The organism is Altererythrobacter sp. MTPC7 (assembly GCF_042851395.1).
In the GTDB taxonomy this organism is placed as follows: domain Bacteria; phylum Pseudomonadota; class Alphaproteobacteria; order Sphingomonadales; family Sphingomonadaceae; genus CAJXSN01.
Map to the genome: position 1 here is coordinate 55,336 of NZ_BTGS01000004.1, position 56,789 is coordinate 112,124.

Consider the following 56,789-nt stretch of genomic DNA (forward strand, 5'->3'; position numbering starts at 1 on the left):
GCGAAGGTGGATGCCGTCCTCAACGCGCTGGAAATGGAAGGCGCGCTGCCGCCCGAAACGCCGCGCGGCAATGTCACGGTAGAACCGCCGCGCGATCCCTCGCATGGGGACCTGGCGACCAATGCCGCGATGGTGCTGGCAAAGCAGGCGAAGACCAATCCGCGCGCGCTGGCGGAAAAGATCGTAGAACATCTGGGGCGTGACGCGGACATCGTCGAGGCGAGCATCGCCGGGCCGGGATTCATCAACCTGCGGCTGGACGAGAATGCGTGGCAGGGCGAATTGTCCGCGATGGCCGGGCTTGGCGCCGATTACGGGCGATCCGCGCGGGGGCAGGGCCAGTCGGTCAATGTCGAATACGTCTCTGCCAACCCGACGGGGCCGATGCATATGGGTCACGCGCGCGGCGCGGTGGTCGGCGACGCGCTGGCGACGCTGCTGGCCTTCGCTGGGCACGAGGTCACGCGCGAATACTACGTCAACGATGCAGGCAGCCAGGTCGATACGCTCGCCCGGTCGGCGCATATCCGTTACCGCGAAGCGCTGGGCGAGGATGTCGGCGAAATCCCCGAAGGCTATTACCCGGGCGACTATCTGAAACCCGTCGGCGCAGCGGCGGCAGAAGAATTCGGCGACCGTTACCGCGGCGCGCCCGAGGGCGACTGGCTCGAAATCTTCAAGGCGTTCGCGGTGGAGCGGATGATGGATGTCATCCGCTCGGACCTCGCGCTGCTGGGTATCGAGCATGACGTTTTCGCTTCCGAGGCCGCCTTGCAGGCAGCAGGCAAGCCGGACGAGGCGGAAGCGTGGCTGCGGCAGCACGATCTCGTCTATGACGGCATCCTGGAACCGCCCAAGGGCAAGGAGCCGCCCGAGGGGTGGGAGCCTGTCGAACTGCCGCTGTTCCGCTCCACCAGGTTCGGAGACGACCAGGACCGCCCGATCCGCAAGGCGGACGGCAAGTGGACCTATTTCGGTGCCGACCTCGCCTACCACATGCAGAAGGCGGAGAAGAGCGACGCCCTGATCGACATCTGGGGCGCGGACCATGCGGGCACGGTCAAGCGTATCAAGGCCGCCGTCGCCGCCCTGTCCGAAGGGCAGGACCGGACGATCCCGTTCGACGTGAAACTGGTGCAGATGGTCCACCTGATGCGCGATGGCGAACCGCTGAAGATGTCCAAGCGGTCGGGCAATTTCGTCACCATCGCCGACATGGTGGAAGAGGTCGGCAAGGACGTGGTGCGCTTCACCATGCTCAGCCGCAAGGCCGATGCCCAGATGGAGTTCGATTTCGCCAAGGTGGTGGAGGCGAGCAAGGACAACCCCGTCTTCTATGTCCAGTACGCCCATGCCCGCATCAGCTCGACCCTGCGCAAGGCTGCGGCCGACGGGGTAACGCCTTCGGGCGATGCTCTCGACCGGCTGGGCGAGGCGGAATGGACACTGGTGCGACAGGCTGCGCAGTTCCCCCGCATCGTGGAAGCAGCGGCCGCGGCGCGCGAACCGCACCGCGTGGCTTTCTTCCTCTATGACCTCGCCGCGGCCTTCCACGCCTATTGGCATGGCGGCAACGAAGACCCGGCAAAGCGCGTCATCGTGGCACAGGACGAACAGCTGACCGCGGCGAGGCTTTTCCTCGTCGATGCGATCGGGCAGGTAATCCGCAATGGCCTCTCCCTGCTGGGGGTGGAGGCAGTCGAGGAGATGTGACGATGTTCGGGGGCGAAAAGGACTCTGGCGAAGAAGAATACACCACCGCCCACGAGGCGATGCGTGACGACGATGCCGACTGGACCGGTGCCGAGGATGAAACCGACGGTCTGGCCGAAGAGGGCATCATCGAAGACGACGCTGACGACGATCGCCTGAACCTGGACGGCGACGACGAAGCTCTGCCGTGGCTGGAATCGAGCGATTATGCCGAGGAAGAGGGCGTCGATACCGGGCGCCTGGTGGGTTTCGTCCTGCTGGGCCTCCTGGCGCTGGGCCTGCTGGTCGGCGGCATCTGGTTCCTGACCAATCGCGGACCCGATCCGGAACTCGTTGCCGATGGCAGCACGATCGAGGCACCGGAAGGCGATTACAAGCGCCGGCCGGACGACGCGGGCGGCCGTGAATTCCCGGGCACGGGCGATGTCGCTCCGGCAGTCGGCGAAGGTCAGACCCGCGAGGGACGCCTGGCAGAAGGCAGCACCAGCGGCGAAGGCGAGGGAGCAGCGCGCCCGAGCGCGAATGCACCCAGCGCAGGCGATACCGGTTCCAGTGCCAATGCCTCTGGCGGCAACGACAACAGCGGTTCGGCGGGCACTGCTTCGTCCGGTTCGGCATCGGGCCCCGGCGTTCAGGTCGGCGCCTATTCGACGCGTTCGGCGGCGGAGGCGGGCTGGCAGCAGCTTGGCCGCCAGACCGACGCTCTGTCGGGCGTGCGCTATCGCATCGTCGAAGGCACGGCCGATATCGGCACGGTCTTCCGCCTGCAGGCGACGCCGGGCGACATGGCAGCCGCCAACCGCCTGTGCACGGCGCTGAAAGCGGACGGGTTGGCCTGCCAGGTCAAGCCGTAAGGCGGTTCATGGTCATACGGGCAGATGCGGATGAAATCGCGGTGGCCGCTATGCTAAAGCCTATCCACACGGGAAAGCCCGCGCACCCTTGCGGTGAGCGGGCTTTCTTGCGATTTTCGATGCGATGAAAACCCCTGCGATCTTCGGCCTTTCCGGCCCTGAACTGCTCCCCGGCGAACGCGACTTTTTCCGCGATGCCGATCCTGCGGGTTATATCCTGTTCGGGCGCAATTGCGTCGACCGGGAACAGCTTCGCCGACTGACAGACGACCTGCGCTCCATTCACGGGCGCGACCACCTGATCATTTCCATCGACCAGGAGGGCGGGCGCGTTGCGCGGATGAAGCCGCCGGAATGGACGCGCTATCCGGCGGGGGAGGTTTTCGCGGCGCTCTACGACATCGCGCCCGCCTCCGCGATCGAGGCGGTCCGCGTCAATGCGCAGGCGATGGCGCTCGAACTCGCGCAAGCCGGTATCACGGTCGACTACCATGCCCCGCTCGACGTTCGCCGCCCGGAAACGGACAACGTTATCGGGGACCGCGCCCTGGGCAGTGATCCGGTTCAGGTCGCAGCGCTGGGCCGCGCCATGCTGGAAGGCATGCAGCGGGGCGGCGTCGTGGGCTGCCTGAAGCATATGCCCGGACATGGCCGCGCGACCTGCGACAGCCACAAGGAAATGCCCGTGGTAGAAGCATCTGCAACAGAACTGGAAACGGATATCGCGCCGTTCCGTGCGCTGTCCGATGCGCCACTGGGGATGAGCGCACATATCGTCTTCACCGCTTGGGATCCCGATAACCCGGCCACGCAGTCGTCCACGGTCATCGCGGACATCATCCGCGGCGAGATCGGTTTTGGCGGCCTGCTGCTGACAGACGACATCGACATGCAGGCGCTCTCCGGTTCGATTGCCGAACGCTCGCGCATCGCGCTGGAGGCTGGCTGCGACATATCGCTCAATTGCTGGGCCAAAATGGACGACATGGTCGCCATCGCCGAAACCTGTCCGTCCCTTTCCGGCAATAGCCTCGCCCGGCTCGAAGCGGTGCACGAGGCCATGGCGCAGCCGGCGGAAGACGCGGATCGCGCAGCCCTGCTTGCGAAGCGCGACGCGCTGCTTGCTGCGGCCGGGATCGAAAGCGGAATGGCTGCTTGACGGAAGAGGCGCTCATCCTCGGCCAGCCCGATACGGGAAGCAACGGCAATGAATGGCGGGGCATCGCCGCGCCGGGCACGACCGACGAGGGGGCGCTCTATCTCGCGCTGGATGGCTGGGAGGGCCCGCTCGACCTGCTGCTGGACCTCGCGCGGCGGCAAAAGGTGGATCTGCGGCAGATTTCCATCCTCTCGCTGGTCGACCAGTATCTCGAATATATCGACCGGGCAGAGGCGCTGAAGCTGGAACTGGCGGCGGATTACCTCGTGATGGCGGCATGGCTCGCTTATCTCAAATCCGCGATGCTTCTGCCCAAGGAAGAGCAGGAGGATCCCAGTCCGGAAGAGCTTGCCCTGCGGCTGCAATTGCGGCTCCAGCGGCTTGGCGCGATGCGGGAAGCCGCAGCCCGGCTGATGGCGCGCGACAGGCTGGGCCGCGATGTCTTCACGCGTCCCTCGCCCGAAGGTTTGCGGATCGATCGAAAGACGGCCTGGAAATGCGACTGGTTCGACGTCGTGCAGGCTTATGGCCAGGTGAAGGCGCGAACGGCGCCCGCCGTCCACATGGTACGCGAGCGCCCGGTCATGACGCTCGACAGCGCGCTCGACAGGGTCCAGGCCATGCTCGGGGTGACGCTGGACTGGATGGCGCTGGAAGAGTTCCTGCCGCCCCATGCCGAACCTCGCCTCCGCAAATCGGCCATGGCGTCCAGCTTCGTCGCTGCGCTGGAACTTGCCCGGCTGGGCAAGGCGGAACTGGCACAGGACGAGATCTTCGGCACGCTCCGGCTGAGGCGAGCGAAGGCGTGAGCGGCCCCGGCGATTTCGAGCGGGCGGTTGAGGCCACGCTGTTCGCCGCCGAGGAACCGATGACGGCGGACGCGCTGGCGACACATCTTGGCGATGCGCCGCCAGCAGATGTGCGCGAGGCGTTGCAGCGACTTGCGAAGCATTACGACGCGCGCGGCATCCGGCTGGTCGAGCGGGCGAAACGCTGGCATTTCCAGACCGCTCCCGACCTCGCCCATATCCTGCGGCGGGAGAAGGAACAGGTTCGCCGGTTGAGCCGGGCGGGGACGGAGGTACTCGCCATCGTCGCCTATCACGAGCCTGTCAGCCGGGCCGAGATCGAGGCCATTCGCGGTGTCCAGACGGCCAAGGGTACGCTGGACGTGCTGATGGAAGCGGGCTGGGTCCGGGTTGCCGGGCGGCGCGAAGTGCCCGGCAGGCCCGTCATCTACGCGACGACGCCCGACTTCCTTGCGCATTTCGGGCTGGCGAGCCGCCGGGACCTGCCGGGAATCGACGAATTGCGCGCATCCGGCTTGCTCGATCCGGTCGACGACGCCTATGATGCGCTCACCGGCGAGGATAGCGAGAACGAGGACGCGCCGACAAGCGAGCAGGTCGATAACGAAGCCTGACTGGCGCGCGCGTCCGCAAACCCCTATATCGGGGCCACATTCATATTCGGAGACGTCCCATGGGACAAATTGGCATCTGGCAGATTATCATCGTTGCAATCGTGATCCTCGTCCTGTTCGGGCGTGGCCGCATTTCCGAAATGATGGGCGATTTCGGCAAGGGCGTCAGCAGCTTCAAGAAGGGGCTGAACGACGACGACGGGAAAACGGGCACGGAACCGTCCGCCCGAATCGAGGCGCCGCGTCACGAAGCCAAGCCCGCCGGTGAAGCCGCCGCCGATCCCAAACCCGCCGAGCCGGTCGACAAGAACGCCTGAGCCCGGGCCGGGCGGAGGGCCTCTTTCCCATGTTCGATATCGGCGCGCCCGAATTGCTGGTCATCGCGATCGTGGCGATCTTTGCCATCGGTCCGAAGGAGTTGCCGCATGCCATGCGTACCGCCGGGCGCTGGATCGGGAAGTTCCGCAGGATTTCAGGCAGTTTCCGCACCGGTATCGATGCCATGGTCCGCGAGGCGGAGATGGAGGACATGGATCGCAAATGGCGCGAACAGAACGCCCGTATCATGGCGCAATATCCCGATGAGGAAATGACGGGCGTGAACGAGGAACCCGGCACTCTTTCCGCTGCCGAAGCGCGCGAGGAGCAGGCGTCCGCGTCCGGCAAGAAGGCTGCGTCGTCGCTGCCCGAAACTTCGAGCGATGCCGAGGCAGCCGACAGGGCGAGCCGCGTGACGGACAAGGCGGGCGAATAGGCCATGGCGCTCAGCGATATCGACGAGACGCAGGCTCCGCTGCTCGATCACCTTATCGAGCTCAGGACGCGGCTGGTGCGCGCTGTCGCAGCGCTCGCTGTCGCCTTCGCGGTGTGCTTCTACTTTGCGGACCAGATCCTCGCTTTTCTTGCGAAGCCGCTGACCGATGCGTTCCCGGCAGGTGAGGGGAAACTCATCTACACGAAGCTTTACGAGGTATTCTTCGTCGAGTTGCGTGTGTCGCTGTTCGCCGCGTTCTGCGTCAGCTTCCCGATCATCGCCAACCAGCTATGGGCGTTCATCGCGCCTGGTCTCTATGCGAAGGAGAAGCGCGCTTTCCTGCCGTTCCTTTTCGCGACCCCGGTCCTGTTCGGGGCAGGCGCGTCGCTCGCCTATTTCGTCGTCATGCCGACGGCTTTCCGCTGGTTCCTGGGGTTCGAGGGGACAGCCGGCGGGCTCGATATCGAGGCCTTGCCGGCAGCGGGCGATTACCTCAGCCTCGTCATGCAGTTCATCCTCGCTTTCGGGATCAGCTTCCTGTTGCCGGTGTTGCTGCTGCTGCTGAACCGGGCCGGCATCGTCAGCCGTCAGCAGCTTGCCGGAGTGCGCCGGTATGTCATTGTCGGGGTGGTCGCGGTGGCCGCCATCGTTACGCCGCCCGATCCGGGGTCGCAGCTGATCCTGGCCCTGCCGCTCTATATCCTGTTCGAAGGGTCGCTTCTGCTGATGCGGATCGGCGAGAAGCGGCGCGCCAAAGAAGACGCGGCGGAAGACGCGCGGGCGGACAAGACGCCGACCGAATGATCCCGTTGGCCGACGGCTGAGGGCTCGTAAGGTCGCCGCGCCAGATCGTGGAACTATGGCAGCGATCCGCGTCTAGGTCGCTCGCAGGTCGCTCTAAGTGGCTGGCTCTGTTTCGAGCAGGCACAAAAAAAGCGGAGCCCGGAGGCCCCGCTTCTTTTGAACTCGAAAGCTCGTGTGAGCTTAGGCGCTCAGAACTTCATCATCGTCGTCGTCGTCGACTGCGATGAGGATGCCGCCGATCACGGCTGCTGCAGCCAGAACGGCGAGAATGATGCCACCGCCGGCGCTTTCACCGCCGAATTCGCTTTCGCCAGCGACCGGAGCAGCACGCTCCATCGAGACTTCTGCGGCGACCGGAGCGGCAGCAAGGGATACAGCAGCAGCAGCTGCGGCGAGAGTACGAAGCTTCATAACGTTGGTCTCCTGAACCAAAAAAATCGATTAATTCCGCCGCATTCGTAAGGTCGCAGCGGCGAACACGCAACCCCAATATAAGCCGAACCGTGACCTAACTGCCACAGCCGGGGCAAATACGTTACCGGATTGCAGAGTGATACGGTCGGTTCGAACGACCGGAAAGCAAAAGGGCCCGCGACGATGTCGCGAGCCCTTTCAAAATTCAGTGTCTTGAGGCTTAGGCGCTCAAGCTGTCGTCATCGTCGTCATCGTCGGCAATGATGATGATGCCAGCGACCACGGCAGCAAGGCCGAGGACATAGAAAATCGTGCTGCCGCCAGCGAAGGCGCCCAGTTCGTTGGTTTCGGCAACCGGCTGCGTACGCTCTACCGTTGCTTCGGCCATGACCGGAGTGGCGGCCAGGCCCAGCGCTGCAGTTGCAAGGGCGATGTTACGGAACGTCATAGATATCTCCAAGTATTTGAGAATTCGAAGTCGCGACCCATCAATCGGTTTGAACCGTTGGCAAGTTTGCTTGCGGGCCTCTTCGCCATACCATTGTAAAGATCGAGTTAAACCCGACGTTCCGAATTATCGCCAGACTGTTGCTGAGTGTCGCTCGCTTGCATCAATCGGGGCCGTCCTGCCCGGAATGCGCATAAACCCGCTCCCCGCCGATCCAAGTTTCCAAAACGCGGGTTTCCCTCAACTGCGCAGGCGAGACGAGGGTGGGGTCACGGTCCACGAACAGGAAGTCTGCCCGTTCGCCTTCCACCAGGCGACCGAATCGCCCTTCGGCGAAACCGGCATAGGCAGCGTCCTGCGTGAAACCCCTGATAGCGTTTTCGCGTGAGACCGCTTCTGCCGGAAACCAGCCGCCGAAGGGCTGGCCCTCCGCATCCTCGCGGGTGAAGGCCGTGGCGAGGCCGGCTTGCGGATCGGGCGATTCGACGGGAGCGTCGGACCCGAAGGCGAGCCGCGCGCCGGTCTGGGCGATGCTGCTCCAGGCATAGGCACCGTCCAGCCGGTCGGGCCCCAGCCGCGCTTCCGCCATCAGCCGGTCGGATGTCTGGTGCACCGGCTGCATGGAGGCGATGATGCCGGCCTGGCCGAAGCGGGCAATGTCGGCGGGGGTGACGATCTGCGCATGCTCGATCCGCCACCGGCGATCGCCGGTGTAGGTCTCGCTCAATTCCTCGATCGCCCCCAGCAGTTCCGCGTTGGCGGCATCCCCGATGGCATGGGTGGCAACCTGGAACCCGTCCATCGCGGCCCGGCTCATCAGGTTGCGAAGCTGTGCAGGGCCGAGCAGGGGCAGGCCGGTATTGTCGTGATCGTCGGCATAGGGCGCCTTCAGCCACGCGCCCCGCGAGCCGAGCGCTCCGTCGAGATAGAGTTTCACACCGCCCAGACGCAGGCGATCGTCATACAGCCACGGGGTCGGGCCGGGGCCTGCAATGGCCTCCATCGCATCGACACCGGCGGCATAGGCCATGATCCGCAGCTTGAGGCGGCCGGAATCGCCCGCACGGCGCATGGTCTGCCAGTCTTCCATGGTGGTGCCCATGTCGGCCGCTGCCGTAATGCCGAAGGCCAGGAGCTTCTCCTGCGCCTTGGCGAGGGCGGCGTCGCGGTCGCGCGGGCGCGGCTCGGGCACGACGCGCGCGACCAGATCGCCGGCGGCATCGACGAAGACCCCTGCCGGTTCGCCGGAGGGCAGGCGCATGATGTTGCCGCCGGCCACGTCCTTCGTGGCCTTCGTTACGCCGGCGGCCTTCAGTGCGGCGGTGTTCGCCCATCCCGCATGGCCGTCCACCCGTTCGAGCCAGACCGGGCGGTCGGCGACGACCTGGTCAAGTTCGGCAGCGGTGGGAAACCGGCCCAAGCCCCATTTCTCCTGGTTCCATCCACGTCCCAGTATCCAGGGTCGCCCCGGATTCTCGCGCGCGAAATCGGCAATTTTCTGCTGCGCTTCGCTGAGCGAGTTCGTGTCGGAAAGATCCAGCGTCAGCTCACCGAAGCCCACGCCCATCACGTGAAGATGCGCGTCGATCAGGCCCGGCATCATGACGCGCCCTTCGCCATCGAGGCGGAAATCGGTCTTCGGCCGGTCGTCGCCGCGGTCCAGAACCCCGGCAATCTTCCCGTCATCGTCGATCCAAAGGCCGGTGAAGCGGTCGAGTTCGCCGTCCTCGTCGATCCGGACGCCGTCGACATTGTCGATCAGGACGTCGGCCAGTGCGGCGCTGGGGAGGGCGGTCGCAGCGAGAATGGCTGCGGCAAGCGATATGCGGTTCATGATGTCGTCTTTCCTTCGGGAAGGCGCCTGATCAGCGCGCTAGTATCCTGCCGCGCACCGCCCATGGCCTGAATGTCTGCGTAGAACTGGTCGACCAGAGCGGTCACGGGCGAAGACAGGCCGAGGCGCCGTGCCTCGTCCAGTGCGTAGCCCAGATCCTTGCGCATCCAGTCGATGGCGAAGCCGAAATCGAACGCGCCTTCGGCCATGGTCGACCAGCGGTTTTCCATCTGCCAGCTCTGCGCCGCGCCGCCGCTGATGGCATCCAGCACCTTGTCCGTGTCGAGGGCGCTGGCCTGCGACAGACGAATGGCTTCCGACAGGCCTGCCAGGGTTCCGGCAATGCACATCTGGTTGGCCATCTTCGTCGTCTGTCCCGCCCCGACGTCGCCGACATGGACGATCCGCGCGCAATAGGCCTCCATAACGGGGCGCGCGCGGGTAAAATCGCTTTCCGAACCGCCGCACATGGCTGCAAGCTTGCCATTTTCCGCCCCGGCCTGCCCGCCCGATACGGGCGCGTCGACGAAGCCGATACCGCGCTTGGCCGCCGCCTCGCCAACCCTCCGGGCCATGGCGGTCGACGTTGTCGTATGGTCGATGAGCAATGCGCCGGATCCGAGCGATGCGAGTGCCCCGCCATCTGCGAGAACCACCTCTGCAAGATCGTCGTCATTTCCGACGCAGGCGAGCACGATGTCCGCGCCGTCCACGGCCGAGACTATGGTGTCGGCGATTTCGGCCTTGCCCTGATGGTCTGCGCCCCAGGCATTCCGCCTCCGGTCGGAGCGGTTCCAGGCCGTGACCTGGTGACCGGCAGCGGCCAGGTGGCCCGCCATCGGTCCGCCCATGACGCCAAGCCCCAGGAACGCGATTTTTTGTGAATCCCTCATCGGCGAAGAGGGTTAGGGGGTCGCACGCCCGCTGCCAAGTAGGCCCGTCGACCATGGGTGGAGGAATGGCGCAGCGTCATCCGAAGGTGCGACATGATTGCCAGCGCAGAGCGGGGGGCCTAGGGCGCTTTGCCCATGAGCCAGAACGAAAGCCAGCCGGACACAGGCGCCCTCGACGCGCTGACCCTCGCCGATGTCGAAGCCGCGGCGACACGCATTCGCGGTGCCGTGGTTCGGACGCCGACGATGCATTCTATCACCCTGTCGGAGATTTCCGGCGCGGACATCTGGCTGAAATTCGAAAACCTTCAGTTCACTGCCGCGTACAAGGAGCGGGGGGCTCTGAACGCATTGCTCCACCTGAACGAGGAACAGCGCAAGCGCGGCGTCATCGCGGCCTCTGCCGGCAATCACAGCCAAGGACTGTCCTATCACGGCACCCGCCTGGGCGTGCCGGTCACCATCGTCATGCCGCGCCCGACCCCGGTGGTGAAGGTCATGCAGACGCAGAGCGTGGGCGGGGAAGTGCTGCTGGAAGGCGAGACTTTCGACGAGGCCTACGCCTTTGCCCGCCAGCTCGAGAAAGAACGCGGCCTGACCTTCGTGCACCCGTTCGACGATCCGGCGGTCGCCGCAGGCGCGGGCACGGTAGCGCTCGAAATGTTCGAGGACGCGCCTGACCTCGATTGCATCGTGACCCCCATCGGCGGCGGCGGCCTGATGTCGGGCATGTCGACCGTGGCCCGGGCGCTGAAGCCTGACATGCAGGTGATCGGGGTGGAAGCGGCGCTCTATCCCTCCATGCGGAACAAGGTCGCGCGCGAGGCTTCGCCATGCGGCGGCGATACGCTGGCCGAAGGCATCGCGGTGAAGGAACCGGGTGAATTCACCTCGCAGATCATCGCCGACCGGGTGGACGAGATCCTGCTGGTCGACGAGCCTGCGCTGGAGCACGCGGTGTCCCTGCTGCTGCAGATCGAGAAAACCGTGGTGGAAGGCGCAGGCGCGGCTGGGCTGGCCGCCGTCCTTGCCAATCCGGAGCGGTTCAAGGGCTGCAAGATCGGCCTGGTCCTGTGCGGGGGCAACATCGACTCCCGTCTGCTCGCCAATGTGCTGCTGCGCGATCTGGCCCGGGCGGGGCGTCTGGCGCGGCTGCGTATCACGCTGAAGGACCGACCCGGCGCTCTCTACGCGGTGATGGGCGAATTCGACGCGCACAACGTCAACATCATCGAGATCTATCACCAGCGCATCTTCACCAACCTGCCGGCAAAGGGTCTCATCACCGATATCGAATGCGAGGCGCGTGACGCCGATCAGCTTGAAAAGCTTGTGAAATCGCTGCGCGACAAGGGATACACGGTCAGCCCCGTCGAACTGGCGTGAGCAGGCTCCGGATTTTCCACAATTGTGCAAACTAACCAAATAGTAACCGTGTTTCGTGGTTAAGACTCTTTTACCGGCGGGCGGGTTTTGACATAAGGTTGCCGAAATCGGGGCTGCGATCCTGCGGCATCCGATGAAGAGGACAAACGCCTTCGCCCGTGACCGCGCCCGTTCGCTTCCCCCGCTTTTTCGTCACCAGCCCGGCGCCATGCCCGTATCTTGACGGCAAGACGGAGCGTAAGGTTTTCACCGAGCTAAAGGGACCGCACGCGGAACATCTGAACGAAGCGCTGGGCCGGATCGGGTTCCGCCGCAGCCAGACCGTCGCCTATCGTCCCAGCTGCGCCGGATGCCAAGCATGCGTTTCGGTGCGCGTGGTCGCGGACGAATTCCGCCCGTCATCGTCGCAAAAGCGCATCCTCAAGCGCAATTCCGATCTTGTCGGCACGGAATGCCGCCCCTGGGCAACCGACGAACAGTTCGATCTCCTGCGCCGCTACCTCTCCCGTCGCCATCCCGATGGCGGGATGAGCAGCATGGAAGAGATGGACTATGCCGACATGGTGGAGCATACACCTGTTTCGAGCTATGTGCTTGAATATCGGGAGCCGTCGCGAGGCGGAGAACCGGGTCGTTTGGTTGGTGCATGTTTGATGGATCGTCAGGCCGACGGTCTGTCCATGATCTACAGCTTCTTCGATCCGGAGCATGAAAGTCGTTCGGGTCTTGGCAACTACATTATCCTCGATCACATTCGCCGGGCTGCAACAGAAGGGCTCCCGTTCGTCTATCTCGGTTATTGGGTCAAAGGGTCCGGCCGGATGGAATACAAGGTTCGTTACAAGCCTCTCGAAACCCTCGGCCCCGACGGCTGGAAACGTATGGACGAGGCCGAGCAGGACGCTCTCATCAAGGCATCTATCGCGCCCCGCCGCGAACGCGAAGGCGACACTTCCCGCGAGCGGGCGGACGGCGAAGTCACGCTGTTTTCCGCCAGTTAGCGCATTCGCAGCCACCTCACGCATCGCGCTCGCCGCCTCATGGGCGGGGGCGCTTTCACTGTTTCTGCAGCCCGCCGCGGCCAATGCGCAAAGCCTGGAAGATCTGATCCCCGATTCCGCGGTCGAGAATCCGGAGGAATGGGCCTCCGACGGTTCCGGGCCGATCCCGCAGGGTGCGGACGGCGCGGTGTTCGCACCGCCGGAACCCGATACGCCGCTGTCCGAATTGCCGCAGATGACGATCGACTGGCCGACCGATCTCGACATAGGTCCGTTCGAGTCACTGGAGCCGGACGAGGATATCCGCTTTGCCGATCTGGGCGAGGATCCGGTCTTCACTCCGCCGCAGGGCCCGGTCATCGACCTGACCGATTCGCTCGCCGTCAGTTTCCCGCAGGAGCGGGCGCTGTTTCCGGTCCAGGACGATTTCCTCGACCGCTTCCAGGCGCTGTCGACGATCGAGGCCTACGACGATGGCGACGGCAATGTCGCGCAGCTGACCGCCCGCGCGCGCGAAGACGAGGAACTGCTGCAGCGAATGCTGCGCGTCTATGGCTATTACGATGCCCAGATCGTCCGCTCCGTCGTGGTTGTGGACCCGGAAGACGGCGCCGCCGATGCCGATGGCGACGGAACCGCAGAGGCGCCGCCCAAGGTCCGCTTCGACGTCATCCCGGGTACGCGGTACCGCTTCGGCGCGATCGACCTGGGGCAGCTGGACGAGGCGGCCGATTACGCGGAGCTGCGCGCCGCTTTCGAAATCCAGCCCGGCGATTTCCTGTCCAGCGACAAGATCGTAGAAGAGCAATTCGATCTCGACGCTGCCCTCGGCGAGACCGGTTATCCCTTCGCCGAAATCGACACGCCGTCGCTGCTGATCGACCATGCGCGGATCGAAGGCGACCTGACGATGCCGGTGCAACCGGGCGGCAAATACGTGTTCGCAGGCGTGACGTCGGACAAGCCGGACTTCCTTTCGTCGGAGCATCTGGAGACGATTGCCCGGTTCGATCCCGGCGACACCTACAAGCGCAGCCTGGAACTCGACCTGAGGCGGGCGATCACGGCGACCGGCCTCGTTTCCTCCGTTACCGTAACCCCGCGCGAGGTTTCGCCGCCGAGCGGCGACCAGCCGGGCGAGGTCGAACTGGACGTCGGCCTGACCGAGGGGGAACTGCGCACGATCGCCGGGGCAATCGGTTACGGTTCGGAAGAAGGCTTCCGAGTCGAGGCAAGCTGGGAGCATCGCAATTTCTTCCCGCCGGAAGGCATGGTGCGAGTGCGCGGCATCGCCGGTACGCAGGAACAGCTGGCAGGCATCAGTTTCCGGCGTAACAATTTCGGCGGGCGCGACCGCATCCTGAATATCGATGCCTATGCCAGCACGATCGACAGCCCGGCCTTCGAGGCGCGCACGGCGGCCCTGCTTGCCACATATGAGCGCGTATCGACCCTGCTGTTCCAGAAACCGCTCAGCTGGAGCGCAGGCGTGGAGCTTGTCGCGACGCAGGAACGCCCGCCTTCGGTCGATGGCGTCGCACAGCCGCGCGAGACATTCTTCGTCGCCGCCCTGCCGCTCTACGCGCAGATCGACACCACCAACGACCTGCTCGATCCGGTCGAAGGGTTCCGCCTGTCGGGCCGCCTCTCTCCCGAGGTATCGCGCAATAACGGGACCCAGAGCTTCTACCTGCGCGGGCGCGCCGATGCGTCCTATTACAAGCAGGTCACGGAGAAAGTCGTGCTGGCGGGGCGCGCCGCCTATGGCGCAATCCCGGGCACCGATCTGCAGAACATCGCGCCGTCGCGCCGCTATTATGCCGGTGGTGGCGGCTCGGTGCGCGGATACGGCTTCCGCGAGATCGGGCCGCGCGATGCCAATGGCGAGCCGAGCGGTGGTCGCTCGGTGCTGGAAGTGGCGGCAGAGGCCCGGATCCGCACGGGGTTGCTGGATGGAGCGGTATCGGTCGTGCCGTTCGTGGATGCCGGAACCGTCGGCACCGGACTGACTCCGGACTTCGACGAGTTCCGCATCGGCGTGGGCGTGGGTGTACGGTATCACACCGGCTTCGGCCCGATCCGCTTCGACGTGGGCGTCCCGCTGAACCCCGGTCCGGACGATAACCCCGTGGCCGTCTATGTCTCGCTGGGACAGGCGTTCTGATGGCGGGCGAGGAGCAGGGCGGCACCATGCCCGAAGAGCACGTGGAGGCGGCACCGGACACGGGCGACCAGATGGGCCGTTCCCGGCATTTCCTTCGGCACTGGAAGCGGGTCTTGCTGGGCGTGGCCGCGTTCCTGCTACTCGCGCTCGCATTGCTCGTGGCGTTTCTCGGCACGGAGCAAGGTAGCGGTTTCATCCGTGACCAGCTCGACGACCGGTTCATCGGCGACACTCTGCGTATCGATGTCGAGGATATAGAGGGCAGCGTTTACGGCCGGCCCACGCTGGTCGGGACGACGATTACCACCTACGATCCCGTCCTGTCGCAGGATGGAGACATCATACCGGGGCAGCGCGGGCCGCGGCGGATGGAGATATACCTCGAACGCACGACCGTGGATGCCGATCTCCTGCGTTATCTCCGGACGAGCGTTCCGGGTCTCGTCTTCGGGCGCCTCAGCGAAAGAATGCAGCGGTTCGTCGGCTACAACAGCGAGATGGACGAGGCGCAGCTGCGCCTGCGCGATGTCGATATTGCAGGCGGCGAACTGCGTTTCCTGTCCGACCGTGAAAGCCCCGATACCGGTAGCGACCCGATACCCCAGATCGATCTCGGTATCGAACAGCTGACGATCACGGATTTCCTGATCCCGGCCGGTACGCTGACGCAGGAAGACCTGCTGCTGGCACTGGATGGCACGGTGGTTCTGGACGACGGCCGGGCCATGGCGCGCGGCAGCGGGACTGTTGGCGACGACCGGTTCGCACTCGACCTCAATTACAAGACGGACGCGCCGTTCCAGTTGTCGCTCGACGTCGATGCGACCGATGGCGGACCGCTGACGGCGCTCGCCGGTCTCGACGGAGCATATGATGCGCGCATCCGTGGCCGCGGGACGATCGACGAGTGGACCGGCTATGCGCTCGCCTCGCGCGGCGGCGACAGGATCGGCGCCTTCCGCATCCTGAAGCGCGGCGAACGCGCCAGCCTGTCCGGCATCGCCAATCCGGGATCGTTCCTGACCGGCATTCCTGCACAGGCGCTGGGCGAGAGAGTCCGGATCGGCGCAGTCGCCGATCTTGCGGACCTTCTGGATACCGAACGTCGCACGCTGGACGGGGCGTTCTCCCTGACGGGCGCCGGCGTGCGGGCGAACGGAAGCGGCATGGTCGACCTGGCACAGGCGGCTTTCGACGGTTTCGATTTCGAAGCGGTGCTGACGGACAGCGACCTGCTGGGCGACACAGCGACGCTGGAAGATGCCCGGATCGAAGGACAGCTCAACGGGCCGCTTGCCAATCTCAGCATTCGTCACTCGCTCAGCGCCAGCCGCATCGTGGCCGGCGCGGTCGAACTGGCGGACGTGGCGCAAACCGGCGAGGCGACTTACGCCAACGGCCGCTTCGTCCTCCCTCTCCAATTGTCCGTCGGACGCATCCTGACCGGCAACGAGATGGCCGATCCGCGCCTGACCGACGGCACGATTGCAGGCAATCTCGTCTATTCGGGCGATACGCTGGCCTCCGACAGGCTCGACATATCCTTCCCCGGCGCAGACGCGCGCTTCAGCCTGGATGCCAATCTGGCAACCCAGTCCGTCCGCCTGCGCGGCCCGGCGGCCATCAACCGCGTTCCGATCGAGACTCTGGGCATCGTCAATGGCGGGGGCCGCATCGATTTCGCCTATAGCGGCGATGGCAGCTGGACGCTGACTTCCGATTTCGATGCCGCCGTGCCGGTCGTCACGAACGATACGATTGCCAACCTTGCCGGACCACGGCTCGACCTGGCAGGCGGCGTCACGCTGACCAGTGCAGGCCCGATCACGTTCCGGCAGGTGCGCCTCGATTCCCGCGATCTCGACCTGGTGCTGGACGGGCGGGTCAATGACGGCGAGACATCGGTCGCGGGCACCGGGCGGCACACGCAATACGGCGCGTTTACGGTCGAGGCCGCGCTGACCGGGCGTGGGCCGGAGGCGATCCTCGTTTTCGCAGAGCCGCTTCCGGCCGCAGGATTGCGCGACGTACGCGTCGCTCTGTCGCCGACGGAAGAAGGCTTCGCCATCGAAACGCAAGGGCAATCGATGCTCGGCGCATTCGATGGTGTCCTCGGCCTCGTCTCGCCTGCCGATGGCCCGACCCGCATCGCGATCGAGCGCCTGACCGTGGCGGAAACGGAAGTGACGGGTGCGCTTGCCCTGGGCGATAGCGGTGTATCGGGCGATCTCGCCCTGGTCGGCGGAGGCGTCGATGGAACGATCGCCCTGGACCCGCGCGGCGGCGGGCAGGGCTTCACCATCGACCTCGAAGCCAGCAATGCACGCTTCGGCGGGGAAACGCCGCTGGTGATCGCGCAGGGCAGCATCCAGGGGAGCGGGGTCTTCGCCGGTGGCATTTCCGATCCCGGGACCACCGCTGACGCCATGATTACCGCGCAAGGTGTCAGCTACGGCTCGCTCTTCATCGGGCGACTAGCGGCCAACGCGCAGCTTCGCGGCGGGCTGGGCGAGATAACCGCATCGGTCAGCGGACGGCGTGACAGTCGCTTCGCACTGCAACTGAATGCGCAGGTCGCCCCGGAACGCATCAGCGTCGCCGCGCGCGGCGAATATGCCGGAGAGCGGATTTCGATGCCGCGCCGCGCGGTCCTGACCAGCACCGGCGATGGCTGGCAACTGGCGCCGACGCAGGTCGATTTTGCTGGCGGCACCACGCAGGTAGAGGCCGAATTCGGCGGCAGCCGGACGCGGGTCAATCTCGCGCTCGACCGGATGCCGCTGACCCTGACCGACATCGTGCTCGACGAATTGGGGCTGGGCGGCACGATTTCCGGCACGGTCGTCTACGACGCCCCGGCAGGCGGACTTCCCAGCGGTGAAGCACGCGTGTCGGTCGACGGGCTGACCCGCTCGGGCCTCGTCCTCGCCTCGCGGCCCATAGACCTGTCCCTTGTCGGCAGGCTGACGGCAGAACGGCTGGAAGCGCGCGCAGTTCTCGACGACGAAGGCGGCCAGCGGGGCCGGGTGCAGATGCTTGTCAGCAACCTGCCCCAAAGCGGTGACCTCGTCCCGCGCTTGCAGGCGGGCGATCTCCTCGCGGAACTGCGGTATCAGGGGCCGGCGGCTGCCCTGTGGCGCCTCGCGGCGATCGACGCATTCGACTTCACCGGCCCTGCCTCGGTCGCGGCCAACGTGACGGGGACGCTGGCAAACCCGCAATTGAGCGGATCGCTCGCGAGCGACAGCCTCCGGGTGCAAAGCGCGCTTTCGGGGACCGATATCCGCGACGTCAGCGTCCGCGGCAACTTTGCAGGCTCGCGCCTTCGACTGACCCGCTTCAACGGTACGGCCGCCAATGGCGGCTCCGTTTCGGGCAGCGGATATGTCGATCTTGCCAATCTGGGCGCGGGCCGCGGGCCGGAGATGGATATCAGGGTCGCGGCCAGTAACGCGCGGCTGCTGGATGCACGCGGGCTCAGCGCCACGCTGACCGGGCCGTTGCGGATCGTCTCCGACGGTGTGGGAGGCACGATTGCCGGCCGCGTGACGGTGAACAGGGCGAGCTGGGCTTTCGGCGTGGCCGACGAGGATGTCAGCCTGCCGGAAATCCCGACCGAGGAAATCAACCTGCCGTTCGATATTGCGCCGCCGACACCGTCGGGCGCGCCGTGGCGCTACCTCATCAACGCCGTCGCGCCGAGCAGGGTCGATGTCGACGGCATGGGGCTGGACAGCGAATGGAGCGCCGATATTCGCCTGCGCGGCACGACCGATGACCCGCGCATCGGCGGCGAGGCACGGGTGGTGCGGGGCTTCTACAGCTTTGCCGGGACCCGTTTCGAACTGACCCGCGGCCGCATCGAGTTCGATGAAAACGGGCCGATCGACCCGCAGATCGACATCATGGCGGAAACGCAGGACAACGGTATCGATGTCGAGGTGTCGGTGCAGGGCAACGGCCAGAACCCTGACATCAGCTTCAGTTCGACCCCCGCGCTGCCGGAAGAGGAAATCCTTGCAAGCCTACTGTTTGGCGGGTCTGTCACCGACCTGTCGGCGACAGACGCCGTGCAGCTGGGTGCGGCGCTTGCATCCTTGCGCGGCGGCGGCGGCGGGCTGGACCCGATCAACCAGCTGCGGACGGCCATTGGACTCGACCGCCTGCGCATTGTCGGTGCAGATCCCGCCCTGAACCGAGGCACAGGTGTCGCGCTGGGCAAGAATTTCGGGCGCCGTTTCTATGTCGAGCTGATTACGGACGGACGCGGCTATACCGCGACCGAACTGGAGTTCCGCGTGACCAGCTGGCTGTCACTTCTGGCAGCGGTCTCCAGTATCGGAAGGGAAAGCGCAGTCGCGGAAATCAGCCGCGACTACTGATCCGAAATAGTGTGGGGCGGCTTATTCGCTTTCGGAAAGCGACGCGAGGGGACCCTCCACCGGTATGACCGCGCCATTGCTGCCGACCATCGTATCGCCCGCGATGCGTGTCGACGTTTCTTCCTCGCCGCCGATAACGATGGCGTCACCGTCGAGCGAAAAAGTTACGAGACCGCCGGCGAGATTGCGCATTTCGACGCTTCCGCCAGAGGCCTCGATCGCTTCGCGGATGGACGTAGGCGTTACTTCGCCGGGGAGGATATGCTGGCGCAGGAGCGCGATCAGGAGCACCCGGCGTTCCTGCCCCGCCATCGCATCGTTGCCATCGGACAAAGCGCCAAGGGCATCGTTTTCCGGTGCCAGAACCGTGTAGGCTCCGGCACCGTCGAAGGCACTGGCGACCCCGGTGTCGGTCAGGACTTCCGATATGGCGGAAAAGCGGTCGTCACCGCCGAGGAGCGCGGCGACGGTCTTCTCCGATGCTTCCTCCGTAGTGAGCGTGGAACTGTCGTCATCGGACGATGAGCAGGCTGCGACGGCAAGAGAGATGCTTGCCGCCAGCACGATCATGGTGAGCCGCTTTCGGGCTGGGAACGAAGTACTCATACCAGCAGCTCGATCGCGGCGGCGATCAGCCGAGTCTCCGGGTCGACTTGGTACACGTAACCGTCGGAATAACGATACAAGCGGCCCGGACGATCGTAATACTGGTCACGGTAGGATCGCGGGACATTGTACACGTCGTACCCGCTGGGCATTCTCTGCCCGACGACGAAGTCATCACCGGTCAGGAGTGCGGCGACCGAACGAATGGCCTCCGTTTCCGGATCGACACGGTAGACGATGTTGTCGGCATATCGATAAAAATCGCGGCCGCCCAAGCTGTAGTAGGTTTCATAATATCCCGGCAGGCGGCGACTGTCGTAACCGCCCGGCCACTGCGACCCGATCGTCAGCGCGCCGCCGAGGAGGGGTAGCCAGGCATCGACTCCGCTGCCACCTGAGCGCAGCAGGTAGCCGTTGTCGTAGTAATACCGTCCGTTAGGCCGGTCCCCGATCCCCAGCAGGGAGGCGAGGGGGCTGTAGCTGTTCTGCTTTGCTTGACCGGGCGGCCGGCAACCGTTGCGCTTTGCAGCGAGGCCCGGAGGACACCCGTCAAGGAGGCTGCTCGTCCCGCCAAGGATCGAGAGGCCACTTCTGCGGACGTCGCGGTCGGCTGTGCGGAGAACGCCTGCGCCTTGGCCACCGACGACGCGCCTGATGGTAACTGAATTGGCGTTACCGTTCCCGTTGCCATTATTGGAGCCGGGGCTTGCCTGGACGGGGCGCCGCGCGGCATTAGCAGCATTGCCATTGCCACGGTTTGCCTGCGGGCGCGCATCGCTTCGTGCCGGACGGTTGGCCGCCTGCCCTTGCGATGCATTGCCATGTGCCGACGGCCCGGCATTCGACCTTGCAGCATTGCCGCTAGCCGCCGCGGCGGGCTTTCCGTTGCCGTTCCCATTGCCGTTGCCATTCCCCTTCCCGGGGTTCGCGTGGGTGGCCGAAGCGGCCATCGCGATTGCTGCAACGCCCATTAACAAATGACGCATTTTCAACTCCTTTTCAATGGAACGGAGGTAGAGCGCGTTAGGTTCCAGCGTCCCGGGCGGAGCGGAAAAGGAAAAGGGGGCACCCGGTTACCCGGATGCCCCCTTTCAATAGTTGCCCTGTCAGTTCGATCAGGAGCTGTAATACATGTCGAATTCGACCGGGCTCGGCGTGGTCTCCAGGCGGAGCACCTCGTCCCATTTCAATTCCATGTAGGCATCGAGCTGATCCTTCGAGAACACGTCGCCCTTCAGCAGGAAGTCGTGGTCGGCTTCCAGCGCTTCCAGCGCTTCGCGAAGGCTGCCGCAAACTGTCGGCACGTCCGCCAGTTCGGCAGGCGGCAGGTCGTAGAGGTTCTTGTCCATCGCGTCGCCGGGGTGGATCTTGTTCTCGATGCCGTCGATACCCGCCATGAGCAGGGCCGCGAACGACAGATACGGGTTGGCGAGCGCGTCGGGGAAGCGGAACTCGACCCGCTTCGCCTTGTCACCCGCACCGTAGGGGATGCGGCACGATGCGGAGCGGTTGCGGGCGGAGTAGGCCAGCAGGACCGGAGCCTCGAAGCCCGGGACCAGGCGCTTGTAGCTGTTGGTCGTCGGGTTGGTGAAGGCGTTCAGGGCCTTCGCATGCTTGATGACGCCGCCGATGTAGTGGAGGCAGGTTTCCGACAGGCCGGCATATTCGTTGCCGGCGAAGGTCGGTTTGCCATCCTTCCAGATCGACATGTGAGTGTGCATGCCGGAGCCGTTATCGTCCTTGATCGGCTTGGGCATGAAGGTAGCGGTCTTGCCATAGGCATGGGCGACCTGATGCACGACATACTTGTAGATCTGCACGCGGTCGGCGGTCTGCGTCAGTTCGCCGAACGTAATGCCCAGCTCGTGCTGCGCGGCGGCGACTTCGTGGTGATGCTTGTCCATGGGCAGGCCCATTTCCAGCATGGTCGAAACCATTTCCGCGCGGATGTCCATCGCGCTGTCGACCGGCGCGACGGGGAAATACCCGCCCTTGGCACGCGGGCGGTGGCCCATGTTGCCGCCTTCGTATTCCTTGCCCGAATTGGTCGGCAGTTCCACGTCGTCGAGGGCATAGCCCGAGGCCGAATAGCCGTCTTCGAAACGGACATCGTCGAACATGAAGAATTCCGGTTCCGGCCCGACATAGACCGTGTCACCGATGCCGGTCGATTTCAGGTACGCCTCGGCGCGCTTCGCGGTCGAGCGCGGATCGCGGGCATAGAGCTGGCCGTCGGACGGTTCCACGATATCGCAGAACAGCACCATCATCGGCGTGGCGGAGAAGGGATCGATATAGCTGGAGGCGAGATCCGGCTTCAGGATCATGTCGCTCTCGTTGATGGTCTTCCAGCCCTCGATCGAGGAACCGTCGAACATCAGGCCATCTTCGAGCGCATCTTCATCCATGACGCCGGCATACATCTGCAGGTGCTGCCATTTGCCCTTGGGGTCGGTGAAGCGCAGATCGACCCATTCGATCTCGTGTTCCTTGATCTTCTTCAGGACGTCTTTTGCATTTGCCATGGACGGATATTCCTCGTGATTCTGGTGTGGAACGTTCGGTATTGAATTCAGACGGCGTCGTCGCCGGTTTCGCCGGTACGGATGCGCAGCGCGGTCTCGATATTGGTGACGAAGATCTTGCCATCGCCGATGCGTCCGGTCTGGGCCGCGCCGGAGATCGCCTCGACGACGCGCTCTGCCGAGGCGTCGGGCACGACGACTTCGAGCTTCACCTTGGGCAGGAAATCGACGACATATTCGGCGCCGCGATAGAGTTCGGTGTGGCCCTTCTGCCGGCCGAAGCCCTTGGCTTCGGTGACCGTGATGCCGGACACGCCCACTTCGTGCAGCGCCTCCTTCACCTCGTCCAGCTTGAACGGTTTGATGATCGCTTCGATCTTTTTCACCGCGTCGGTATCCCCTGCACTTATGGCCGGCATCATCCGGGGTAGTATCGCCCCGCATGAACCGGCGTGATGACAATGTCTCGTCGCAGGCACACGTTCCAAGAATCATGCCAAACCGCACCTGACGACGCGCGAGGGGTCAGGGGTAAGGGATCGCGTGCGTTGTTGGAAGGGGCGGGGACGCGAGAGGCCGCTTCACAGGACCGCGCTGCCCGATTGGCAGGCGCTGGCTGCCTAAAAATCAGGCAGCACTGTCGGGCAGGGTCAGGCCTTCGGTTTCCGGTTCGCCGGTCATCAGGTTGAGCGATTGCACGGCCGCACCGCTCGCCCCCTTGCCCAGATTGTCGAGCGAGGCGATCAGGCGCGCCTGTTGCCCCTCCGGCGACGCGGCGACGTAAAGGTCGAGCCCGTCATGCTCCACCGGCTGGTCGCGCCGGATCGTCATTTCCGCCGGCACGCTGTCATGCACCCGCACCAGCGGCGCATTCTGGTAATAGTCCTTCAGCGCGGCAAGCAGGTCGTCCGGCGTGACCTTCCCACGCATCGGGCCGAGCGACAGGGGTATCTCCACCAGCATGCCGCGATAGGCGGGAATGACGGCGGGCGAGAAGACCGGTGCATGGTCCAGCCCGGCATGGACCTTCATTTCGGGCAGGTGCTTGTGCGACAGTTCCAGCCCGTAGGTACGGAAAGCGATGCCGCGGTCCTGCTCGTACCGCTCGATCATGGCGTTACCGCCGCCAGAAAAGCCCGACACGGCATTGACGCTATACGAACCGTCCGCCGGAAGCAGCCGCGCGCGGATCAGGGGGGCGAGGAGGGCCAGGAAGCCTGTCGGATAACATCCCGGATTGCTGACCCGCGCGGCCTTGGCGATGGTGCGGCGTCCGACGAGTTCAGGGAAGCCGTAAATCCATCCGGGCGCGGTGCGATGCGCGCTGGATGCGTCGATGATACGCGTGGCGGAATCCGGGCCGAGCAGCGACACGGCTTCGCGTGCGGCATCGTCGGGCAGGCACAGGATCGCGATGTCGGACGCGGAGAGGGCGTCGGCCCGCGCGGCCGGGTCCTTACGCTCCGCATCGTCCAGCAAGACCAGTTCGAACGCCTCGCGCCCGCTCAGTCGCTGGTGGATTTCCAGCCCGGTCGTACCTGCGGCACCGTCGATGAAGACCCGTGTCGGCATCAGGCGCTGAGGTCGCTGCGCCTGATATATCCTGCGGGGCCATCCGGCCCGCAGCATCCCCACGCCCATTCGCTGGTCATGTCGAGTATCTCGACCCGGTCACCGGGCTCCAGCGCAACCAACGCCTCTGCATCGTCCTGCGGATTGCAGAGCAGCGCGGACGACGTTTCGCCGACGCTCATCGGTGTCGGCATGGCATAGTGCGCGACGAAATGCGTACCCGCCAGCGCGATGTGGGCCAGGTCTCCGCGCACCGGCAGGACCCCCTTTTCCGGAGGCACGACCGGACCGGCCAGGGAAAGCTGGCCTTGCGGTATCGTGTAGGTCTGCCGGTCGGTCACTTGGAACGAATTTCTCTCTCGGGGAAGGGGCGGAAGGTCAGCAGGCGCTTAGCCAGCAAGCGGCAGAACCGCAAGCAGCGCTAGTCGGCCCCGTACCGGCCGAGCAGCATGTGATAGCTTGCGCGAAGGCCATAGGCGGCACCGCCCTTGGGTCGGCCAGGCTTGGGGAAGGGGCGCCAGCCGAAGGTGTCGAAATGCGCCCAGTCGATCCCGTCGCCCACGAACTTGTCGAGGAACAGTCCCGCCACGCTGGCGCCGGCATAGGCATTTCCATGCGCGTTGTTGGTGTCGGCAATGTCGCTGGCGAGATACTCGCGGTAAGCATCGGGGAGCGGCAGGCGCCACGGTTCGTCGTCATTCGCCTTTCCTGCCGCGATGAGGTCGGCAGCGGTTTCGTCGCGCCGTGTCATCAGCGCAGGCAGGTCCGGCCCCAGAGCAACGCGGGCCGCGCCGGTCAGCGTGGCGAAGTCGATAATGAGTTCGGGATTTTCCTCGCTGGCGCGGGTCAGCGCATCGCCCAGGATCAGGCGTCCCTCGGCATCGGTATTGCCGATTTCCACTGTCAGACCTTTACGCGAATTAAGGACATCGCCCGGGCGGAAGGCGTTGGAGGAAATGGCATTTTCCACCGCCGGGACCATCAGGTGCAGGCGCACGGGCAAATTGGCCTGCATGACGAGACCGGCCAGCGCGATCGCGTGGGCGCTGCCGCCCATGTCCTTCTTCATCAGCTTCATGCCGGCCGCGGATTTGACGTCCAGCCCGCCGGAATCGAAGCACACGCCCTTGCCGACGATGGCGACGACGGGATCGCTTTCCTTGCCCCATTTCAGGTGCATCAGGCGGGGGGAATGCTTGCGGTCGGCAGCGCGGCCGACCGCGTGGACCATGGGATAGCCCTGTTCTAGGGCATCGCCCTTCACGACGTCCATCGTCGCGCCGTGTGCTTTCACCAGCGCTTCGCATTCCGCCTCGATCGCGGCGGGGCCCATGTCCTCTGCCGGCGTGTCGACCATGCGCATGACCTGCATGACGGCGGCCGCCTCGGCGATGGCAGGCTCGATGGCTCTCACCTGCTTCGTCAGCAGGATACGGGGACCCGCAGCGCTCTCGTCATCCTTGTACCTGGTAAAGCGATACTGCGCGGTCAGCCACCCATGCATGGCCGGACCCGGTTCGCCATTGGCGCGGCGATAGGTCCCCTCAGGCAGCATTTCCGCCAGCTTCGCCATGCACCAGCTCGACAGGGCATCGGGATCGGCAACGCCGCCGACGGCGAACCATCCGTCACCGTCCGGCACGATCGCGACCTGATAGCCCTTGCCCGTGAATTTCTGCCCTTCCAGCGAGGCGCGTTGTCCCGCCGTCAGGCTTTTCGACCAGTCTGCAAAACCGTCTTCGTTGACGAGGTGGATGGGGACGGCGTTCTGGTCGCGGTCGGGCTGGATCAGGTCTTTGATGTCATTCATGGCCGCACATTTGGGACCGATAGGGCGCGCTGGCAATCCCCCGGGGCCGCCTGCGCCATCTCGCAATTTGCCCGCGCACACGCTACATGGCCTCCCATGACCGAATATCAGACCATTACCGCCGCCGACGAAGTCCAGCGCGACGGCACGATCAAGCTGCATGACGAGAGCGGCTTTGAAGGGATGCGCAGGGCCGGGCGCCTGGCTGCCGAAATCCTCGACGAAGTGACCACAATGGTCGAACCCGGCGTCACGACCGAAGCGCTCGATACGGCCATTCGCGGCATGATGCTGGACGCGGGCGCAGTGCCCGCCACGCTGGGCTATCGCGGTTACACGCACAGCAGCTGCATTTCGCTGAACCATGTCATTTGCCACGGCATCCCGTCGGACAAGGTGCTGAAGGACGGCGATATCCTGAACATCGATATCACGCCGCTGCTGGACGGCTGGCATGGCGACACCAGCCGCATGTTCTTCGCCGGCGAGCCGTCGCTGAAAGCCAAGCGGCTGGTCGACGTGACGCATGAATGCCTGATGCTGGGGATCGAGGCCGCGTCCCGTCCCGGCGCGCGGCTGGGCGATATCGGCGCGGTCATTGCGGACCATGCGAAGCAGTATCGCTATGGCGTGGTGCGCGAGTTCTGCGGACATGGGCTTGGCCGGATGTTCCACGACGAACCCGAAGTCGTCCACCAGGCAGAGGCCGGGACGGGGCCGGAACTGAAACCCGGCATGTTCTTCACCATCGAACCGATGATCAATCTCGGCCGGCCCTGGGCCAAGATCCTGAAGGATGGCTGGACCGCCGTGACGCGGGACAAGTCGCTGTCGGCCCAGTTCGAACACTCGATCGGCCTGACCGAGAACGGCGCCGAAATCTTCACCAAGAGCCCTAAGGGGCTGGATAAGCCGCCTTACTGATTACGCGCCCCTGACTACGAGCCGCGCGCGGCCCTGATTGCTGCCCCGGCGGCGAACGGGGCCAGCGCGGCGAGTGCGAGGCTGATCGCTCCGGCAAGCGCCAGTCCGGCGCTGTCGGGCCGGGACAGCGCGCCTGCGCCGAAAATCAGGATTGGCGCGGCAAGCGGCAGGAACAGCAGCCCGGCAAGCGCCGTGCCTGCCCTGAGACCCGCCATGACGGCCGATACGATAAGCCCGATGGCCGCCAGCCCGGGCGTGCCTGCCAGCAGGCCCAGCATCACCAATCCGGTCGCCTCGCCATCCAGCCCCAAGAGGGCAGCAGCTGGCAGGCACGCAAGGATCAGGAACGGAGCGAAAGCCAGCCAGTGAGCGGCCAGCCGTGCGGCCATCGCCGACTCTTCAGCTATTCCGCGTAAAGCCAGCTGGTCGAACACGCCTTCGTCCAGATCGGTGCTGACCAGGCGGTCGAGGGGGAGGATGGCTGCCAGCAGGGCCGCGATCCACAGGACGCCGCCACCGGTCCTTGCGAGCACGGCGGGGTCGGGCCCGACAGCGAACGGGAAAAGCATTGCGACCGCGAGGAAGAAGACGAGCGGCAGGATTGCCCCGCCGCGCGATCCGCCGCCCGTGCCGATGGGCAGCAGCAGCGACAGATCGCGCGCGAGCAATGCGGCGAAGGCTCTCACGCGGCAGGCTCCAGCGCCAGTGCGGGAATGTCGAGGCCGGTCGGCTGGTGCGAGGCGATGATGCACAGGCCGCCGCCTTCCCGGTGGGCACCGACCATCGCGGCTACCGTTTCCTGCGCCTGCCGGTCGAGGCCGTTCAGCGGTTCGTCCAGCAGCCAGATCTTGGCGCCCTGTCCCGCGAGCCGCGCCAGCGCCGCCCGCTTCCGCTGGCCGGTGGACAGATAGCGTACCGGGATGCCCAGCAGCGGGGTCAGGCCCAGCCGCTCGTAAACGGAAGACGGATCGGCGGGCCTGTCGAGCCGGCCCCAGAAAGCCAGCGCCTTCTCCAGCGTCGCCTCGCCGTCGAGCGCCAGCCGCTCGTCCAGCATGGCGACCGGGCCCGTCCGTTCGACGCGGCCGGCAAACGGACGCGACAGCCCGGCGAGCAGGCGCATCAGGCTGGTCTTGCCGACGCCGTTGGGGCCGGTCACATGCAGCGCGTCGCCAGCACCCAGCGAAAGCGAAAGCCCGCGGAAAAGCAGGCGCTCGCCCCGTCGGCAGGCTAGGTCGGTGGCGGCGAGACGCGCTTGCATGGACAGGCGCGATAAGCGAAAGCCGCACACGTCACAACGATTGCGATTGGCTGGAGATTATCGATGAGCGTGAGCAAACTGACGGCGAAGGAACGCGAAACGTGGCTCTCCGCGCTGGAGGACTGGACCTTGGCCGATGACCGCGATGCCATCCAGCGCACCATCGAATTCGCCGATTTCAGCGAAGCGTGGGGCTTCATGAGCCGCGTCGCCCTGCTTGCCGACAGCCAGGATCACCACCCCGAGTGGTTCAATGTCTACAACAAGGTCGAAATCACGCTGACAACGCATGACGCGGACGGACTGTCACAGCGCGACGTCAAGATGGCGAAGGCAATCGACGCCCTGCTCTAGGCTGGCTCTCAGCGGCCAAGTGGGCGGCTATTGCTGCGCGACATCTTGCGAACGCGGCCGGGCATCCAGCGCGAGGCGAAGGCCATCCTGCGTGCGGTCTTGCCGACCTTCACGTGCAATTTGCTGCCATGGACGGCCCGCCACGCGGCCTCGCCCACTTCCTCGACAGGCGTGATTTCCAGCCCCCCGTCCTTCACCCGCTGGCGAATGCGCTCGTTCGATTTCGCATTGGGCGCGATGTCGAGCAGGGGAGTGTCGATGAAGCTGGGCATCAGGGATCGCACCTCGATCCCGTGTTCCGCCCATTCGGCATCCAGGCTTTCGGTCAGTGCGCGCACGCCGAACTTGGTCGCGGAATAGACGCTGGCGCCGCCGGTCCCATAAAGGCCCGCCGCGCTCGCCGTGTTGAGCAGGCACGATCCCGGCGCGGTTTTCTGCAGGTAGGGCAGGGCCGCCTGCGCGCCGAAGAAAGCGCCTTTCAGGTTGATGTCGAGGCAACGCTCGATTTCCTGCGTGCTGTTGTCGGCCAGCGATCCGCCCAGCGGAATGCCGGCATTGTTCGCCAGCACGTCGATCCGGCCACCCGCGGCCAGGCTGAACGCTTCCAGCGCCACATCCCATGCGTCCCGGTCGCGCACGTCGAATACGTGGCGATAGGTGAACCCGTTGCCGGTCAGCGCCTCTGTTTCCATCATCCCGCCATCGTTCACGTCGCCAAGGCCGATGAACCAGCCTTCCTTCGCGAAACGCAGCGCGATCGCGCGTCCGATGCCCGACGCGCCGCCGGTGATGAAAATTGCCTTGCGCTCTGCCATGCCCGAAACCCTCTCCCAGTGCCCACTTGTGAAACCGGGCCGCACCGCCATAAGACGATGCGGCCCCCGATGTCAGCCCGTTTGATCGGGTGCAGGTCGCTATTTCACGGCGTCCGACAGTCCTTGCACGAAATCCGCACCCTCGACGATTTGGGCCGTCGATGCGCCCACCGTGTCGCCGATCGGTTCCGCCCGTCCGCCGAGGCAGGTGGCGAGGAAATTCTCGGCAATCGCGTTGAAGGCGATGTTGTTCTCCGGCTTGGCGAAGCCGTGGCCTTCATCAGGGTAGAGCACATAGGTCACGGGGATGTCGTTGGACTTCATCGCCTCGACGATCTGGTCGCTTTCCGCCTGGTTGACGCGCGGATCGTTCGCCCCCTGTCCGATCAGAAGCGGCTTGGTGATGTTCTGCGCCGAATAGAGCGGGCTGCGCTCTTTCAGCATGGCGAGACCCTCCGGCGTATTGGGATTGCCCATCCGTTCGTGGAACTGGGCGATCAGCGGTTCCCAATAGGGGGGAATGGTCGAAAGCAGCGTCTCGAGGTTGGACGGGCCGACGATGTCGACCCCGCAGGCAAATTCGTCGGGCGTGAAGGTCAGGCCGGCCAGGGTGGCATAACCGCCATAAGAGCCGCCCATGATCGCGACTTTGTCCCGGCTGGTGACGCCGCGATCGACCGCCCACTGGACCGCGTCCAGCAGGTCGTCATGCATCTTGCGGCCCCATTCCAGGTCGCCGGACGAAATGAACTCCTTGCCGAAGCCGGTGGACCCGCGGAAATTGGTGCTGAGCACGGCATAGCCGCGATTCGCCAGCCATTGGTGCGTGCTGTTGTATCCGTAACCGTCGCGCGCCCAAGGGCCGCCATGCACCAGCAGCACCATCGGGACCGGCTGTTCGGGTACGCCGTCCGCATCGGTGTCGGTACCGGGCGGCAGCGTCAGGTAGCTGGTCAGGGTCAGCCCATCGCGGCTCTCGATCTCCAGCGCCTGCATCGGCTGGAGCGGAGCCCCTTCGAGATCGGGGCGTCCGGTATAGAATTCGGTCAGCGTTTCCGCATCGCGGTCGAACAGGTACACTTTCGTCGGCGCGGTCAGCGGGTCGTTCCATACCAGCCATTTGCGATCGTCGTCGGTCCGCGAATTGATGCCGAAGGCGCCGTCCAGTCGTTCGTCCAGCCAGTCCAGCGCAGCGCCGATATCGCTGTCGAGGGCCGTCCATTCGGTCTTCAGGTAATTGACGGAATAAGCCTGCACCTCGCCCGTATCCTGGTCGCGCAGCGTTCCGCCGATATCCGCGCGTCCATCCTCTGCGATGACGCGGGTCTCGCCGCTTTCCACATCCATTGCGATCAGCGCAGCGGTGTCGCGCCCGCGGCTGTCGGTCCAGTAGAGCGTCTGCCCGTCACGGGTGAAACCGGCGGGGCTGGTCGTCAGCGAGTCGGCCAGGTCGGTGCTGCTGAAGGGCACTTCCTCGACTTTGCCATTCTCGACCCGGAAGAAGTCCATCCCGCCTGCCGCATTCGGCCTCAGCGCCAGGCGCAGGTCCAGATTGTCGTCCGCGACGAAACCGGCATAGGCATCGTTCTGGATCACCAATTCCAGCGCGCCGGTGTTGAGATCGAGCAGGTGGACATCGTGGAAGCGCGGATCGCGGTTGTTCAGCCCGACCAGCACCTTGTCCTTGTACCGGTCCGACGCGCCAACGATCTGGACGCGCGTGTTCTCGAAATCGGTCAGCGTGGTTTCCGCCCCGGTTTCGATATTCACGCCGTACATCAGGAAGTTCTCGTCGCCGCCCTTGTCCTGGATATACAGGATCGACCGGCTGTCGGGCGCGAAGAAATACTGGCGGATCGGGCGGTCGGTCGCTTTCGTCAGGACTCGCGCTTCGTCCGGATTGTCTGCCGGGGCGATCCAGACATTGAGCACACCGTCCTGCGGCGCCAGCCAGCCGAGCCACTGGCCATCGGGGCTGATCTGGCCACCCGCCCGCGTCGGATTGCCGAACAGGACATCGCGGGGAATCAGGGGGGTGGCTTCGCTGGTCTTGGTCATCTGTGCTCCGGAACTGGCGTGTGATCCGCCGTGATGGTCGGCAAGGGCATGGTGCGGCGTGGCGAACGCCAGCGCGGATGCCGCTGCCATGAAGGAAAGCGTGCGTGCAGGGGATTTGGTGCGGTCGGTCATCAGTGCAACTCCCATCTCTGATTTCTCTCTCGATCCTTTACCAAGCAGCCTTGTCTCAAGGTCAAGCGAACTTGTCATTCTGGTTTCTCTGTCCTGTTAGCGGCACGTCCCGTTGACGGTCAGATCGCCTCCATGTTGTATGTGTGCCATGCAAAGATCGCCATTGCGCCGCGATGCGGACGCCACGCTTCTGCAATGGCGCGAACGGTTTTTTCCGGCGGCAGGTTTTCGTCCAGTTGCATGATCTTTCCGACCGCCTTCTGCACGGCGAGATCGCCGGCGGGCCAGATATCGCCGCGCCCCTCCGCGAACAGGAGGTAAATCTCCGCCGACCACCTCCCGATTCCCTTGATGCGGGTCAATTCCGCAATGGCGGCTTCGTCGTCGGCGGGAAGGGCGCCCAAGTCGAGCGAACCATCCGCCACCAGTTCGCACAGCGACCGGGCATAACCCTGCTTCTGGCGCGACAGGCCGCAGGCGCGCAGCGTGTCGAAATCGCGTGCCAGCAGGTCGCCCGCGTCCATTTCCTCGCCCAGTTCTGCCTCCAGCTTGCGCCATACGCTGGCAGCGGCGGCGACGCTGACCTGCTGGCCCACAATGGTCCGCAGCAGCGTGCGATAGCCGGTCTCGCGAATACGCGGCTCGGGATAGCCGGCCACTTCCAGTGCGCGGGCGATTTTCGGTTCGCGGGCCGCCACTTCGTCGAGCGCGGCGGTAATCTGCCCCTGCGTCAAACCCATGCGTCAATCCTTCCGGGGCCGGAGCCCTCTCTTGCCTTCGATCGCGAGGCGTCCTAGCAGCCGCGCTTCATCCCGTGGAGGGATGCCTTGAACTGTAAGGAACAGGAAGCAAGACCATGCCCAAGCTGGTAGTCGTGACGCGCGAAGGACAGGAATCCACTGTGGAGGTCGAAGACGGCCTGACCGTGATGGAGGCAATCCGCGACAACGGTTTCGACGAATTGCTGGCGCTGTGCGGCGGGTGCTGTTCCTGCGCGACCTGCCACGTGATGGTCGACCCGGCTTTCGGCGACAAGCTGCCCGAAATGAGCGAGGACGAGGACGACCTGCTCGAATCCTCCGATCACCGTGCTGAAATTTCGCGCCTGTCCTGCCAGATCCCGTTCACCAGCGAACTGGACGGGTTGAAGGTGACTATCGCCCCTGAAGATTAAGGTTGCTTGGCGGGCGGGGCGCCGCAGCCTAACTGGCGGTCCATGAATATCACCTCCCCCCAAGAGAACACGCTGGACCTGATCGGCAACACGCCGCTGGTCCGCCTTGCCGGGCCGAGCGAGGCTGCCGGCTGCGACATTTACGGCAAGTGCGAATTTGCCAATCCGGGCGCCTCGGTGAAGGATCGCGCCGCGCTCTATATCATCCGCGATGCAGAGGCGCGCGGCGACCTGAAGCCGGGCGGCTGCGTCGTCGAAGGCACCGCCGGCAATACGGGCATCGGCATTGCGCTGGTGGCCAATGCGCTGGGCTATCGCACGATCATCGTGATGCCCGACAACCAGTCGAAGGAGAAGATGGACACGCTGCGCGCACTGGGCGCGGAGCTGGTCACGGTTCCCCCGACCAAATATGCGGACCCCAATCATTTCCAGCACGTCTCCCGCCGTCTGGCGGAAGAAACGGACGGTGCGATCTGGGCCGGCCAGTTCGACAACACCGCCAACCGCAAGGCCCATATCGAGGGCACGGCGGCCGAGCTGTGGGAACAGCTGGACGGAGGCATTACCGGCTTCACCTGTGCCGCAGGAACGGGCGGGACGATTGCCGGGGTCGGGCTCGGCCTGAAAGAACGCAATGCGGACTGCGTCATCGCGCTGACCGACCCGCATGGCGCGGCGCTCTACAATTACTACGCCCACGGCGAATTGAAGGCCGAGGGGTCTTCGGTCGCGGAGGGGATCGGGCAGGGTCGTATCACCGGAAACCTGGAAGGCGCGCCGATCGATACGCAGTACCGCGTGTCGGACGAGGAAGGGCTGGAATGGGTCCGCCGCCTGCTACGCGAAGAGGGTCTGTGCCTCGGCCTGTCGAGCGGGATCAACGTCGCCGGTGCGATCGCACTGGGCCGCGACTTGGTGGCCGAGGGGCGGAAGGACGTAAAGGTCGCAACCATCCTGTGCGATACGGGCTTCCGCTATCTCTCGACGCTCTACAACGCGGAATGGCTGCGTGAAAAAGGCCTGCCGGTGTTCGACTGGCTCGAAGGCTAGGCCTGCTCGTTCATTGACGGTTTCGCCGCTTGCAGGCAAACCGGCCTGCAATGGCACTTGTACCGATCAACAAGCTGATCCGCGGCGAAAGGAACGCCTTCGCGCCCGCTGACGAGGCGCAAGTGGCGGCCGCGCCGCTGGGCGGTACCCGTTCGGAAGCGATGCACCGGCTGCAGGTCGGCGTGGGCGGGCTGCTGTCCATGGTCCTGCTGGTGGGGGTCGCCAATATCGTAGTCGACCAGGCCCGGGAGACGGAGGCGTCGACCGTGCCGCAGGCCGCCGCGACGGTACAGCCGACTCCGACGCAGAACGATCCGCTGGTCGATGCAGGCATCGTGCCCGACCTCCCGCCGGAAGCCGACCAGACCCCCTTGCCGGAAGGTCCGGTCGTGCCGGAGCAGGGCGAAGGGGCAGTTCCGGCCGAATAATCCCTTGTCGAGCGCAGGACCCCCGGAATGAAAGCGATTGCCCTTGCCGCTGCCGTATTCGTGATGATGTCGGGCTGCACCGCGCAGGATACGCCCGGTGCCGCGGATGCGCCCACGGAAACGGCCATCGGCGACAAGCCGAAGCTGGGGCTGATGACGACGCTGCCCATCCTGTGGAGCGGGCACGGTGAATTTGGCGAAATGCTGTCGGGTGAAGAAGAGCCGCACTGGGCGCGAAGCGTCCTGTCGGAAAAGCACGATCTCCAGGCGCTGGATGTCCTGACGCCCGCGGCGCTGGACGAGATATCGCTGCTCGTCCTCGCCCAGCCGCGCATGCTGTCGGGCGAGGAAAACGTCGCGCTCGACGAATGGGTGCGGGGCGGTGGCCATGTGCTGGTCTTCGCAGATCCCATGCTGACGGAGCATTCCGATTTCGGGATCGGCGACAAGCGCCGCCCGCAGGACGTGGCGCTGCTGGACCCGATACTGGCACGCTGGGGTATGACCCTGGATGCGGGGCCTCCGAAGCTGGAGACGACGTTCGCGCCCCTCGGCGCAGCGCAGATACCGCTCCGGGCCGAAGGATTCCTCGAGTTCCGCGATCCGGCAGGGGGCGCCGAGGCACGCTGCGCCCATGTGGTAGGCCGATTACTTGCGCGATGCGATATCGGAAGCGGGAGGGCGGTCGTCCTCGCCGATGCAGCCGTTCTGGAAGCACATCCATGGGCCGAGGAGGGTGCCGACGAGCCGTCCAGGGCTGCCCTGCGCAAGCTTTTGGGGATTGCCGGGGAAAGAGCCCGGAGTCGTCCCGGGAAAACCGGGGAATGACGGGTCCCGAGCTCTGCGAGCCTCGGATTTGGTGGCTGCCGAATGCTGTATGTGCGGAGCCGACGTTAAGAAATTGGTAAGAAAATCAGTTAACTATCGCTCTTTCCCAAAAAAACCCGTGTTTTCCCCTTTTATCCCGCGATGACGCGGGGTAAGACTGCATTTCATCGGACATGAGGATTCCGCTGCGCCTTAACCATCTGGTTGGCGAGCTGCCCGGGCGTGCGCGCGGGTGGCGGCGGGAAAGCCGTGTCCATTCGATCGGTGCGCTCATTCGAGGAAGAGCGGGGAGTGGGAAGCGGTTTTCCAGGCTATTCGGGACAGGCCTTTTCGCCGGCAGGCGATAAGGGTCGTTTCTCGCTGCCGCCTGCATTCCGCAAGGCGGTGAAGGAAGCCAGCGACGGCAACCGCACCCTGTGCCTCGACAAGCACCCGCAGTATAAATGCCTCGTGGGCTTCGGCACCGGGCGGCGCGACGAATTGCAGGCCCAGCTCGACCGCGAGGCGGACCGCGCCGACCGGCACGACCGCGATTTCGACTACGATGCGCGCGCCCAGCAGCTGTTCGGTTTCGAGATGCTGCCCTTCGACGATAGCGGCCGTTTCGTGATGCCCGCCTTCCTGAGCGATCTGGCAGAGATAGAGGACGGCCTGTTCTTCCGCGGCGCCGGCCGGTCCTTCACGATCTGGAACCCGAAGGAACTGTTCAAGATGGGCCCGGAATGGGAGGCTGCGCAGGCCGCCTGCCGCAGCCTGATGGAACAGGCCGCAGCGAAGGGGAAGGGCAAGTGAACGCGCCCCATGTCCCCGTCCTGCTCGATGAAGTCGTGGCCGCGCTGGACCCCCAGCCGGGCGATGTTCTGGTCGATGCGACATTCGGCGCAGGCGGTTATACGCGCGCCCTGCTGGACCGCGGGGCGACCGTTCATGCCTTCGACCGCGATCCGGATGCGATCGCGGCGGGGCGCGAATGGGACGAGGCCCGGCAGGATCCGCCGCGGCTCGTGCTGCATCCGCACTGTTTCTCGGAAATGGTCGGATCGCTTGCCGATGCCGGTATCTCGTCCGTCGACGGGATCGCAATGGATATCGGCGTTTCCTCCATGCAGCTCGACCAGGCGGAGCGCGGTTTCGCGTTTTCCTCCGACGGTCCGCTCGACATGCGGATGAGCCAGTCCGGCCCCAGTGCGGCGGATTTCCTGAACACCGCCGATGCCGATGCCATTGCCGACGTGCTCTACCAGTACGGCGAAGAGCGCCAGTCGCGCCGCGTCGCGCGCGCCATCGTTGCCGCGCGGCCGCTCAACACCACAGGTGATCTTGCCCGCGTGGTGCGAAAGGCGCTGGGGCACCGGCCCGGCGCGCCGAAGGATCCCGCTACGCGCTCTTTCCAGGCGGTCCGCATCCATGTGAACGGCGAACTGGACGAACTGGAAGAAGGCCTGCGCGCAGCGGAGCGCCTGCTCCGCTCCGGAGGCAGGCTGGCCGTCGTCAGCTTCCATTCGCTCGAAGACAGGATTGTGAAGCGTTTCCTCAAGGACGCTTCCAGAGCGGCCGGCGGTGGCTCTCGTCACCTTCCCCACCTCGACGCCCCGCCGGCCGTTTTCTCTCAGGTGTCGAAAGCGATCCGGCCCGGCGATGCGGAAGTCGAGCGCAATCCCCGCGCGCGTTCCAGCGTCCTGCGCTATGCCGTGCGCACCGAAACCCCGGCGAGGGAGGCGGCATGATCGTGCGTCAAAGCCGCCTGCGCCAGATTGGCTGGCTGGCCCTTCTCAGCATCTGTCTCGCGCTGTTCGTTGCGCTGTCTTTCCGCGTGAATGCGGTGAAGAGCGAAGTCGTGCGGACCGAGCGCGCGATCATCGCGCTGGAACGCGAGACGCGCAGGTTGGAAACCGAATTCCAGACCCGCGCCAACCAGCAGCAGCTGGCGACATGGAACCGGGTCGAGTTCGGTTACGAAGCGCCGCGCGCGGACCAGTATTTCGACACCGAACGCCAGCTCGCCGAACTGGGCGAGGGCCGTGCGCCGGGCGCGCCGTCCCCGATCCGGGTCGCGCGCGCTCCGCAGGACGGTGAAGCCGATGCGGCTGGCGACAATTCGCTGATCGCCATGGTTTCGCCGCTGACCGGCCGCCCGGCCAATGCGTCCGCGCGCGAAGAGATGTCGGCCCGGCCTTCGCCGCGCCAGACGCCTTCGCGCAGCGCCGACAGCGCTGCCGGATCGCTGGCCGACCGCCTTGGCGCGCCGCTCGATTTTTCTGCTTCGGTTGCCGAGGTGTCCGAATGACTGCGATCCCGATGAACACGGCCATCTCCATCGGCCGCGCGCGGCCCGTGACCCAGCGCCACGAAGCGGTGCTGGTCGCCCGGATGCGCGTGTTGCTGGTCGCGGTCCTGTTCGCGCTGGTCGCCCTGGCGGCGCTCGTGCGGATCGTGTGGCTCGGCATTGGCGGCAGCATGACGGGGCCGGCTTCGCTGGAAGAGGCGCTGCTGCCCCAGCGCGGCGAAATCGTCGACCGGAACGGCATGCCGATGGCCCGCAACTTCCCCGCCCGCGCGCTCTGGTTCAATCCCGATGCGATGGGCGACGGCGGCGAGCCGCTGGTGCGCCCCGCCAGCGTCATTGCGAGCGAGATCGCCGCGATTTTCCCCGACCTTGACAAGGCGACCGTCGAACGGCGCCTGACCAGCGGCAAGGCCGGCTATATCCGCCGCCGCGTATTGCCGGAAGAGGCGAACAGGCTCCACGCGCTGGGCGAACTGGCGCTGGAAATGCCGGAGGAGACGGATCGCCATTACCCGCAAGGCTCGCTCGGCGCGCACGTGCTGGGTTATGTGACGCATGATGGCGAGGGCCGCGTTGGCATGGAACAGGTGCTGCAGGAGCGCCTGACCGATTCCGCCCGCCGGGGTGAAGCGGTCGAATTGTCGCTCGACATGCGGGTGCAGGGCGCTCTGGAAGACGAATTGCGCCGCGGCATGCTGTCGACCAATGCGATGGGCGCGGCAGGCATCGTGCTGGATGTCGATACGGGCGAGGTCATGGCTCTGGCCTCGCTGCCGGAATTCGATCCCAACAAGATGGATCGCCGCGTCGTGGATTACGAATTCAACCGCGTGACCAACCAGGTTTACGAATTAGGTTCGACGTTCAAGCCATTGAGCGTGGCGGCCGCCATCGATGCCGGGGTCGTGCGCGATTTCTCGAAGCGGTGGAATGCGCGCCCGGTCGAAATTTCCAACGCGACGCTGAAGGACAGCCATTTCCTTGGCGACAGCCTGAACGTGCCCGAGGCGCTCATCCATTCGTCGAACACCGTGACGGCGCGTATCGCCGACGCGCTGGGCGCGGAAAAGATGCGCCGGACCTTGATGGACCTGGGCATGCACGAGCGGCCGTATATCGAGCTCCCCGCGCGCGGCCATCCGATCTGGCCCGGCGACAACTGGCCGCGCATCCGCAACATGACGGTCAGCTATGGCCATGGTGTCGCGGTCACGCCGCTGCATCTCGCCAGCGCCTATGCCGCGATGGTCAACGGGGGCATCTGGCGCCCGGCAACGCTGAACAAGCTGGAAGCGGGCAAGGCCCCGCGCGGTCGCCGCGTCTTCAAGGAATCGACCAGCTCGCGCATGCGCCAGCTGCTGCGCATGATCTCGATCTACGGCACGGGCAAGAACGCGGATGCCGTCGGCTACCGCGTGGGCGGCAAGACGGGCTCGGCGGAAAAGCCGGGCCGCCGGGGCTACCGCGAGACGAGTCTTGTCTCGACCTTTGCGGCAGCGTTTCCGATGGACAATCCGCGCTATGTCATCGTCGCCATGCTGGACGAGCCCAAGGGCACGCATGCCAGTTCGTTCCAGCGCACCGCCGCATGGAACGCCGCGCCGGTGGTCGGCCGGCTGGTCCCGCGCATCGGCCCGCTGCTGGGCGTGCGTCCCGACACGACCCGCGACGTCGATATTTCCGACCTCAGGCCGCTGGTTCCGGGAGGTCGCACATGAAGCTGGGTAAACTTGCCGAAGCCGCAGGTATCGCCCTCACGGAAGGGCCCGACCGGAACGTGACCGGCTTTGCCATAGACAATCGCAAGGTCGCGCCCGGCACCGTCTTCGGCGCGTTCCAGGGCAGCACCGTCAATGGCGAGGATTTCATTCCGCAGGCGATCGAAGCCGGGGCCGTCGCGGTCGTCGCCCGGGCGGAGGCCGAGGTAAGCGGCGCGGTCCATATCGCGGATCCCGCCCCCCGCCGCGCGTTTGCCGCACTGGCCGCGCAATTCTTCCGCCCTGTGCCCGGCACGATCGTTGCGGTTACCGGGACCAATGGAAAGACATCCTGCGCGGAAATGACGCGCCAGCTCTGGCGCATGGCCGGCGAACGGGCGGCCAGCATCGGAACGCTGGGCGTCACGACGCCGGATGAAAGCGTATCCACCGGCCTGACCACGCCCGATATCGTCACCTTCCTCGGCAATATGAGCGGCCTCGCGCGGGAAGGCGTGACTCATGTGGCTTACGAGGCATCGAGCCACGGTCTCTCGCAATACCGGAATGAAGGGCTGCCCGTCGCCGCCGGTGCCTTCACCAATTTCAGCCGCGACCATCTCGATTACCACGCCTCGATGGAAGAGTATTTCGAGGCCAAGATGCGGCTGTTCGACGAAGTCGTAATGCGCGGCGGCAAGGCCATCGTGTGGACCGGCGACGATTGGACGAAAAAGGCGACCGAGCGGGCGAAAGCCAACGGGCTGGAAGTGCTGACGGTCGGCGACAGCGGCGATTTCATCCGTCTGCTTTCCCGGACGCCGACGCAGCTGGGACAGGAGCTGGAGGTCGAGCATGGCGGCGAGGTCCGGAAACTGCGCCTTCCGCTGATCGGAGCCTACCAGACGGCCAATGCGCTGACGTCTGCTGCGCTGGTGCTGGCAACCGGCGGCGATGTAGGCCGTGTGTGGGACGGCGTTTCGCGGCTCCAGCCGGTGCGCGGACGGCTCGAACGCGCGGTGATCGCCCCGGGCGGGGCGCCGGTCTATGTCGATTACGCCCACACGCCCGATGCGCTGGAAGCGGCGATCGAGGCCTTGCGTCCGCACGTGGCGGGCAGGCTCATCATCGTGTTCGGCGCCGGCGGCGACCGCGACCACGGGAAACGCGCGCCGATGGGTGAAGTCGCCTCGCGCCTGTCGGACACGGTCATCGTCACCGACGACAATCCGCGCGGAGAAGATCCGGCCGCGATCCGGGCAGCGGTTCTCGGCGGAGCGGGGGATAATGCCAGCGAGACGGGTGACCGGCGCGCGGCAATCCGACAAGCCATCGCGCTGGCGGGGAAGGACGACATCGTCCTCGTCGCGGGCAAGGGGCATGAAACGGGGCAGATTATCGGCGCAGGCGACGCGGTGCGCGTCCTGCCGTTCGACGATGTACAGGTGGCACGCGAATGCAGCGCGCCGGATGCCGGAGACGGCGCCCAATCCAATGCGGGACGTGATTGAATGACTGCTAGCCCACTTCGCAAAGACCACGGCGCAGCATCCCGGCATCCGGCCATCAGGTCGTGGCCGCGCACCACGCGCGACCAATTGCCGCTGGCGCTGTGGTCCGCGGCGGAAATCGCCGAAGCCGTCGGTGGCACGGCGAGCGGCGAATTCCAGTGCTCAGGCGTCGAAATGGACAGCCGGGACGTGCGCCCAGGCGACCTGTTCATTGCGCTGAAGGGCGAGGCGATGGACGGCCACAAATTCGTGGAAAAGGCCTTTGCCGCCGGTGCAGCCGCTGCCATCGTCGATCGTCCGGTCGACGGGCCCCACGTACTGGTTGGCGACACCACCGAGGCGCTCCACGCCCTGGCCCATCACGCGCGGGACCGTTCCTCGGCGAAGCGCATCGCGGTCACGGGCTCGGTCGGCAAGACCGGCGTCAAGGAGGCGATTTTCTCAGCCCTCGACCGGTCGAGCAGGGGCCATGCGCACCGATCTGTCCGCAGCTACAACAACCATGTCGGCGTCCCGCTCAGCATGGCCCGGATGCCGGCGCGCAGCCGCTTCGGCATTTTCGAGATGGGCATGAACAATGCGGGCGAGATACAGGGCCTGACCGCCAATGCGCGGCCCCATGTCGCCGTCGTGACGACCATCGCCCCGGCCCACATCGAGAACCTTGGCAGCATGGAAGCGATCGCCGATGCCAAGGGCGAGATTTTCAGCGGCCTCGTCGAAGGCGGCACGGCGGTCATCCCCGCCGACAGCGAATATTCCGCGCGCCTGATCGGTCACGCGGAAAAGGCGGGCGCGAAGGTCGTGACCTTCGGACGATCCGAAGGCGCGACGGTCCGCATCCTCGATGCCATTCCGGCGGCCAATGGCGGTTCGCTGATCACCGCGCAGGTCGGCGACACGCGCCTGTGCTATTCCGTGGCCGAGCCCGGCGAACACTGGATCGCCAATTCCCTGTGCGTCCTGGCTGCCGTGCAGGCGGCGGGCGGCGACCTGGGCGCGGCGGGTCTCGCTCTCGCCGAACTCGGCGGCCTGAAGGGACGCGGGGCGCGTCACCAGCTTACCGTGCCGGGCGGCAAGGCGCTGCTGGTCGATGAGAGTTACAACGCAAACCCTGCGTCCATGCGAGCAACACTGCGCCAGCTTGGCCAGACGCCCGCCACGCGGCGGATCGCCGTGCTGGGCAGCATGAAGGAACTGGGCGATTTCGGCCCGGCCATGCACGCAGCACTCGCCGATCCCCTGGTGGATGCGAAAATCGATTACGCCATCCTTGTCGGGGAAGAGATGAAGGCTCTCGGCCAGGCGCTTTCCCGCGCCCGTGCGGCGGCGCTGTCGCAGGACATGGGGAAACCCGCAGGCGAGGCGCTTGGCAACATCCCCGCCTTCGCGCATTGCGAAGGGCCTGCCGAGGCAATCGCCGCGGTGGAAGAATACGGCCTCGCCGCTGGGGACGCGATGCTGGTCAAGGGGTCCAATTCTGTCGGTCTCGGCAAATTGGTCGACCACTGGACCGCCCGCCGATCCTGACGAAGCCCGGCAATGGAGGCCGATGAGCCAGAATGCTTTACCTGCTAGCAGAATGGATGGAGTTCGAGGGACTGTTCAACCTCGTGCGCTACCAGACGTTCCGGGCCGGGGCGACACTGATGACCGCGCTGGTGATCGGTCTGATCATCGGCCCGAGACTGATCGATGTGCTGCGCGTGCGACAGGGGAAGGGGCAACCGATCCGCGAGGACGGGCCGCAGACCCACCTGGCGAAAGTCGGCACGCCCACGATGGGCGGACTGATGATCCTGATTGCGCTGGCGCTCAGCCTGCTCATCTGGATGGACCTGTCCAACCCCTTCGTCTGGGCGTGTCTCGCCGTGACGGCCGGCTTCGGCCTGATCGGCTTCATGGACGATTACGACAAGGTGTCGAAGCGCAGCCACAAGGGTGTGTCGGGCAAGGTGCGCCTGCTGCTGGAATTTATCGTCGCGGGCATCGCCAGCTACATCATCGTCAGCCAGATCAATACCTGGCTCTACGTCCCCTTCGTATCGGACCGCGCGATACCGCTCGGCTGGGGCTATTACCTGTTTGCCGCGTTCGTGATCGTGGGGGCGGGCAATGCCGTGAACCTGACGGACGGGCTGGACGGCCTCGCCATCATGCCGGTCATTATCGCCGCCGGGACGTTTGCGATCATCGCCTACCTGACAGGCCGCGTGGACTATTCCGAATATCTCGGCATTCCCCATGTGGAAGGCGCAGGGGAACTGGCGATATTCTGCGCCGCGATCATCGGTGCAGGCCTTGCTTTCCTGTGGTTCAACGCGCCGCCTGCCGCTGTCTTCATGGGCGACACGGGCAGCCTTGCCCTTGGCGGCGCGCTGGGCGCGATCGCGGTTGCCAGCCACCACGAAATCGTGCTCGCCATCGTGGGCGGACTGTTCGTGTTCGAGGCGCTGTCGGTCATCATCCAGGTCTTCTGGTTCAAGCGTACCGGCAAGCGCGTGTTTCGCATGGCGCCGATCCATCACCATTTCGAACAGCTGGGCTGGAGCGAGAGCAAGGTCGTGATCCGCTTCTGGATCATCGCCATCGTCCTCGCGATCATCGGCCTCGCCACGCTGAAGCTGCGGTGATGGCCGCGTGATCACCTCGCCCGCCTTTTCCGGGAAGCGCTACGCCGTTCTCGGCCTCGCCCGCTCGGGAATGGCGGCAGCGGAGGCTTTGCTCGCCAGCGGCGCGCAGGTCACCGCGTGGGACCGGCAGGAAGAGCCGCGCGCGCTGCTGGAAGGGCGGGCCGACATTGCCGACCCGCTGACGCTGGACCTGACCGGCTATGACGGCATCGTCGTGTCCCCCGGTGTGCCGCTGAACACGCATCCGATTGCGGATCACGCTGCACGGTTCGGAGTCCCGGTCATCGGTGACATCGAGCTGTTCGCACAGGCCCGTGCCGATCTGCCGCCGCACCGAGTGATCGGCATTACCGGGACCAATGGCAAATCGACCACCACCGCATTGACTGCCCATATCCTCGACCATGCCGGTGTGCCCTGCCGAATGGGGGGCAATATCGGCCTGCCCGTTCTGGGAGAGGAGCCGCTTGTGCCGGGTGACAGCGGGACGGGGGTCTACGTGCTGGAACTGTCGAGTTACCAGATCGACCTGACCCGCTCCCTCTCCTGCGAGGCGGCCGTATTGCTGAACGTCACGCCCGACCATCTCGACCGCTATGACGGGTTCGAGGCCTACGCCTTTTCCAAGGGGCGGCTGATGGCGATGCAGGGTAGCGGGCAGTTCGCCGCCTATGGCTGCCAGGATGCCACTACCCGCGCAATGCGGCAGGCAGAGCATGCGCGGCGCGGGGACAGCCTGGCGGTCTGCCTCGAGCCTGGCCGTCTTGCGGAACTCCAGCCGGACTGGCCTGCCCTGCAGGGACCTCATAACCTCCAGAACGCAGCTGCAGCGATCACGCTGGCCGAGGTCATGGGCATCACGCGCGAACAGTGGGAGCCGGCCGTGCGGACCTTTCGCGGCCTGCCCCACCGGATGGAAGTCGTGTGCGAGGCGGATGGTGTCCTGTTCGTCAATGACAGCAAGGCGACCAATCCCGCCTCTGCCGCGCCTGCGCTGGCCGCCTGGCCTGCCGGGGACAATGCGCGCATCCACTGGATCGTGGGCGGTCTGGCGAAGGAAGACGGGCTGGGCGAATGTGAAGAGCAGCTGGCCAATGTCGCCCATGCCTACACCATCGGCGAGGCGGGGCCGCGGTTTGCCGAACTGCTGGATGGCCGCGTTCCGGTCGAGCGGTCCGAACTGATCTGCGAGGCGGTGAAGCAGGCCTTCGCCGCCGCGGGGCCGGGCGATGTCGTGCTGCTGTCCCCTGCCTGCGCCAGCTTCGACCAGTTTCGCGATTTCGAGAAGCGGGGCGAGCATTTCCGCTCCATCGTCGGCGCCCTGACCGGCTGCGACGTACCCGCCGGCAGCGAGCCCGGCCTTACGAAAGCCGCAGAAGGGCCAGCTTCATGAGTGCGCCAGCCCATATCCGCGCCGCGCAGGGCCGCCCGGGCGGCACGGTCGACCGTTTCGGGGGAACCCGGACATCGGATTTCAAGATCTGGTGGCGCGAGGTGGACCGTGTCCTCCTGTTTCTCGTCCTTGTCCTGATGGCCATCGGCGCAGCGGCCGTGGCAGCGGCATCGCCTTCCACGGCGCGCCGCCTGTCGACGTCGGAAGTGCGCCTGGACGACCTGCATTTCTACTGGATTCACATGCGCTGGCAGGTCGTCGGGCTCGCCGTCATGCTGGGCGCGTCTTTCCTGAGCCGCGACAGCGCGCGGCGCATCGGCGTGGTGCTGGCAGTGGCCATGATCGGCGCGCTGATGCTGGTCCCTCTGATCGGACACGAAGTAAACGGCGCGAAACGCTGGATCAGGTTCGGCATCGGTTTCCAGCCGAGCGAATTCCTGAAACCGGGCTTCGCCATCCTGCTGGCATGGATCTTGAGCTGGCGCCTGCGCGATCCGGGCCTTCCCGTACTGGCGGTCGTGTCGGGTATTTCGGCCTTTGTCGGGATGTTGCTGATGCTGCAGCCCAATCTTGGCGCGACGATCCTGTTCGGCGGTGTGTGGTTCGTGCTCGTGATGTTGTCCGGCGTCTCGTTCAAGAAGATCGCCATGCTGGTCGGCGGCGGGGTGGGCCTGCTCGTGCTCGCCTATTTCACCTACGACAATGCTCGGCACCGTATCGACGCGTTCCTGGGCGGGGGTACCGCCTATGACCAGGTCGATCTTGCCAGCCGCACGCTGATGTCGGGCGGCTGGACGGGGGCGGGCTTCTGGCTCGGCACACGCAAGATGACACTGCCCGAGGCGCATACCGACTACATCTTCTCCGTCATCGGGGAAGAGTTCGGCCTGATCTGGTGCGCGATGATCGTGATTCTCTACCTCGCCATTGTCGGGCGGGCGCTGGTGCGGCTGGCGGACGAGGAGAACCTGTTCGCCTTGCTCGCCGCTGCTGGACTGACCGCACAGATCGGCGGGCAGGCCTTCATCAACATCATGGTGAATTTGCAGCTTTTCCCGTCCAAGGGGATGACGTTGCCGCTTGTCAGCTATGGCGGTTCGTCGACCATCGCGGTAGGTCTGACAGTCGGGCTGTTGCTTGCTATGACGCGGCGCAACCCGTTCCTGACCCGTGAGACACCGGGGATGGCTTCCCTCTTGTCCGACAAGGATCACAATCGATGAGCAGTGCTGCGCCCACCGGCGCCAACCGCCATTACGTACTCGCAGCCGGCGGGACCGGCGGACACATGCTGCCCGCCTTCGCGCTGGCGACCGAGCTGGAACGCCGCGGCCACCATGTCGCGCTGGTCACCGATGCACGCGGAGCGAAGATCCCGGGCAAGCCGGACTTCCTGCCTGCCCACGTCATTCCGGCAGGCCGTTTCGGCAAGAACCCGCTGCGCTGGCCGGGCGGGCTGAAGGCCCTGTGGCAGGGCCGCAAGATGGCGCTGCGCCTGTTCGAGAGTTTCCAGCCCAGCGCCGTCATCGGCTTTGGCGGATACCCGGCGGCGCCCGCCCTGCTGGCGGCGACCTCTGCCGGCATTCCCAGCCTGGTGCATGAACAGAACGCGGTGCTGGGCCGCGTGAACCGCCTGCTCGCCGGCCGCGTGCAGGCGATTGCAACCGCCTATCCGGAAATCGAGCGGCTGGCGGACAAGCATCAGGGCAAGGTCCATCTGGTCGGCAATCCGGTGCGGGCCGAGGTCCGGACCCTGCGCGAAGAGGAATTTCCCGCCGCGAGCGAGGACGGCCTGTTGAAGGTGCTGGTGACCGGCGGCAGCCAGGGCGCACGCATCCTGTCGCAGGTGGTGCCCGACGGGCTCGCCATGCTGCCGCCGGCCCTGCGCCAGCGGTTGCAGGTAACGCAGCAGTGCCGCCCGGAAGACCTCGACGCCGTGCGCGAGCGGTATCGCAGCCACGATATACCGGCGGAGCTGGGAACCTATTTCGAGGACATGGCCTCGCGCCTTGCCGATGCGCATGTCTTCATCGGGCGCGCCGGTGCATCGACCATCGCGGAGCTGACCGCGGTGGGCCGTCCCGCCATACTGGTCCCGCTCGCCATCGCGACCGACGATCACCAGGCGGCGAACACCCGTGAAATGGTCAAGGCCGGCGGCGCACGCATGATCCGAGAGGACAATTTCAACGCGAAGGAACTGGCCAAGCAGGTGCAGGCCCTCGGCCAGAGGCCGGATACGCTGGCCAATGCGGCCCATGCGGCATGGAATTGCGGCCGCCCTCGCGCTGTCGAGGATCTGGCAGACCTGCTCGAAAGCTTCGGCGGGGCGGACATGATGGACGTGATCAAGGTGGGCGCGAACAATGCGCGCGGGGCGTCGCAGGGGGTCCCCGTGGGCCAGGGCGCGTCGGCGCGAACGGCTGCGGAAGCGGACAGAAAGGCAAATGGCTGATGCGCGGTGTCCCGACAGATATCGGTGTGGTCCATTTCGTCGGCATTGGCGGGATCGGCATGTCCGGAATTGCCGAGGTGATGCACAATCTCGGCTACACCGTTCAGGGCAGCGACCTGAATGAAGGCCCGACGGTCGAGCGACTGCGCAGTCGCGGGATATCGGTGAAGATCGGCCACGCGAAAGAAAACGTGGAAGGGGCCAGCGTGGTCGTCACTTCCACCGCAGTGCGCCGGACGAACCCCGAAGTCGCCGCTGCGCTGGAAAACCGCACGCCGGTCGTTCGCCGTGCCGAGATGCTGGCCGAACTGATGCGGCTGAAAAGCACCATCGCCGTTGCCGGCACCCACGGCAAGACGACGACGACCAGCATGGTCGCGGCGCTGCTCGATTGCGGCAATATCGACCCGACCGTGATCAATGGCGGCATTATCGAGCAATACGGATCCAATGCGCGCCTCGGCGACAGCGACTGGATGGTGGTCGAGGCGGACGAGAGCGACGGCAGCTTCCTGCGGCTGGACGGGACGATCGCAGTCGTCACGAATATCGATCCCGAGCATCTCGATCACTATGGCGATTTCGACGGGGTGAAGCGCGCCTTCGTCGAGTTCATCCACAATGTCCCGTTCTACGGCGCGGCGATCCTGTGCATCGACCATCCGGAGGTGCAGGCGGTCATCGGGAATGTCCGCGACCGCCGCGTGGTGACCTATGGTTTCTCCCTGCAGGCCGATATTTGCGGGGTGAACATTCGCCCCGACGAAGGCGGGAACACCTTCGATGTCATCGTGCGCCAGCGGGGCGAGGAAGATCGCCGGATCGAAGGCGTGCGCCTGCCGATGCCCGGCCGGCATAATGTCCAGAACGCGCTGGCAGCGATTGCGGTGGCGATCGAGATGGGCTGTCCGGACGAAGTCATCTGCAACGGTTTCGGCAGTTTCGGCGGTGTCCGCCGCCGCTTCAGTCGGGTGGGCACGGTTCCGGTCGATGGCGGCGAAGTCCAGATCATCGACGATTACGCGCACCACCCGGTGGAAATCACGGCCGTCCTCGGCGCAGCGCGCGAAAGCGCAGGTGCCAGCGGCGGCCGCGTCATCGCGGTCATGCAGCCGCATCGTTATTCGCGCCTCGGCGACCTGATGGACGATTTCCAGAGCTGCTTCAACGAAGCGGATACGGTCTATGTCACTCCTGTCTATGCCGCCGGGGAAGACCCGGTCGAAGGCGTGGATAGCGAGGCGCTGGTGGCAGGGATGCGATCGCGCGGTCACCGCGATGCATCGACGGTCGCGGACCACGCAGACCTGGCAGGCCGGCTGGCGGACCAGGCGCAGGCCGGCGATATCGTCGTGTGCCTCGGCGCGGGGGATATCACCAAATGGGCCGCCACGCTTGCGGACGCCGTCAGCGCGGAGCGTGCGGCATGAGCCATGCGAACCAGCCCGGGGACTGGCCCATGTTCGATGACGGACAGGCCCCCGATGCGGAAGTGGAAGGCGCGGTCGATGCGCCCGTACCCATGGCGGACATTCGCGGCACGCTGAAACAGGATGCGCCGCTTGCGAAGCTGGTCTGGTTCAAGAGCGGCGGCAATGCGGACTGGCTGTTCGAGCCGGCCGACCTCGATGACCTGCGGCATTTCCTCGACGTACTCGAAGGGTCGATGCCGGTCATGGCGCTGGGGCTGGGGTCCAATCTCATCATCCGCGACGGCGGTGTGCCTGGCGTCGTCATCCGGCTCGGCAAGCCTTTCGCGCAGGTGGACACGCATGACGATCATGTCGTCTCCTGCGGGGCCGGGGCGCACGGCATCCTCGTATCCTCAACCGCGCGCGACGCCGGTATCGCAGGGCTGGAATTCCTGCGCGGCATCCCCGGCACGGTTGGCGGGTTCGTGCGGATGAATGGCGGCGCCTACGGACGGGAAACGGCCGATGTCCTGATCGATTGCGACGTCATCATGCCGGGCGGCGAACTGGTCACCCTGCCGCGTGACGATCTGCGCTACACCTATCGCCACTCGGCCCTGCCGGACCAGGCGGTCGTCGTCGCGGCACGGTTCCAGGGCTCTGCCGGGGATCCGGAAGAAATCGGGCGGGAAATGGACCGCATTGCCCAGGCCCGCGAGGCCGCCCAGCCGATCCGCAGCAAGACGGGCGGCTCCACCTTCAAGAACCCGGACGGGCACAAGGCCTGGCAACTGGTCGACGAGGCAGGCTGCCGCGGCCTCACCATGGGCGGTGCGCAGGTCAGCGAGAAACATACAAATTTCATGATCAACACCGGCGATGCCACCAGTGCCGACATCGAAGGGCTGGGCGAGGAAGTGCGCCGCCGCGTTTACGAGAATTCCGGCATCGAGCTGGAATGGGAAATCAAGCGGGTAGGGCGACCCTGATGGCGCAAAGCAGCATCCTTGAACGCAGTCTTCACGTGGCCGTCCTGATGGGCGGATGGGCCAATGAACGCCCTGTCAGCCTGATGTCGGGCGAAGGCGTGGCGAAAGCGCTGGAGAAACGCGGCCACACGGTGACTCGCATCGACATGGACCGGCAGGTCGCGGCCCGCATCGCGGAGGCCGCGCCCGACGTGGTGTTCAACGCGCTGCACGGCGTTCCGGGCGAAGACGGTACGGTGCAGGGCATGCTCGACCTGATGGGCTTCCCCTATACCCACTCCGGACTGGCGACCTCCGTCATCGCCATCGACAAGGAACTGACGAAGCAGGCGCTCGTCCCGCATGGAATACCCATGCCGGGCGGGCGGATCGTGAAAAGCGCCGAGCTGCACGAGAAAGATCCGCTGTCCCGCCCTTACGTCCTGAAACCGGTTAACGAAGGATCGTCGGTCGGCGTCGCGATCGTCACCGACGAAAGCAATTACGGCAATCCCATTCGCCGCGATGCTGCCGGTCCGTGGCAGGAATTCGCCCAGCTTCTGGCCGAACCCTTCATCCGCGGGCGAGAGCTGACGACCGCCGTGGTCGGTGACAAGGCGCTGGCCGTCACCGAGCTGAAGCCCAAGAGCGGTTTCTACGATTTCGACGCCAAATACACCGACGGCATGACCGATCACGTCTGCCCGGCCAAAATCCCCGAAGCGATAGAGGCCTTGTGCAAGAAATACGCGCTGGAGGCGCACCGCGTGTTGGGATGTCGCGGCACCAGCCGGACCGATTTCCGCTGGGACGACGAGCAGGGCGAGGACGGCCTTTTCGTGCTGGAAACCAACACGCAGCCGGGCATGACGCCGCTCAGCCTGGTGCCGGAACAGGTGAAGTTCGCAGGCATGGAATACGAAGACCTGGTCGAAATCGTGATCAGGGACGCATTGGACCATTTCGCAGCAGCAGGCGGGGAATCGGGCGATGGCAACGGTTAAGCGCAAGACCACCGGTGTTCGGCGTTCGACGGCTGCAAAATCGCGCGCGGCAAAGGCCCGGACGGCGAAGACCCGGACGCAGGGCGGGGTCAACCGCGCGCTGTCCCTGCTGCCGTTCGACGACGACCAGCTGCACCGCATCTTCCTCGCCATCATCCTGGGCGGGGCCGTGGCATTGGCGTGGTTCGTCGCGAGCCTGGCGGGCGTACCGGCGCTGGCGCAGAACGAGGTGGCCAAGCTGGCCAGCGATGCAGGCTTCGAGGTTCGCCGCGTCAAGGTGACCGGGGTCCAGCGGATGAATGAGCTGAAGATCTACGAGCGCGCGCTGGCTGAACAGGACCGGCCCATGCCTCTGGTCGATCTCGACGCCTTGCGAGAGGAACTCGTGGCGCTGCCGTGGGTGGAGGATGCGCGCGTATCCCGCCAGCTTCCCGACATGCTCTCGATCGACGTGGTCGAGCGCACGCCGCACGCGGTGCTTAAAGCGCCGGACCGGCTCGTGCTGATCGATGCCAGCGGCGAGGAACTGGAGCCCATCAGCGAGAAGAACGCCAAAGGCATGCTGCATGTCGAGGGGCCGGGTGCTGCCAGACAGGTGGCCCATCTGGGCGATTTGCTGGACGCTGCGCCCGCGCTCCGCAGCAAGGTGGCGAATGCGGAATGGGTCGGTAATCGCCGCTGGAACCTGACTTTCACGACCGACCAGGTGCTGGCCCTGCCGCAGGGTGACCGGGACGCAGCGACCGCTCTGGTCCAGTTCGCGCGGCTCGACGGGCAGAACCGCCTGCTGGGAGGAAAGGTCGCGACGTTCGACATGCGCGCGCCCGAGCGCATCTACATGCGGGTTCCGGGCCGCGCGGCCGAAATGCTGGGCGAAGGGGGGGCGAATTGATGGGACTGCCCCGCATCTCCCGCGTCTTCGGCGCCATCAATATTGGATCGTTCCGCATCTCCGCGATGATCCTCGGGCAATCGGAATCGGGCGAACTGATCGTGCTGGGCAGCGGGCACCGCGCCAGCCAGGGCGTCCGCCGCGGCTATATCGTCGACATGGCGGCGGCGACCTACGCCGTGCGCGACGTGGTCGAACGGGCGGAGAAGGCGGCCGGGACCGGCATTGCCAGTGTCTGGGTCGGTTGTTCCGGTGCAGGGCTCGCCAACCAGGTGAGCCAGGTCGAGGTGCCCATCGGTGGTCGCCGGATCGAGGAAGAGGACATTCAGCACCTGCTGGTGGCCGCGCGCGAGACGATCCAGCCCGACGGCAAGATGGTTCTCCACGCGCAGCCCGCACAATACACGCTGGACGGCGCGCATGGCGCGTCCGACCCTGTCGGCCTGCATGCAGAGCGGCTGGGCGTCGATATCCACGTGATGCTGGCCGACGGCGCACCGGTGAAGAACCTGCGCGACGCGGTGGAAAGCGCGCATCTTTCGGTCGAGGCGGTGGTTGCCGCACCGATCGCCTGCGCCGAGGCGTGTCTCAGCCCGGAGGAACGCGAACTGGGCACGGCTCTGGTCGAGATCGGGGCGGAACTGACCAATGTCTCGATCTTCCAGAACGGAATGCTGCGCGCACTCCATGCCATACCCATCGGATCGGGCGACATCACGGACGCGATTGCCGGTGATTTCGGGATCCGCCGTTTCCAGGCGGAACGGCTGAAATGCGTGTTCGGTTCGGCCATTGCGAGCCCGTCCGACCACCGCGAGATGGTTCCGCTGGCACAGCAGGCGGAAGGCGCGCCGGAAGTCGACCGGGTGAGCCGGGCCGAGCTGGTATCGGTCGTGACGGGCCAGCTTTCCCGCTTGACGGACGAGATCAACCGCGTGTTCAAGGCGCATGAAACGGGCGGCGCGCGCAGCAGCCAGGTCGTCTTGACCGGCGGCGGGGCCGAACTGGCCGGGATTGCCGAATTCGCCCAGGGCGCGCTTGGCCGACCGGTGCGTATCGGCAAGCCGTCGCAGCTGCGCGGCCTGCCCGATGCCCATGCTACCCCCGGCTTCACGACGCTTGCCGGCCTGTGCCTTTATGCCGCGCGCGATCCGGTCGACATTCGCTCGATCCCCGATACGTCGCAAACCATGGTTACCTATTCGGGCTTGGGTCTGATAAAGCGTGTATTGGCGGCCTCGAGAGAGTATTTCTAATCGCCCCGCACGTTCTGCAGGGGATTTGCCCTGTGGCTAGGCCTGTGGAAAAGGCGTGGGCAAACAGTGCAGAACGTGTCGCACGTGTGACACACTGGAATTCCAGCGGCGAACCATGCCTGCCGCTTGTGGAGTATAGTTAAGATGAGCATCAATATCGGCCCTGCGACCACCGACGAGCTGCGCCCCAAGATCACCGTCATCGGTGTCGGCGGCGCCGGCGGCAACGCGATCGGCAACATGATCGAGAACGGCATCGAGGGCGTCGATTTCGTCGTTGCCAACACCGATGCGCAGGCGCTCAACAATTCGGCGGCAGAGGCGCGGGTCCAGCTCGGACCGGAAATCACCGGCGGCCTGGGTGCAGGATCGCGTCCCGAAGTGGGCAAGGCCGCGGCCGAGGAAACCGCCAGCGAGATCGAGGACCTGCTCGAAGGCGTCAACATGTGCTTCATCGCCGCCGGCATGGGCGGCGGTACCGGCACGGGCGCAGCTCCCGTTATCGCGGAAGCTGCCCGCAACAAGGGCGTGCTGACCGTCGGTGTCGTGACCAAGCCGTTCCTGTTCGAAGGCACGCGCCGGATGCGCGCTGCCGAAGCCGGGATCGAGGAATTGCAGCGCCACGTCGATACGCTGATCGTCATTCCCAACCAGAACCTGTTCCTGGTCGCCAAGGCCGACACCACGTTCAAGCAGGCGTTCCAGCTGGCCGACGAAGTGCTGCAGCAGGGCGTGCGCTCGATCACCGACCTGATGGTGATGCCGGGCCTCATCAATCTCGACTTTGCCGACGTGAAGTCGGTGATGGAGGAAATGGGCAAGGCGATGATGGGCACAGGCGAAGGCGAGGGCGAGAACCGCGCTCTCGAAGCTGCCGAACGCGCCATTGCCAATCCGCTGCTCGACGGTGTGTCGATGGCCGGGGCGAAGGGTGTCATCATCTCGATCATCGGCGGCGAGGACATGAAGCTGCTCGAAGTCGACGAGGCGGCCAACCACATCCGCGAACTGGTGGACGAAAACGCCAACATCATCTGGGGCTCGGCATTCAATCCCGATCTCGACGGGAAGATTCGCGTGTCGGTCGTGGCCACCGGTATCGAGGGGAGCGAAGGCACATCCGCCGGGACCAGCCAGTCGATGTCGCTCGGCTCGGGCCGCGCCCCGCGCCGTCCGGTCCTGGACCTTCCGTCCGACGACATGGACGAAACGGAAGCGGAAGCGCCTGCGGAGGAGCCGGCAGCGGTTCCTGCCGGAATTGCAGGGCTGGGCCTCAGCGCAGCGTCCGCGGGCTCGTCCTTTGACGACGAGGACGAATATGACGAGGACGACGATGTCGATGGCATCGTCGATCCGCTGGCCGGCCTTCGCAAGGAAGAGGACGACGACGCGCGTCTGGCAGAGCCTGCTTCGGACGACCAGTTCGGGGTTGGCGGAGACGACGGGTTTGCGGGCGATTCGTCCGACGACACGCTCGACCTCGGCGATGCCAGCAATTGGGACGATGTCGGCGCCGGCAAACAGGGCGGGGCGAGCGAAGAGCCCCTCGACCTCGGCGGCAGCGAAGAATCCGCCGGAACGACCGGTCAGGATAGCGCGTCCGACGACCTGCTTCGGAACGCAGACCGGCTCAGCGAACAGGATGCACCGGTCCAGGGCGGTCGCCGCCGCCAGCTCGTTTCGGGCGGCGAGGCCGAAGCGGCAACCGGCCAGGCAGAACCGGCGCCGGCCCCGGCTGCGCCTGCTGCGCCGAAGCCTGCCAAGGACGATGCCGGGGGCAGCACGCTGTTCGAACGCATGGCCAATCTCTCGCGCGGGAGTTCGTCGAAGGACGACGACGATGACGACGATGACGATGGCGGTTCGCTCAGCATTCCGCGCTTCCTCGGACGCCAGAACAACCAGTAAACCTATCGCCCGCGGGGAAATTTCTCCGCGGGCTTTCATTAGGTTGCGGTTCAGGGCGCGCCTGCGATAGTTACGCGTCTGGAACCCATGCCCATGACACACCGCATCCTCACCATGCTCGGAGCTGCCGGTCTCGGCAGTCTTGCAGCCCTGTCTTCCATGCCACTGGCCGCGCAAGGCACGGCTGTCGTCCAGCCCCTGCCGCCGGCAGCATCGGGCGAACTCAACCGCGCGCTGCGACGACTCGACAGCAACCCCCGCGATGTCGATGCCCTGATCATGGCGGCTGCGGCCTCGCTGGAGCTGGGCGATATCGACGCCGCGATCGGCTTCTATGGCCGCGCGGACGAGCTTTCGCCGGGCAATCCGCGGGTGAAGGCGGGGACTGCCGCAGCCTATGTCCGGGTGCAGCGCCCGGTAGAGGCCCTGCGCCTGTTCGACGAGGCGGAGCGCGCGGGCGTGCGCCCCATCTCCATGGCCGGCGACAAGGGACTGGCCCACGACCTGGTCGGCAACAACCGCGAGGCGCAGCTGGCCTATCGCCGCGCGCTGTCCTTCGAGGAGGATGCCGAGATCCGGAGGCGGATGGCGCTCAGCTATGCCATTTCAGGCGACCGCGAGGCGTTCGAATCGACCCTGCTGCCACTGCTGGAGCAGCGCGATTTCGCGGCCTATCGCACCCGCTCCTTCGGCCTTGCCATCCTGGGCGAGCCCGATGAGGGGATCGCCATCGCGGACGCGGTCATGCCGCGCGAAATGGCAGAGCGGGTGGAGCCCTATCTTCGCTACATGCGCCGCCTCACACCGGCGCAGCAGGCGGCCGCGGCTAATCTCGGCATTTTCCCGCGCGCAGCGGCCATCGGCCGGGACGATCCGCGTATCGTTGCTGCGCGCGAGGCGGGAAGCGCCCCGGCGCTGGCTGCGGTCGATACGCCTCTCGCCCCGTCCGGAAGGCCGCTCGGCCAGTCACAGACAGCGCCGCAAACAGCGCCGCAGTCCCGGCAGACATCGCAAGCGGATGCTGCCGAGGATGACGATGCACGCCTGACCCGCGAGCAAAGGCAGGCGCTTCTCGCGCAGCGTCGCCAGCGTGGACGACTGCCGTCGCGCGCCAATCGGCAGGTTCGCATTGCCGAGCCGGAACCTGCGCCCGCTGAGCAGCAGGCGGCAGCGGCCGCCGTTCCGGCCGCTCCGACGTCGCCTCCTGTCCAGACGGCAAGCAATACACCCGCGCCATCTCCTCCCTCCGCTACGCGGCCGGCCACCGAACGCGGTGAACTTCCAGCGCTTGCGGCAGGCGGAGAATTGCCGCCGGTTGGCGCGGCTGCCACGGTCACGCCCCCGGCATCTTCGGACCCTTCCCCGGCACCCGCTCAGACGTCGACCGCGGGGGCACCTGCCGCGAACCAGGCGCTTGCCCGGGTCGATGTCGCTCCGTCGAGCGCCGGGTCGTCCACGCCGGTCACTGTCGCAAGCCTGCCGGCTGCAACGCCTGCGCCCGGTTTCGATCTCGGCCAGGCGGCAGCGCAATCGACCGTACCCGCCAATCCGATAACGCTCCCGTCGTCGAACACTGCCCCTCCGCAAAGGCCGGTCGCTTCGGTGTCCGACGCGTTTGCGGATCTCCTGTCGCTGCCGGACACAAGCGAACAGCCGCGCCCGGGCACCGCAGTCGACATCACCGCCATCGAGATTCCGCGCGAGGAAGCTGCTGCGCCCGAGCCTGCTGCCGCCCCGCCCGAGCCAGAGAAGCCTGCGAATGTCAGCCGTATCTGGGTGCAGGTTGCAACGGGCCGCGACCGCTCCGCATTGAAGTTCGACTGGCGCCGCCTGTCGCGGCAGGCGCCCGAGGTGCTGGACGACAACGGCCCCTTCGTCGCAAGCTGGGGCGAGACGAATCGCCTGCTCGCCGGTCCCTTTTCCAGCCGGTCCGCTGCCAATTCCGCGGTGAGTGCCTTGTCCGAACAGGGCATCGACGCGTTCCGGTTTACCAGTGCCAATGGCGAGGCAATCGAAGAGCTGGATTGATCGCCTGCGTGCCTCGGCGGATGCGGTGCAGCCACGGACGAAAGAGCCGGTTAACCCTTTTTCCCCCGTTCCTTATCCCCACGGTTTGAACAGGCGAAATCCGTTCTCCCCAGCAGCGGGCGGGGGCAGGCGTTGCTCTTTCCGGCCCGGCAGGTCCATCTGGCGGCATGAGCGGACGCAACCACGATAGACCTTTCCAGCGCGGCATTTGCTGCACCGGCGCAGCCATATGATGCTGGCCGATCCGGAGCAGCGCGGCGCGGACAGCCCCCCCGTCGACATGCTCGCTGCCCTGTTCGAGGCGCGCGGCTGGACCGCGCAGCGGGTCAGCGAGGACGAGCTGTCGGGCGAAATCCAGGGGAGTTGGACGAAGTACCAGATCCGCTGCATCTGGCGCCGCGAGGACAAGGTCCTGCAACTGATCTGCCTGCCGGAAATCCGTGTCGCGGACGACAAGCGTCCCGGCGCGCTCGAGCTGCTGGCGCGGGTGAACGAGCAGATGTGGCTGGGGCACTTCGACATCTGGTCCCAGGGCGGGATGCTGATCTATCGTCACGGCGCACTGCTGGGCGATGACGG

The 56,789-nt window shown here is 65.6% G+C and carries 52 protein-coding genes (2 of these 52 only partly in view); 36 read left to right on the plus strand and 16 right to left on the minus strand.

The features are described from left to right. The 8 genes from argS to tatC all read left to right on the plus strand — a co-directional run. A protein-coding gene (gene argS, locus ACGHJ7_RS04685; protein WP_390474899.1) for an arginine--tRNA ligase crosses the window boundary here: on the plus strand, positions 1-1,713 show its 3' portion. It extends 48 nt beyond the left edge of the window; only the last 1,713 of its 1,761 coding nucleotides appear in the window; its start codon lies off the left edge, out of view; the stop codon is at positions 1,711-1,713. Positions 1,714-1,715: 2 nt separating this feature from the next. Beyond that, a complete protein-coding gene (locus ACGHJ7_RS04690; protein WP_390474901.1) occupies positions 1,716-2,567 on the plus strand; it encodes an SPOR domain-containing protein in 852 nt (283 codons plus the stop codon). A gap of 124 nt (positions 2,568-2,691) precedes the next feature. After that, positions 2,692-3,726 carry a beta-N-acetylhexosaminidase gene (gene nagZ / locus ACGHJ7_RS04695; protein ID WP_390474903.1) on the plus strand — a complete coding sequence of 345 codons (1,035 nt, stop codon included), beginning with the start codon at positions 2,692-2,694 and terminating at the stop codon, positions 3,724-3,726. After that, positions 3,723-4,535 (plus strand): segregation and condensation protein A, encoded by an 813-nt coding sequence (locus tag ACGHJ7_RS04700; RefSeq protein WP_390474905.1) that lies wholly within the window; start codon positions 3,723-3,725, stop codon positions 4,533-4,535. Before nagZ ends, ACGHJ7_RS04700 begins: the two co-directional genes overlap by 4 nt. Further along, entirely contained in the window at positions 4,532-5,149 is a 618-nt protein-coding gene (gene scpB, locus ACGHJ7_RS04705) for an SMC-Scp complex subunit ScpB (protein WP_390474907.1), read from the plus strand. Before ACGHJ7_RS04700 ends, scpB begins: the two co-directional genes overlap by 4 nt. 59 nt (positions 5,150-5,208) lie before the next feature. Continuing rightward, positions 5,209-5,466 carry a twin-arginine translocase TatA/TatE family subunit gene (gene tatA, locus ACGHJ7_RS04710; RefSeq protein ID WP_390474909.1) on the plus strand — a complete coding sequence of 86 codons (258 nt, stop codon included), beginning with the start codon at positions 5,209-5,211 and terminating at the stop codon, positions 5,464-5,466. 29 nt (positions 5,467-5,495) lie between these two features. Next, entirely contained in the window at positions 5,496-5,903 is a 408-nt protein-coding gene (tatB, locus tag ACGHJ7_RS04715; RefSeq protein WP_390474911.1) for a Sec-independent protein translocase protein TatB, read from the plus strand. Positions 5,904-5,906: 3 nt separating this feature from the next. Then, positions 5,907-6,707 (plus strand): twin-arginine translocase subunit TatC, encoded by an 801-nt coding sequence (tatC, locus tag ACGHJ7_RS04720; protein ID WP_390474913.1) that lies wholly within the window; start codon positions 5,907-5,909, stop codon positions 6,705-6,707. 180 nt (positions 6,708-6,887) lie between these two features. Here the strand turns inward: tatC and ACGHJ7_RS04725 are convergent, their stop codons facing one another. The 4 genes from ACGHJ7_RS04725 to ACGHJ7_RS04740 all read right to left on the minus strand — a co-directional run bounded on the left by ACGHJ7_RS04725 (position 6,888) and on the right by ACGHJ7_RS04740 (position 10,296). After that, on the minus strand, positions 6,888-7,118 hold the full coding sequence (locus tag ACGHJ7_RS04725; protein ID WP_390474915.1) for a hypothetical protein: 231 nt from the start codon (positions 7,116-7,118) through the stop codon (positions 6,888-6,890). A 223-nt stretch (positions 7,119-7,341) separates the two neighbouring features. Continuing rightward, positions 7,342-7,569 (minus strand): hypothetical protein, encoded by a 228-nt coding sequence (locus ACGHJ7_RS04730; RefSeq protein ID WP_390474918.1) that lies wholly within the window; start codon positions 7,567-7,569, stop codon positions 7,342-7,344. Between the two features lie 163 nt (positions 7,570-7,732). Beyond that, complete coding sequence (locus ACGHJ7_RS04735) at positions 7,733-9,403, minus strand: amidohydrolase (RefSeq protein ID WP_390474920.1); 1,671 nt, start codon at positions 9,401-9,403, stop codon at positions 7,733-7,735. Then, the gene (locus tag ACGHJ7_RS04740) at positions 9,400-10,296 is read right to left on the minus strand and encodes an NAD(P)-dependent oxidoreductase (protein WP_390474923.1); all 897 of its coding nucleotides are present in this window, start codon (positions 10,294-10,296) and stop codon (positions 9,400-9,402) included. The genes ACGHJ7_RS04735 and ACGHJ7_RS04740 overlap by 4 nt, the downstream gene beginning before the upstream one ends. 135 nt (positions 10,297-10,431) lie before the next feature. On the opposite strand from ACGHJ7_RS04740, the gene ACGHJ7_RS04745 reads away from it, so the two are divergent. From ACGHJ7_RS04745 to ACGHJ7_RS04760, 4 genes are all read left to right on the plus strand, one after another. Next, positions 10,432-11,682: a threonine ammonia-lyase gene (locus ACGHJ7_RS04745; RefSeq protein ID WP_390474925.1), complete on the plus strand. Its 1,251-nt coding sequence runs from the start codon at positions 10,432-10,434 to the stop codon at positions 11,680-11,682. A gap of 158 nt (positions 11,683-11,840) precedes the next feature. After that, a complete protein-coding gene (locus tag ACGHJ7_RS04750; RefSeq protein ID WP_390474927.1) occupies positions 11,841-12,683 on the plus strand; it encodes an arginyltransferase in 843 nt (280 codons plus the stop codon). A 187-nt stretch (positions 12,684-12,870) separates the two neighbouring features. Next, entirely contained in the window at positions 12,871-14,847 is a 1,977-nt protein-coding gene (locus tag ACGHJ7_RS04755; protein ID WP_390474929.1) for an autotransporter assembly complex family protein, read from the plus strand. Continuing rightward, entirely contained in the window at positions 14,847-19,229 is a 4,383-nt protein-coding gene (locus ACGHJ7_RS04760) for a translocation/assembly module TamB domain-containing protein (RefSeq protein WP_390474930.1), read from the plus strand. The genes ACGHJ7_RS04755 and ACGHJ7_RS04760 overlap by 1 nt, the downstream gene beginning before the upstream one ends. 21 nt (positions 19,230-19,250) lie before the next feature. On the opposite strand, the gene ACGHJ7_RS04765 is transcribed toward ACGHJ7_RS04760, so the two are convergent. From ACGHJ7_RS04765 to ACGHJ7_RS04795, 7 genes are all read right to left on the minus strand, one after another. Then, positions 19,251-19,835, minus strand: a complete 585-nt coding sequence (locus ACGHJ7_RS04765; protein WP_390474932.1) for a fasciclin domain-containing protein — start codon at positions 19,833-19,835, stop codon at positions 19,251-19,253. After that, a complete protein-coding gene (locus tag ACGHJ7_RS04770; protein ID WP_390474933.1) occupies positions 19,832-20,806 on the minus strand; it encodes a hypothetical protein in 975 nt (324 codons plus the stop codon). The genes ACGHJ7_RS04765 and ACGHJ7_RS04770 overlap by 4 nt, the downstream gene beginning before the upstream one ends. Positions 20,807-20,950: 144 nt before the next feature. Further along, positions 20,951-22,360: a type I glutamate--ammonia ligase gene (gene glnA, locus ACGHJ7_RS04775; protein WP_390474934.1), complete on the minus strand. Its 1,410-nt coding sequence runs from the start codon at positions 22,358-22,360 to the stop codon at positions 20,951-20,953. Positions 22,361-22,407: 47 nt separating this feature from the next. Further along, entirely contained in the window at positions 22,408-22,746 is a 339-nt protein-coding gene (locus ACGHJ7_RS04780) for a P-II family nitrogen regulator (RefSeq protein ID WP_390474935.1), read from the minus strand. A gap of 241 nt (positions 22,747-22,987) precedes the next feature. Further along, entirely contained in the window at positions 22,988-23,932 is a 945-nt protein-coding gene (gene argC / locus ACGHJ7_RS04785) for an N-acetyl-gamma-glutamyl-phosphate reductase (RefSeq protein WP_390474937.1), read from the minus strand. Beyond that, positions 23,932-24,273, minus strand: coding sequence for a hypothetical protein (locus ACGHJ7_RS04790; RefSeq protein ID WP_390474939.1), 342 nt, complete (start codon positions 24,271-24,273; stop codon positions 23,932-23,934). The genes argC and ACGHJ7_RS04790 overlap by 1 nt, the downstream gene beginning before the upstream one ends. A gap of 80 nt (positions 24,274-24,353) precedes the next feature. Beyond that, entirely contained in the window at positions 24,354-25,742 is a 1,389-nt protein-coding gene (locus tag ACGHJ7_RS04795) for a leucyl aminopeptidase family protein (RefSeq protein WP_390474940.1), read from the minus strand. Between the two features lie 96 nt (positions 25,743-25,838). Between ACGHJ7_RS04795 and map the strand changes: the two genes are divergently transcribed. Further along, positions 25,839-26,666 carry a type I methionyl aminopeptidase gene (gene map, locus ACGHJ7_RS04800; protein WP_390474942.1) on the plus strand — a complete coding sequence of 276 codons (828 nt, stop codon included), beginning with the start codon at positions 25,839-25,841 and terminating at the stop codon, positions 26,664-26,666. 14 nt (positions 26,667-26,680) lie between these two features. On the opposite strand, the gene ACGHJ7_RS04805 is transcribed toward map, so the two are convergent. Together ACGHJ7_RS04805 and ccmA are read right to left on the minus strand one after the other, a co-directional pair. Continuing rightward, positions 26,681-27,352: a heme exporter protein CcmB gene (locus tag ACGHJ7_RS04805; RefSeq protein ID WP_390474943.1), complete on the minus strand. Its 672-nt coding sequence runs from the start codon at positions 27,350-27,352 to the stop codon at positions 26,681-26,683. Next, positions 27,349-27,924 carry a heme ABC exporter ATP-binding protein CcmA gene (gene ccmA, locus ACGHJ7_RS04810; RefSeq protein WP_390474945.1) on the minus strand — a complete coding sequence of 192 codons (576 nt, stop codon included), beginning with the start codon at positions 27,922-27,924 and terminating at the stop codon, positions 27,349-27,351. Before ccmA ends, ACGHJ7_RS04805 begins: the two co-directional genes overlap by 4 nt. 63 nt (positions 27,925-27,987) lie before the next feature. On the opposite strand from ccmA, the gene ACGHJ7_RS04815 reads away from it, so the two are divergent. Next, a complete protein-coding gene (locus ACGHJ7_RS04815) occupies positions 27,988-28,278 on the plus strand; it encodes a 4a-hydroxytetrahydrobiopterin dehydratase (protein ID WP_390474947.1) in 291 nt (96 codons plus the stop codon). An 8-nt stretch (positions 28,279-28,286) separates the two neighbouring features. Here ACGHJ7_RS04815 and ACGHJ7_RS04820 read toward each other — a convergent pair whose 3' ends face one another. The 3 genes from ACGHJ7_RS04820 to ACGHJ7_RS04830 all read right to left on the minus strand — a co-directional run bounded on the left by ACGHJ7_RS04820 (position 28,287) and on the right by ACGHJ7_RS04830 (position 32,023). Further along, positions 28,287-29,093 (minus strand): SDR family oxidoreductase, encoded by an 807-nt coding sequence (locus ACGHJ7_RS04820; protein WP_390474949.1) that lies wholly within the window; start codon positions 29,091-29,093, stop codon positions 28,287-28,289. 99 nt (positions 29,094-29,192) lie between these two features. Then, positions 29,193-31,283: a S9 family peptidase gene (locus ACGHJ7_RS04825; protein WP_390474951.1), complete on the minus strand. Its 2,091-nt coding sequence runs from the start codon at positions 31,281-31,283 to the stop codon at positions 29,193-29,195. A 119-nt stretch (positions 31,284-31,402) separates the two neighbouring features. Further along, positions 31,403-32,023 (minus strand): DNA-3-methyladenine glycosylase family protein, encoded by a 621-nt coding sequence (locus ACGHJ7_RS04830; protein ID WP_390474953.1) that lies wholly within the window; start codon positions 32,021-32,023, stop codon positions 31,403-31,405. A 116-nt stretch (positions 32,024-32,139) separates the two neighbouring features. Here ACGHJ7_RS04830 and ACGHJ7_RS04835 point away from each other — a divergent pair, with 116 nt between their 5' ends. The 22 genes from ACGHJ7_RS04835 to ACGHJ7_RS04940 form a co-directional block, all read left to right on the plus strand. Further along, the gene (locus ACGHJ7_RS04835; protein ID WP_390474955.1) at positions 32,140-32,457 is read left to right on the plus strand and encodes a 2Fe-2S iron-sulfur cluster-binding protein; all 318 of its coding nucleotides are present in this window, start codon (positions 32,140-32,142) and stop codon (positions 32,455-32,457) included. A 42-nt stretch (positions 32,458-32,499) separates the two neighbouring features. Further along, positions 32,500-33,510 carry a cysteine synthase A gene (locus tag ACGHJ7_RS04840; RefSeq protein ID WP_390474957.1) on the plus strand — a complete coding sequence of 337 codons (1,011 nt, stop codon included), beginning with the start codon at positions 32,500-32,502 and terminating at the stop codon, positions 33,508-33,510. A gap of 50 nt (positions 33,511-33,560) precedes the next feature. Further along, on the plus strand, positions 33,561-33,938 hold the full coding sequence (locus tag ACGHJ7_RS04845; RefSeq protein WP_390474958.1) for a hypothetical protein: 378 nt from the start codon (positions 33,561-33,563) through the stop codon (positions 33,936-33,938). Between the two features lie 27 nt (positions 33,939-33,965). Beyond that, positions 33,966-34,766: a Gldg family protein gene (locus tag ACGHJ7_RS04850; RefSeq protein ID WP_390474960.1), complete on the plus strand. Its 801-nt coding sequence runs from the start codon at positions 33,966-33,968 to the stop codon at positions 34,764-34,766. 249 nt (positions 34,767-35,015) lie between these two features. Next, positions 35,016-35,558 carry a division/cell wall cluster transcriptional repressor MraZ gene (locus tag ACGHJ7_RS04855; RefSeq protein ID WP_390474962.1) on the plus strand — a complete coding sequence of 181 codons (543 nt, stop codon included), beginning with the start codon at positions 35,016-35,018 and terminating at the stop codon, positions 35,556-35,558. Next, the gene (rsmH, locus tag ACGHJ7_RS04860) at positions 35,555-36,493 is read left to right on the plus strand and encodes a 16S rRNA (cytosine(1402)-N(4))-methyltransferase RsmH (protein WP_390474965.1); all 939 of its coding nucleotides are present in this window, start codon (positions 35,555-35,557) and stop codon (positions 36,491-36,493) included. Before ACGHJ7_RS04855 ends, rsmH begins: the two co-directional genes overlap by 4 nt. After that, entirely contained in the window at positions 36,490-37,053 is a 564-nt protein-coding gene (locus ACGHJ7_RS04865; RefSeq protein WP_390474967.1) for a hypothetical protein, read from the plus strand. Before rsmH ends, ACGHJ7_RS04865 begins: the two co-directional genes overlap by 4 nt. Then, positions 37,050-38,771: a peptidoglycan D,D-transpeptidase FtsI family protein gene (locus ACGHJ7_RS04870; RefSeq protein WP_390474969.1), complete on the plus strand. Its 1,722-nt coding sequence runs from the start codon at positions 37,050-37,052 to the stop codon at positions 38,769-38,771. Before ACGHJ7_RS04865 ends, ACGHJ7_RS04870 begins: the two co-directional genes overlap by 4 nt. Further along, on the plus strand, positions 38,768-40,261 hold the full coding sequence (locus tag ACGHJ7_RS04875; protein WP_390474971.1) for a UDP-N-acetylmuramoyl-L-alanyl-D-glutamate--2,6-diaminopimelate ligase: 1,494 nt from the start codon (positions 38,768-38,770) through the stop codon (positions 40,259-40,261). The genes ACGHJ7_RS04870 and ACGHJ7_RS04875 overlap by 4 nt, the downstream gene beginning before the upstream one ends. Next, positions 40,262-41,791 carry a UDP-N-acetylmuramoyl-tripeptide--D-alanyl-D-alanine ligase gene (gene murF / locus ACGHJ7_RS04880; protein WP_390474973.1) on the plus strand — a complete coding sequence of 510 codons (1,530 nt, stop codon included), beginning with the start codon at positions 40,262-40,264 and terminating at the stop codon, positions 41,789-41,791. It abuts the gene before it with no gap. Positions 41,792-41,823: 32 nt separating this feature from the next. Then, positions 41,824-42,894 carry a phospho-N-acetylmuramoyl-pentapeptide-transferase gene (gene mraY, locus ACGHJ7_RS04885; RefSeq protein ID WP_390474974.1) on the plus strand — a complete coding sequence of 357 codons (1,071 nt, stop codon included), beginning with the start codon at positions 41,824-41,826 and terminating at the stop codon, positions 42,892-42,894. Positions 42,895-42,901: 7 nt separating this feature from the next. Next, on the plus strand, positions 42,902-44,287 hold the full coding sequence (gene murD / locus ACGHJ7_RS04890) for a UDP-N-acetylmuramoyl-L-alanine--D-glutamate ligase (RefSeq protein WP_390474976.1): 1,386 nt from the start codon (positions 42,902-42,904) through the stop codon (positions 44,285-44,287). Then, positions 44,284-45,510, plus strand: a complete 1,227-nt coding sequence (locus ACGHJ7_RS04895; protein ID WP_390474977.1) for an FtsW/RodA/SpoVE family cell cycle protein — start codon at positions 44,284-44,286, stop codon at positions 45,508-45,510. Before murD ends, ACGHJ7_RS04895 begins: the two co-directional genes overlap by 4 nt. Continuing rightward, positions 45,507-46,742 (plus strand): undecaprenyldiphospho-muramoylpentapeptide beta-N-acetylglucosaminyltransferase, encoded by a 1,236-nt coding sequence (murG, locus tag ACGHJ7_RS04900; RefSeq protein WP_390474979.1) that lies wholly within the window; start codon positions 45,507-45,509, stop codon positions 46,740-46,742. Before ACGHJ7_RS04895 ends, murG begins: the two co-directional genes overlap by 4 nt. Beyond that, positions 46,742-48,172 (plus strand): UDP-N-acetylmuramate--L-alanine ligase, encoded by a 1,431-nt coding sequence (gene murC, locus ACGHJ7_RS04905; protein ID WP_390474981.1) that lies wholly within the window; start codon positions 46,742-46,744, stop codon positions 48,170-48,172. Before murG ends, murC begins: the two co-directional genes overlap by 1 nt. Next, a complete protein-coding gene (gene murB, locus ACGHJ7_RS04910) occupies positions 48,169-49,143 on the plus strand; it encodes a UDP-N-acetylmuramate dehydrogenase (protein WP_390474983.1) in 975 nt (324 codons plus the stop codon). Before murC ends, murB begins: the two co-directional genes overlap by 4 nt. Beyond that, positions 49,143-50,126, plus strand: a complete 984-nt coding sequence (locus ACGHJ7_RS04915) for a D-alanine--D-alanine ligase (RefSeq protein ID WP_390474984.1) — start codon at positions 49,143-49,145, stop codon at positions 50,124-50,126. The genes murB and ACGHJ7_RS04915 overlap by 1 nt, the downstream gene beginning before the upstream one ends. After that, complete coding sequence (locus ACGHJ7_RS04920) at positions 50,113-51,018, plus strand: cell division protein FtsQ/DivIB (RefSeq protein ID WP_390474985.1); 906 nt, start codon at positions 50,113-50,115, stop codon at positions 51,016-51,018. Before ACGHJ7_RS04915 ends, ACGHJ7_RS04920 begins: the two co-directional genes overlap by 14 nt. Then, positions 51,018-52,274 (plus strand): cell division protein FtsA, encoded by a 1,257-nt coding sequence (ftsA, locus tag ACGHJ7_RS04925; RefSeq protein ID WP_390474987.1) that lies wholly within the window; start codon positions 51,018-51,020, stop codon positions 52,272-52,274. Before ACGHJ7_RS04920 ends, ftsA begins: the two co-directional genes overlap by 1 nt. A gap of 144 nt (positions 52,275-52,418) precedes the next feature. After that, positions 52,419-54,182: a cell division protein FtsZ gene (ftsZ, locus tag ACGHJ7_RS04930; RefSeq protein WP_390474988.1), complete on the plus strand. Its 1,764-nt coding sequence runs from the start codon at positions 52,419-52,421 to the stop codon at positions 54,180-54,182. Between the two features lie 93 nt (positions 54,183-54,275). Beyond that, positions 54,276-56,210, plus strand: a complete 1,935-nt coding sequence (locus ACGHJ7_RS04935; RefSeq protein WP_390474990.1) for an SPOR domain-containing protein — start codon at positions 54,276-54,278, stop codon at positions 56,208-56,210. Positions 56,211-56,439: 229 nt separating this feature from the next. Beyond that, positions 56,440-56,789, plus strand: the 5' portion of a protein-coding gene (locus ACGHJ7_RS04940) for a YbjN domain-containing protein (protein WP_390474992.1). Its footprint extends 154 nt past the window's final position; the window shows 350 of its 504 coding nt (coding positions 1-350); its start codon is at positions 56,440-56,442; its stop codon lies off the right edge, out of view.

Bases quoted from the DNA above. Each gene is read 5' to 3' on its own strand.
- ACGHJ7_RS04815 (WP_390474947.1), top strand. From the start codon at position 27,988: ATGAGCGTGAGCAAACTGACGGCGAAGGAACGCGAAACGTGGCTCTCC.
- ACGHJ7_RS04725 (WP_390474915.1), bottom strand. From the start codon at position 7,118: ATGAAGCTTCGTACTCTCGCCGCAGCTGCTGCTGCTGTATCCCTTGCT.
- nagZ (WP_390474903.1), top strand. From the start codon at position 2,692: ATGAAAACCCCTGCGATCTTCGGCCTTTCCGGCCCTGAACTGCTCCCC.
- mraY (WP_390474974.1), top strand. From the start codon at position 41,824: ATGCTTTACCTGCTAGCAGAATGGATGGAGTTCGAGGGACTGTTCAAC.
- ACGHJ7_RS04915 (WP_390474984.1), top strand. From the start codon at position 49,143: ATGGCGCAAAGCAGCATCCTTGAACGCAGTCTTCACGTGGCCGTCCTG.
- ACGHJ7_RS04820 (WP_390474949.1), bottom strand. From the start codon at position 29,093: ATGGCAGAGCGCAAGGCAATTTTCATCACCGGCGGCGCGTCGGGCATC.
- ACGHJ7_RS04730 (WP_390474918.1), bottom strand. From the start codon at position 7,569: ATGACGTTCCGTAACATCGCCCTTGCAACTGCAGCGCTGGGCCTGGCC.
- argC (WP_390474937.1), bottom strand. From the start codon at position 23,932: ATGCCGACACGGGTCTTCATCGACGGTGCCGCAGGTACGACCGGGCTG.
- ACGHJ7_RS04770 (WP_390474933.1), bottom strand. From the start codon at position 20,806: ATGGGCGTTGCAGCAATCGCGATGGCCGCTTCGGCCACCCACGCGAAC.
- ACGHJ7_RS04760 (WP_390474930.1), top strand. From the start codon at position 14,847: ATGGCGGGCGAGGAGCAGGGCGGCACCATGCCCGAAGAGCACGTGGAG.
- map (WP_390474942.1), top strand. From the start codon at position 25,839: ATGACCGAATATCAGACCATTACCGCCGCCGACGAAGTCCAGCGCGAC.
- ACGHJ7_RS04850 (WP_390474960.1), top strand. From the start codon at position 33,966: ATGAAAGCGATTGCCCTTGCCGCTGCCGTATTCGTGATGATGTCGGGC.
- ccmA (WP_390474945.1), bottom strand. From the start codon at position 27,924: ATGCAAGCGCGTCTCGCCGCCACCGACCTAGCCTGCCGACGGGGCGAG.
- ACGHJ7_RS04935 (WP_390474990.1), top strand. From the start codon at position 54,276: ATGACACACCGCATCCTCACCATGCTCGGAGCTGCCGGTCTCGGCAGT.
- ACGHJ7_RS04845 (WP_390474958.1), top strand. From the start codon at position 33,561: ATGGCACTTGTACCGATCAACAAGCTGATCCGCGGCGAAAGGAACGCC.
- ftsA (WP_390474987.1), top strand. From the start codon at position 51,018: ATGGGACTGCCCCGCATCTCCCGCGTCTTCGGCGCCATCAATATTGGA.
- murC (WP_390474981.1), top strand. From the start codon at position 46,742: ATGCGCGGTGTCCCGACAGATATCGGTGTGGTCCATTTCGTCGGCATT.
- ACGHJ7_RS04795 (WP_390474940.1), bottom strand. From the start codon at position 25,742: ATGAATGACATCAAAGACCTGATCCAGCCCGACCGCGACCAGAACGCC.
- ACGHJ7_RS04875 (WP_390474971.1), top strand. From the start codon at position 38,768: ATGAAGCTGGGTAAACTTGCCGAAGCCGCAGGTATCGCCCTCACGGAA.
- ACGHJ7_RS04740 (WP_390474923.1), bottom strand. From the start codon at position 10,296: ATGAGGGATTCACAAAAAATCGCGTTCCTGGGGCTTGGCGTCATGGGC.
- ACGHJ7_RS04830 (WP_390474953.1), bottom strand. From the start codon at position 32,023: ATGGGTTTGACGCAGGGGCAGATTACCGCCGCGCTCGACGAAGTGGCG.
- ACGHJ7_RS04690 (WP_390474901.1), top strand. From the start codon at position 1,716: ATGTTCGGGGGCGAAAAGGACTCTGGCGAAGAAGAATACACCACCGCC.
- tatB (WP_390474911.1), top strand. From the start codon at position 5,496: ATGTTCGATATCGGCGCGCCCGAATTGCTGGTCATCGCGATCGTGGCG.
- murF (WP_390474973.1), top strand. From the start codon at position 40,262: ATGACTGCTAGCCCACTTCGCAAAGACCACGGCGCAGCATCCCGGCAT.
- ACGHJ7_RS04825 (WP_390474951.1), bottom strand. From the start codon at position 31,283: ATGACCGACCGCACCAAATCCCCTGCACGCACGCTTTCCTTCATGGCA.
- ACGHJ7_RS04920 (WP_390474985.1), top strand. From the start codon at position 50,113: ATGGCAACGGTTAAGCGCAAGACCACCGGTGTTCGGCGTTCGACGGCT.
- glnA (WP_390474934.1), bottom strand. From the start codon at position 22,360: ATGGCAAATGCAAAAGACGTCCTGAAGAAGATCAAGGAACACGAGATC.
- tatC (WP_390474913.1), top strand. From the start codon at position 5,907: ATGGCGCTCAGCGATATCGACGAGACGCAGGCTCCGCTGCTCGATCAC.
- ACGHJ7_RS04870 (WP_390474969.1), top strand. From the start codon at position 37,050: ATGACTGCGATCCCGATGAACACGGCCATCTCCATCGGCCGCGCGCGG.
- murG (WP_390474979.1), top strand. From the start codon at position 45,507: ATGAGCAGTGCTGCGCCCACCGGCGCCAACCGCCATTACGTACTCGCA.
- murB (WP_390474983.1), top strand. From the start codon at position 48,169: ATGAGCCATGCGAACCAGCCCGGGGACTGGCCCATGTTCGATGACGGA.
- ACGHJ7_RS04835 (WP_390474955.1), top strand. From the start codon at position 32,140: ATGCCCAAGCTGGTAGTCGTGACGCGCGAAGGACAGGAATCCACTGTG.
- ACGHJ7_RS04895 (WP_390474977.1), top strand. From the start codon at position 44,284: ATGAGTGCGCCAGCCCATATCCGCGCCGCGCAGGGCCGCCCGGGCGGC.
- ACGHJ7_RS04865 (WP_390474967.1), top strand. From the start codon at position 36,490: ATGATCGTGCGTCAAAGCCGCCTGCGCCAGATTGGCTGGCTGGCCCTT.
- ACGHJ7_RS04735 (WP_390474920.1), bottom strand. From the start codon at position 9,403: ATGAACCGCATATCGCTTGCCGCAGCCATTCTCGCTGCGACCGCCCTC.
- tatA (WP_390474909.1), top strand. From the start codon at position 5,209: ATGGGACAAATTGGCATCTGGCAGATTATCATCGTTGCAATCGTGATC.
- ACGHJ7_RS04765 (WP_390474932.1), bottom strand. From the start codon at position 19,835: ATGAGTACTTCGTTCCCAGCCCGAAAGCGGCTCACCATGATCGTGCTG.
- ACGHJ7_RS04840 (WP_390474957.1), top strand. From the start codon at position 32,500: ATGAATATCACCTCCCCCCAAGAGAACACGCTGGACCTGATCGGCAAC.
- ACGHJ7_RS04745 (WP_390474925.1), top strand. From the start codon at position 10,432: ATGAGCCAGAACGAAAGCCAGCCGGACACAGGCGCCCTCGACGCGCTG.
- ftsZ (WP_390474988.1), top strand. From the start codon at position 52,419: ATGAGCATCAATATCGGCCCTGCGACCACCGACGAGCTGCGCCCCAAG.